Annotated in this window: 58 protein-coding genes (2 of these 58 cut by a window edge); 19 read left to right on the top strand and 39 right to left on the bottom strand. The window is 40.4% G+C overall.

Features of this window, described 5'->3' with window-relative positions; genetic code table 11:
* Window positions 1-960: the 3' portion of a bifunctional diaminohydroxyphosphoribosylaminopyrimidine deaminase/5-amino-6-(5-phosphoribosylamino)uracil reductase RibD gene (ribD, locus tag BK583_RS01210; protein ID WP_055736162.1), read on the top strand. 144 nt of this gene lie to the left of the window's left edge; only the last 960 of its 1,104 coding nucleotides appear in the window; its start codon lies off the left edge, out of view; its stop codon occupies window positions 958-960.
* A 35-nt stretch (window positions 961-995) separates the two neighbouring features.
* Here ribD and BK583_RS01205 read toward each other — a convergent pair whose 3' ends face one another.
* Complete coding sequence (locus tag BK583_RS01205; RefSeq protein ID WP_139366144.1) at window positions 996-3,008, bottom strand: hypothetical protein; 2,013 nt, start codon at window positions 3,006-3,008, stop codon at window positions 996-998.
* Between the two features lie 8 nt (window positions 3,009-3,016).
* Window positions 3,017-3,697, bottom strand: coding sequence for an ATP-binding cassette domain-containing protein (locus BK583_RS01200; protein ID WP_055736160.1), 681 nt, complete (start codon window positions 3,695-3,697; stop codon window positions 3,017-3,019).
* Window positions 3,698-3,780: 83 nt separating this feature from the next.
* On the opposite strand from BK583_RS01200, the gene BK583_RS01195 reads away from it, so the two are divergent.
* Window positions 3,781-4,410, top strand: a complete 630-nt coding sequence (locus tag BK583_RS01195) for an NUDIX hydrolase (protein WP_055736159.1) — start codon at window positions 3,781-3,783, stop codon at window positions 4,408-4,410.
* Window positions 4,411-4,426: 16 nt separating this feature from the next.
* Here the strand turns inward: BK583_RS01195 and BK583_RS01190 are convergent, their stop codons facing one another.
* The 4 genes from BK583_RS01190 to brnQ form a co-directional block, all read right to left on the bottom strand.
* Window positions 4,427-4,972: a GNAT family N-acetyltransferase gene (locus BK583_RS01190; protein WP_055736158.1), complete on the bottom strand. Its 546-nt coding sequence runs from the start codon at window positions 4,970-4,972 to the stop codon at window positions 4,427-4,429.
* A gap of 116 nt (window positions 4,973-5,088) precedes the next feature.
* Window positions 5,089-6,021 (bottom strand): nucleoside hydrolase, encoded by a 933-nt coding sequence (locus BK583_RS01185; RefSeq protein ID WP_055736157.1) that lies wholly within the window; start codon window positions 6,019-6,021, stop codon window positions 5,089-5,091.
* Window positions 6,022-6,094: 73 nt separating this feature from the next.
* On the bottom strand, window positions 6,095-6,409 hold the full coding sequence (locus tag BK583_RS01180; RefSeq protein ID WP_236702389.1) for a CHY zinc finger protein: 315 nt from the start codon (window positions 6,407-6,409) through the stop codon (window positions 6,095-6,097).
* Complete coding sequence (brnQ, locus tag BK583_RS01175; protein ID WP_371836647.1) at window positions 6,406-7,749, bottom strand: branched-chain amino acid transport system II carrier protein; 1,344 nt, start codon at window positions 7,747-7,749, stop codon at window positions 6,406-6,408. Before brnQ ends, BK583_RS01180 begins: the two co-directional genes overlap by 4 nt.
* Before the next feature lie 173 nt (window positions 7,750-7,922).
* Between brnQ and BK583_RS01170 the strand changes: the two genes are divergently transcribed.
* Complete coding sequence (locus BK583_RS01170) at window positions 7,923-8,192, top strand: 4a-hydroxytetrahydrobiopterin dehydratase (RefSeq protein ID WP_236702388.1); 270 nt, start codon at window positions 7,923-7,925, stop codon at window positions 8,190-8,192.
* 88 nt (window positions 8,193-8,280) lie between these two features.
* Here BK583_RS01170 and BK583_RS01165 read toward each other — a convergent pair whose 3' ends face one another.
* The 5 genes from BK583_RS01165 to BK583_RS01145 all read right to left on the bottom strand — a co-directional run bounded on the left by BK583_RS01165 (window position 8,281) and on the right by BK583_RS01145 (window position 13,025).
* Complete coding sequence (locus tag BK583_RS01165) at window positions 8,281-8,670, bottom strand: hypothetical protein (RefSeq protein WP_055736154.1); 390 nt, start codon at window positions 8,668-8,670, stop codon at window positions 8,281-8,283.
* An 80-nt stretch (window positions 8,671-8,750) separates the two neighbouring features.
* Window positions 8,751-10,145 carry a sensor histidine kinase gene (locus BK583_RS01160; RefSeq protein WP_055736153.1) on the bottom strand — a complete coding sequence of 465 codons (1,395 nt, stop codon included), beginning with the start codon at window positions 10,143-10,145 and terminating at the stop codon, window positions 8,751-8,753.
* Entirely contained in the window at window positions 10,142-10,825 is a 684-nt protein-coding gene (locus BK583_RS01155; RefSeq protein ID WP_055736152.1) for a response regulator transcription factor, read from the bottom strand. The genes BK583_RS01160 and BK583_RS01155 overlap by 4 nt, the downstream gene beginning before the upstream one ends.
* Complete coding sequence (locus BK583_RS01150) at window positions 10,822-11,787, bottom strand: YncE family protein (RefSeq protein ID WP_078439984.1); 966 nt, start codon at window positions 11,785-11,787, stop codon at window positions 10,822-10,824. Before BK583_RS01150 ends, BK583_RS01155 begins: the two co-directional genes overlap by 4 nt.
* A 74-nt stretch (window positions 11,788-11,861) precedes the next feature.
* A complete protein-coding gene (locus BK583_RS01145; protein WP_055736150.1) occupies window positions 11,862-13,025 on the bottom strand; it encodes an MFS transporter in 1,164 nt (387 codons plus the stop codon).
* A gap of 270 nt (window positions 13,026-13,295) precedes the next feature.
* Here BK583_RS01145 and BK583_RS01140 point away from each other — a divergent pair, with 270 nt between their 5' ends.
* A complete protein-coding gene (locus BK583_RS01140; RefSeq protein ID WP_055736149.1) occupies window positions 13,296-14,723 on the top strand; it encodes an aldehyde dehydrogenase family protein in 1,428 nt (475 codons plus the stop codon).
* A 40-nt stretch (window positions 14,724-14,763) separates the two neighbouring features.
* Here the strand turns inward: BK583_RS01140 and BK583_RS01135 are convergent, their stop codons facing one another.
* The 7 genes from BK583_RS01135 to BK583_RS01105 all read right to left on the bottom strand — a co-directional run bounded on the left by BK583_RS01135 (window position 14,764) and on the right by BK583_RS01105 (window position 23,660).
* Complete coding sequence (locus tag BK583_RS01135; protein ID WP_055736148.1) at window positions 14,764-15,306, bottom strand: glycerol-3-phosphate responsive antiterminator; 543 nt, start codon at window positions 15,304-15,306, stop codon at window positions 14,764-14,766.
* Window positions 15,306-16,958, bottom strand: a complete 1,653-nt coding sequence (locus BK583_RS01130; RefSeq protein WP_055736147.1) for a glycerol-3-phosphate dehydrogenase/oxidase — start codon at window positions 16,956-16,958, stop codon at window positions 15,306-15,308. Before BK583_RS01130 ends, BK583_RS01135 begins: the two co-directional genes overlap by 1 nt.
* A gap of 155 nt (window positions 16,959-17,113) precedes the next feature.
* Window positions 17,114-18,610 (bottom strand): glycerol kinase GlpK, encoded by a 1,497-nt coding sequence (glpK, locus tag BK583_RS01125; RefSeq protein ID WP_055736146.1) that lies wholly within the window; start codon window positions 18,608-18,610, stop codon window positions 17,114-17,116.
* Between the two features lie 22 nt (window positions 18,611-18,632).
* A complete protein-coding gene (locus tag BK583_RS01120; protein ID WP_055736145.1) occupies window positions 18,633-19,337 on the bottom strand; it encodes an MIP/aquaporin family protein in 705 nt (234 codons plus the stop codon).
* Between the two features lie 276 nt (window positions 19,338-19,613).
* Window positions 19,614-21,278 (bottom strand): SLC13 family permease, encoded by a 1,665-nt coding sequence (locus BK583_RS01115; RefSeq protein ID WP_055736144.1) that lies wholly within the window; start codon window positions 21,276-21,278, stop codon window positions 19,614-19,616.
* A gap of 83 nt (window positions 21,279-21,361) precedes the next feature.
* A complete protein-coding gene (locus tag BK583_RS01110; RefSeq protein ID WP_055736143.1) occupies window positions 21,362-22,063 on the bottom strand; it encodes a response regulator in 702 nt (233 codons plus the stop codon).
* A gap of 16 nt (window positions 22,064-22,079) precedes the next feature.
* On the bottom strand, window positions 22,080-23,660 hold the full coding sequence (locus BK583_RS01105; protein ID WP_055736142.1) for an ATP-binding protein: 1,581 nt from the start codon (window positions 23,658-23,660) through the stop codon (window positions 22,080-22,082).
* Between the two features lie 242 nt (window positions 23,661-23,902).
* Between BK583_RS01105 and BK583_RS01100 the strand changes: the two genes are divergently transcribed.
* Genes BK583_RS01100 through BK583_RS01090 form a run of 3 tightly spaced genes read left to right on the top strand, consistent with a single transcriptional unit; the run spans window position 23,903 to window position 25,993 of the window.
* On the top strand, window positions 23,903-24,799 hold the full coding sequence (locus BK583_RS01100; protein WP_055736141.1) for a DMT family transporter: 897 nt from the start codon (window positions 23,903-23,905) through the stop codon (window positions 24,797-24,799).
* A 13-nt stretch (window positions 24,800-24,812) separates the two neighbouring features.
* On the top strand, window positions 24,813-25,367 hold the full coding sequence (locus tag BK583_RS01095) for a cysteine dioxygenase (RefSeq protein ID WP_051667695.1): 555 nt from the start codon (window positions 24,813-24,815) through the stop codon (window positions 25,365-25,367).
* Between the two features lie 11 nt (window positions 25,368-25,378).
* Window positions 25,379-25,993 carry a YdcF family protein gene (locus tag BK583_RS01090; protein WP_055736140.1) on the top strand — a complete coding sequence of 205 codons (615 nt, stop codon included), beginning with the start codon at window positions 25,379-25,381 and terminating at the stop codon, window positions 25,991-25,993.
* A gap of 72 nt (window positions 25,994-26,065) precedes the next feature.
* Here BK583_RS01090 and BK583_RS01085 read toward each other — a convergent pair whose 3' ends face one another.
* Window positions 26,066-26,911, bottom strand: a complete 846-nt coding sequence (locus BK583_RS01085) for a DegV family protein (RefSeq protein ID WP_038484494.1) — start codon at window positions 26,909-26,911, stop codon at window positions 26,066-26,068.
* Between the two features lie 280 nt (window positions 26,912-27,191).
* Here BK583_RS01085 and BK583_RS01080 point away from each other — a divergent pair, with 280 nt between their 5' ends.
* From BK583_RS01080 to BK583_RS01070, 3 genes are read left to right on the top strand one after another with little or no spacing between them, the layout of a single operon-like run.
* Window positions 27,192-28,634 (top strand): oligosaccharide flippase family protein, encoded by a 1,443-nt coding sequence (locus tag BK583_RS01080; protein WP_078439983.1) that lies wholly within the window; start codon window positions 27,192-27,194, stop codon window positions 28,632-28,634.
* Window positions 28,628-29,434 carry a glycosyltransferase family 2 protein gene (locus BK583_RS01075; RefSeq protein WP_055736138.1) on the top strand — a complete coding sequence of 269 codons (807 nt, stop codon included), beginning with the start codon at window positions 28,628-28,630 and terminating at the stop codon, window positions 29,432-29,434. Before BK583_RS01080 ends, BK583_RS01075 begins: the two co-directional genes overlap by 7 nt.
* On the top strand, window positions 29,431-30,513 hold the full coding sequence (locus tag BK583_RS01070) for a glycosyltransferase (RefSeq protein WP_055736137.1): 1,083 nt from the start codon (window positions 29,431-29,433) through the stop codon (window positions 30,511-30,513). Before BK583_RS01075 ends, BK583_RS01070 begins: the two co-directional genes overlap by 4 nt.
* Window positions 30,514-30,565: 52 nt before the next feature.
* Here BK583_RS01070 and BK583_RS01065 read toward each other — a convergent pair whose 3' ends face one another.
* The gene (locus tag BK583_RS01065; RefSeq protein WP_055736136.1) at window positions 30,566-30,904 is read right to left on the bottom strand and encodes a hypothetical protein; all 339 of its coding nucleotides are present in this window, start codon (window positions 30,902-30,904) and stop codon (window positions 30,566-30,568) included.
* Between the two features lie 262 nt (window positions 30,905-31,166).
* On the opposite strand from BK583_RS01065, the gene BK583_RS01060 reads away from it, so the two are divergent.
* From BK583_RS01060 to BK583_RS01040, 5 genes are read left to right on the top strand one after another with little or no spacing between them, the layout of a single operon-like run.
* On the top strand, window positions 31,167-32,555 hold the full coding sequence (locus BK583_RS01060) for an O-antigen ligase family protein (RefSeq protein ID WP_055736135.1): 1,389 nt from the start codon (window positions 31,167-31,169) through the stop codon (window positions 32,553-32,555).
* Window positions 32,552-33,910 carry a UDP-glucose dehydrogenase family protein gene (locus BK583_RS01055; RefSeq protein WP_055736134.1) on the top strand — a complete coding sequence of 453 codons (1,359 nt, stop codon included), beginning with the start codon at window positions 32,552-32,554 and terminating at the stop codon, window positions 33,908-33,910. Before BK583_RS01060 ends, BK583_RS01055 begins: the two co-directional genes overlap by 4 nt.
* A 16-nt stretch (window positions 33,911-33,926) precedes the next feature.
* Window positions 33,927-34,307 (top strand): hypothetical protein, encoded by a 381-nt coding sequence (locus BK583_RS01050; protein ID WP_055736133.1) that lies wholly within the window; start codon window positions 33,927-33,929, stop codon window positions 34,305-34,307.
* Window positions 34,304-35,053, top strand: a complete 750-nt coding sequence (locus tag BK583_RS01045) for a glycosyltransferase family 2 protein (RefSeq protein WP_055736132.1) — start codon at window positions 34,304-34,306, stop codon at window positions 35,051-35,053. Before BK583_RS01050 ends, BK583_RS01045 begins: the two co-directional genes overlap by 4 nt.
* 40 nt (window positions 35,054-35,093) lie before the next feature.
* Complete coding sequence (locus BK583_RS01040; protein WP_055736131.1) at window positions 35,094-36,194, top strand: glycosyltransferase family 4 protein; 1,101 nt, start codon at window positions 35,094-35,096, stop codon at window positions 36,192-36,194.
* Window positions 36,195-36,519: 325 nt separating this feature from the next.
* Here BK583_RS01040 and BK583_RS01035 read toward each other — a convergent pair whose 3' ends face one another.
* The 8 genes from BK583_RS01035 to BK583_RS01005 all read right to left on the bottom strand — a co-directional run bounded on the left by BK583_RS01035 (window position 36,520) and on the right by BK583_RS01005 (window position 43,940).
* Window positions 36,520-37,524, bottom strand: coding sequence for a DUF4179 domain-containing protein (locus BK583_RS01035; RefSeq protein WP_055736130.1), 1,005 nt, complete (start codon window positions 37,522-37,524; stop codon window positions 36,520-36,522).
* The gene (locus tag BK583_RS21110) at window positions 37,499-37,840 is read right to left on the bottom strand and encodes an RNA polymerase sigma factor (RefSeq protein WP_055736129.1); all 342 of its coding nucleotides are present in this window, start codon (window positions 37,838-37,840) and stop codon (window positions 37,499-37,501) included. The genes BK583_RS01035 and BK583_RS21110 overlap by 26 nt, the downstream gene beginning before the upstream one ends.
* Window positions 37,819-38,040 (bottom strand): RNA polymerase sigma factor, encoded by a 222-nt coding sequence (locus BK583_RS21105; RefSeq protein ID WP_055736128.1) that lies wholly within the window; start codon window positions 38,038-38,040, stop codon window positions 37,819-37,821. Before BK583_RS21105 ends, BK583_RS21110 begins: the two co-directional genes overlap by 22 nt.
* A gap of 107 nt (window positions 38,041-38,147) precedes the next feature.
* A complete protein-coding gene (locus BK583_RS01025) occupies window positions 38,148-39,002 on the bottom strand; it encodes a mechanosensitive ion channel family protein (protein ID WP_055736127.1) in 855 nt (284 codons plus the stop codon).
* A gap of 28 nt (window positions 39,003-39,030) precedes the next feature.
* Window positions 39,031-39,894 carry an STAS domain-containing protein gene (locus BK583_RS01020; RefSeq protein WP_055736126.1) on the bottom strand — a complete coding sequence of 288 codons (864 nt, stop codon included), beginning with the start codon at window positions 39,892-39,894 and terminating at the stop codon, window positions 39,031-39,033.
* 158 nt (window positions 39,895-40,052) lie between these two features.
* Complete coding sequence (deoD, locus tag BK583_RS01015) at window positions 40,053-40,766, bottom strand: purine-nucleoside phosphorylase (protein ID WP_038484527.1); 714 nt, start codon at window positions 40,764-40,766, stop codon at window positions 40,053-40,055.
* Window positions 40,767-40,930: 164 nt separating this feature from the next.
* Window positions 40,931-41,914, bottom strand: a complete 984-nt coding sequence (locus tag BK583_RS01010; protein WP_055736125.1) for a ring-cleaving dioxygenase — start codon at window positions 41,912-41,914, stop codon at window positions 40,931-40,933.
* 184 nt (window positions 41,915-42,098) lie between these two features.
* Window positions 42,099-43,940 (bottom strand): UbiD family decarboxylase, encoded by a 1,842-nt coding sequence (locus BK583_RS01005; protein ID WP_055736124.1) that lies wholly within the window; start codon window positions 43,938-43,940, stop codon window positions 42,099-42,101.
* Between the two features lie 180 nt (window positions 43,941-44,120).
* Between BK583_RS01005 and BK583_RS01000 the strand changes: the two genes are divergently transcribed.
* Window positions 44,121-44,513, top strand: a complete 393-nt coding sequence (locus tag BK583_RS01000) for a hypothetical protein (protein ID WP_055736123.1) — start codon at window positions 44,121-44,123, stop codon at window positions 44,511-44,513.
* A gap of 54 nt (window positions 44,514-44,567) precedes the next feature.
* Here the strand turns inward: BK583_RS01000 and BK583_RS00995 are convergent, their stop codons facing one another.
* The 6 genes from BK583_RS00995 to BK583_RS00970 all read right to left on the bottom strand — a co-directional run bounded on the left by BK583_RS00995 (window position 44,568) and on the right by BK583_RS00970 (window position 50,768).
* Window positions 44,568-46,496 (bottom strand): FtsX-like permease family protein, encoded by a 1,929-nt coding sequence (locus BK583_RS00995; protein ID WP_055736122.1) that lies wholly within the window; start codon window positions 46,494-46,496, stop codon window positions 44,568-44,570.
* On the bottom strand, window positions 46,489-47,247 hold the full coding sequence (locus BK583_RS00990; protein WP_055736121.1) for an ABC transporter ATP-binding protein: 759 nt from the start codon (window positions 47,245-47,247) through the stop codon (window positions 46,489-46,491). The genes BK583_RS00995 and BK583_RS00990 overlap by 8 nt, the downstream gene beginning before the upstream one ends.
* 103 nt (window positions 47,248-47,350) lie before the next feature.
* On the bottom strand, window positions 47,351-48,355 hold the full coding sequence (locus BK583_RS00985) for a sensor histidine kinase (protein ID WP_055736120.1): 1,005 nt from the start codon (window positions 48,353-48,355) through the stop codon (window positions 47,351-47,353).
* Window positions 48,355-49,044: a response regulator transcription factor gene (locus BK583_RS00980; protein WP_055736119.1), complete on the bottom strand. Its 690-nt coding sequence runs from the start codon at window positions 49,042-49,044 to the stop codon at window positions 48,355-48,357. Before BK583_RS00980 ends, BK583_RS00985 begins: the two co-directional genes overlap by 1 nt.
* A 376-nt stretch (window positions 49,045-49,420) precedes the next feature.
* Window positions 49,421-50,062 (bottom strand): 3-oxoacid CoA-transferase subunit B, encoded by a 642-nt coding sequence (locus BK583_RS00975; RefSeq protein WP_055736118.1) that lies wholly within the window; start codon window positions 50,060-50,062, stop codon window positions 49,421-49,423.
* Between the two features lies 1 nt (window position 50,063).
* Window positions 50,064-50,768, bottom strand: coding sequence for a CoA transferase subunit A (locus BK583_RS00970; protein WP_055736117.1), 705 nt, complete (start codon window positions 50,766-50,768; stop codon window positions 50,064-50,066).
* Between the two features lie 175 nt (window positions 50,769-50,943).
* On the opposite strand from BK583_RS00970, the gene BK583_RS00965 reads away from it, so the two are divergent.
* Window positions 50,944-51,534, top strand: a complete 591-nt coding sequence (locus tag BK583_RS00965; RefSeq protein ID WP_055736116.1) for a DUF6944 family repetitive protein — start codon at window positions 50,944-50,946, stop codon at window positions 51,532-51,534.
* Here BK583_RS00965 and BK583_RS00960 read toward each other — a convergent pair.
* Window positions 51,531-52,499, bottom strand: coding sequence for a sodium:calcium antiporter (locus tag BK583_RS00960; RefSeq protein ID WP_055736115.1), 969 nt, complete (start codon window positions 52,497-52,499; stop codon window positions 51,531-51,533). The genes BK583_RS00965 and BK583_RS00960 overlap by 4 nt on opposite strands.
* Window positions 52,500-52,619: 120 nt before the next feature.
* On the opposite strand from BK583_RS00960, the gene BK583_RS00955 reads away from it, so the two are divergent.
* On the top strand, window positions 52,620-54,410 hold the full coding sequence (locus BK583_RS00955; protein ID WP_055736114.1) for a prenyltransferase/squalene oxidase repeat-containing protein: 1,791 nt from the start codon (window positions 52,620-52,622) through the stop codon (window positions 54,408-54,410).
* Between the two features lie 94 nt (window positions 54,411-54,504).
* The gene (locus BK583_RS00950) at window positions 54,505-54,786 is read left to right on the top strand and encodes a hypothetical protein (protein WP_055736113.1); all 282 of its coding nucleotides are present in this window, start codon (window positions 54,505-54,507) and stop codon (window positions 54,784-54,786) included.
* Between the two features lie 76 nt (window positions 54,787-54,862).
* Here BK583_RS00950 and modB read toward each other — a convergent pair whose 3' ends face one another.
* The 4 genes from modB to BK583_RS00930 form a co-directional block, all read right to left on the bottom strand.
* Window positions 54,863-55,525, bottom strand: a complete 663-nt coding sequence (gene modB / locus BK583_RS00945) for a molybdate ABC transporter permease subunit (RefSeq protein WP_038484562.1) — start codon at window positions 55,523-55,525, stop codon at window positions 54,863-54,865.
* A 3-nt stretch (window positions 55,526-55,528) separates the two neighbouring features.
* Window positions 55,529-56,272 (bottom strand): molybdate ABC transporter substrate-binding protein, encoded by a 744-nt coding sequence (gene modA, locus BK583_RS00940; protein ID WP_038484565.1) that lies wholly within the window; start codon window positions 56,270-56,272, stop codon window positions 55,529-55,531.
* Between the two features lie 153 nt (window positions 56,273-56,425).
* On the bottom strand, window positions 56,426-57,460 hold the full coding sequence (locus BK583_RS00935; RefSeq protein ID WP_055736112.1) for an aldose epimerase family protein: 1,035 nt from the start codon (window positions 57,458-57,460) through the stop codon (window positions 56,426-56,428).
* A gap of 21 nt (window positions 57,461-57,481) precedes the next feature.
* On the bottom strand, window positions 57,482-57,671 hold the final stretch of the coding sequence (locus BK583_RS00930; RefSeq protein WP_371836646.1) for an SPL family radical SAM protein. Its footprint extends 641 nt past the window's final position; 190 of the gene's 831 nt are visible here — the last part of the coding sequence; the start codon falls outside the window, past its right edge; its stop codon occupies window positions 57,482-57,484.

Below are 57,671 nucleotides of genomic sequence, written 5' to 3'. Positions count from 1 at the left end.
CCACATGCAGAAATTCATGCGCTTCAAATGGCGGGAGAGCATGCAAAAGGTTCAACAGCTTATGTTACCCTCGAACCATGCTCACACACAGGCAAAACAGGTCCTTGCGCAGATGCTTTAGTGAAAGCCGGTGTAAAGAAAGTCGTAGTCGCTTCACTTGATCCCAACCCTAAAGTAGCTGGTAACGGAATAAAACGTCTCAAAGATGCTGGCGTTTTAGTCGAAGTTGGCTTATTAGAAGAAGATGCTACACAATTAAATGAAGTATTTAACTTTGCTATCGTTCAAAAAAGACCGTTCGTGACGTTAAAAGCTGCTGTCTCCCTTGACGGGAAAATTGCTACGAAAACGACTCACAGCAAATGGATTACATCCCCTCCTGCACGGGAAGATGTACATCGACTTCGAAGTGAACATCAAGGTATTATTGTCGGCATTGAGACCGTCTTAAAAGACAACCCCTCATTAACGGCTCGTATTCCTAATGGGAGAAACCCGGTTCGCATTATCGTTGATTCGCAAATGCGTATACCGTTAGACTGTAACGTAGTCAATGATGGGGAAGCCCCTATCTATCTCTTTACCTCTGCTGCACCAGCTCATAGAGCCAAAGAAGCCGCATTAAAAGAGAAAGGTGTACACATCTTTTACACAACGAATCAGGAGAAGGTCGATGTAGATGAGATGCTTGCTACGTTATTCTCAAAAGGCATCACCTCAACGCTTCTAGAAGCTGGTGGCACATTAAATGCTGCTTTTCTAGAGCAGCAACACGTACAGAAATGTATTATTTATATCGCGCCAAAACTTATTGGTGGACGAGATGCACGAAGCTTTTTTGAAGGAATCGGTATCGAAACAATGGATCAGGCGATTCCACTGAAGTGGGCAGAAAGCTCCGTTATAGGACCTGACCTAAAGATTGTTGCTTATCCTCAATATGAAAATAAAAAAACCTAAATGCGCTTTAAATGGCTACATTTAGGTTTTCTCTTTTAAGAACTCCATTGTTTTTTCGCTTTTATTTTCTTAAGCAAAGGTGCGCCTAACGAAAACAGAATCATTGTTAGTACAAGTACAATCGGGACAACCTGTATCATCAGCAACCTAAAGCTTGTTCGCTCTGTTTCAACAAACCATGTGGCGTGATGCCCATTTTCAATAAACCTAAGCAACGGATACTCGTTTAAATAGTTCGTGAACAATTCGTATTCAAATTCGTTAATGGATAAGTCAGTCGGGATTAAATAGACTGGCATGAACAATTGCTCGTCTACCTTTGTTTCACCAACATAAGATTGAGGCAGTATAAACGTTTCATAGGTAAAAAAATGCTCTTGTTCTACACTATAGGCACGAAATGTTAGCGTTTCGTCATCTGTTACAAACTCAAAGCTGCCATCATTTTTATAGTTTATTTGCTGGAGTGCTACTTCCATTCCTTCGAGATAAACGGGCTCCCGGTAACTAAAATCTGCTGACTCTTTCCATGGAAAATGAATAATGGGAGGTGCACCAGCTTGTTGTGAGGAGGCTAATTCCTCCATGCCTAATTGCTTTAAAAAGGTTAACCATTCATCGTCATCAACGGCTAAAACTTGCGATGCGAAAAACAGATCTTGTTCATCTTCTAGTCCATTTACAAACCAATCTTGAAGCCCCCTTAAATGAAGAGCGGAAACACCGTCACGATCCAATGCATTTGTTAAATCATCAAACTGATCGATGGCTCTTTTATCTAATAAATGAGCGCTTGTATACGGTTGTTTTTCTAAATAATAATCATAAATATCATCACCGACTTCATTCTCTCTGTGAAATTGGTTATAGTCCACTACAGATTGAATGAAAGGCATCGTTAAAGCTAAACAAATAAGCCCAACTAAACTTGAAACAATGAGGGTTGTTGTTCTATTCATTTGTTTACTTGCAAAGAAAACAAGAATGAACCATATTTTAAGAAGGATACTGGCAATGATCATATAGGTGTAATCAATAGGTATATGCATTTGATTATTTACATGGTCTTGACGATAGAAGATTGAAACACCTATTACGTGGCTCCATCTCTCGCCAACATACTGGAAGGCGATATAAGCTATAAAATAACTGATGCTGACTAAAAGCATGGCAACGATACTAAACAATACGATACAAGCAAATGTTGTTTTCTTCGGCGACAAGCCATAGTACGTGGCCGTTGACAATCCAGCACGAAAATCAAACAATGACAGAAGTTGCACGGCTAGCCATGCTAGGATGATCATATTCAATAAGAGGAGTAGACTATAAAACACGATGATGGTACTACCCTCCGAAAGCTTCTCAACAGGTGGATTTTGATAAACCGGTTGGCGTTGTATGGTGATGTCAAAAGTCTCCTTCAAATCAGAAGAAACAGTTGAAACCGAATCCATTTCTACTAATCCAGCAATATAGCCTTCCTCTACCTCTCCAACGGTTAGCGCTGAATAAGATGCTTGATAAGCTTGCAGCTCTTCATATACACCTGTAATCGTAATATCCTTTCGATCGCCTGTGCTAGACTCAAATGTAAGTTGGTCACCAAGTGAAAAATCGTCATCGATCGCATAAAATTGATAGCTATTAATAACCCATTCATGTTCATTCTGTGGCCACTCTCCAATCAGAAGAGTCGTCCCATTTTCATGAAAATAAGGTTCACTATTCCTTTGGACGATTACCGTTGCTCCCTCATATGTATACGCTTCTGGCTTACTTTTCACATATGGTTGGTAAACGGAATCTAAATCCATGAATCGGTCAATTTCTGACTTACTTAAATCGACTTTAGACTGAATTGAATAAAGGCCTAAGTTCCCTCCATCACTTGATAGCTGGTTAACCTTATTTGCATGAATGGCAACTTGCAAACTAAAAAACAACGACGTAAGTAACGCTATAAGCAATAGTATGTAAACTAAAAACAACCGAAATCCTTTCTTTGTCTGAAAAGCTGTGCGATTGCCCATTAAAAAATAAATCATCTTCATTCCTACTCTTGCACCCTTCCTCGTTCTAGGCGCGAATGATCCTCTAATACTCCGCCCTTTATAGACAACATGCCGTGAGCCAGCTCTGCTTTTTTTAGTTGAGAAGTTGTAAATAGAAATGTAATTTGCATTGACCACGTATACTGAATAAGTTTTTTTAGCGTACGAGCATCTTCTGGCTCTTCCATTAGGATTAGATAAGGGCTCATCCAAAGAGCACGAATAAGTCGTACAAGTTCCTTTTCACGAGAGTCAAGGTCTTTCACGTATTTATGACAAAGAGATTCAGCCTCAAAGTAGATAAGTAATTGTCTTAAATGCGCTTTATTTGCATAAGCCTTTTTATTTAGCCACTTATTCACCTGTAAATTCGCTTCAACCGTTGCTTCTGTCATTAATAGTGTTCGACTTGATACAAAGGCAACTTCCTCTCTGCGTATACGAGCTGCTTCTTCTTCATTTACATTTGTGATCGTATGCTGACCGATTATAACTTCACCACGATTAGGTTTTTTCATTCCTAATAAAAGATCCATCAGCCATTCTCTTTCTTGCCGATTTTCTACAAAGAGTCCAATCGCCTCACCATGGCGAATGGAAAAGCTAATGTTATCTAAAATCCGTCTCTTTCTATAAATAATCCGTTCATTTACTGATAACTGTTTAACCTGGACATACTGCAAACACATGCTCCTCTCTTACATGATCCTTCATTAGTTCTTATGCTATACTAAATCTAGCTACTGTACAGAAAAGAGGATTAATCATGAATAATGAAAAAATTTTGTACTTTACTCATGCGAAAAAACCTCTCGGTTCGACCCATCGAGACCAAATTCACCAGAACGGGTTATGGCACGAAACATTCCATCTGTGGATGATAAATGACAAAATACAAGAACCACTTATTTACTTGCAGCTTAGAAGCCCGACCAAAAAAGATTTTCCGAATTTGTTCGATATAACAGCTGCTGGTCACTTAATATCTACCGAAACCACACTAGACGGTTTACGAGAAGTCGAGGAGGAACTCGGTGTAACACTATCATCAGAAGACATCTACTTTATCGGTCAATTTCTCGATAAAATTCATACAGAATCATTTCTCGATAACGAAATCGCTTCTTCTTACGTTCATTTCACATCCAAATTGATAGAGTCGTTTACACTACAAAAAGAAGAAGTAGCTGGAATGGTAGCTGTCCCTTTTTATCAATTCAAAAAGGTATGCTTTGGCTTGTCCAACTCAATGGTTGCCTCAGGCTATAAAGAAGAGGGGAATCAGCGCATCGCTCTAGAGTTAGAAATCACACTAAATGATCTTGTCCCCCATTCCCTCTCTTACTTAAAGCAAACAGTTATTGCATTAGAAGACGCGCTACAGCGTCATGCCTAAAAAGGAGTCGAGAGCCTTATCGCTCTCGATCCTCTCGCAAACAACCCATAATAAGCTGATCATAATAAACGCCTTTCACACACTCCGCTCTTCTTAATCTTCCTTCTATTTTAAAACCACACTTTTGGTACGTCCGTATCGCTGCATCATTTCCACTCCATGTATCTAGCTGAACACGCTGCAAATTTAAATCTTCAAACAAAAATTGGACGAGCGCTTGCAACGCCTCCGTTCCATAACCTTTGCCACGCTCACCCTCAACACCTATTGAAATACCTACCTCAGCACTTCTTGCAATAGGATTAACATCTCGATAATCACAGTTTCCAATATGCGTATTGGTTTCAGCTATATAAATAGCAAAAATATTTTCCGTTTTCCTTTCTTTTACGACTCGTTTATCATAGAGCGCCTCTACTTCTTCCATTGTCACATGACCGTAGAGGGCAGCATACGACCCCGCAGCTAAACGAGCAGTGTTTTCATCATTTCTCCACTCAACTTGCCTTATGAAGTCTTTCTTCGATGCAGGTCTTAATTCGATTCTGTTTCCTTTGATCAATCACAAAACTCCTTTTACTATAATAGTGTCTTTTTTCTGTTATATACAAATACGTTACATACGTTTTCATAAACATCACCCTTCCGTCTCAGTTATAACGTAAGTATACCAATGTTTTATCCGCCTGCATAGAAACCGAACATCGCTTTCTCGTAATCATGTAGCAGTTGTTTTTGATTAATCGTCCACGCGATTTTTTGTTGTCCAATGGGACTATCCGGTCTTAAATCAATAACTGTCATACCAGTTGCTTCTCCCGTAGTAATCACTTCAATATTACGAGATACATAAGTAGCTAGAGAGGGATTTACCATAATGAGTAGAGGAACAATGTCGTGAATAGGGGGTCCAGAGAGTTGAGGGTGTTTTTCTTGATAGTACTTTATGTATACAGAAAGAATGGCTTGAATGGTGCTCCCAAAAGTAGGGTGACTGGTTAAGCGTTGAATGAGAGGAGGAGTGATTATCGCTTGTGATGTAACATTTAACGGTGCAATAGTCGTTTGCAGAAATCGAAATATAAACCGAGCACTGACAGAATCACCGTACACATTTGCTTCAGCTACAGGTGTGCGATTACCAGGAATGAAGAAAGCCCCACCCATAATAAAGACATTTTTCACCTGAGAAAACTCGTTTTCATATAAATTAAAAGCACTTGCCAATGCCGTCATTCTTCCTAACTCGATTATTGTTAGCTGTCGATTATAAGTCGTTAGAATAGAGCGAATGGTATCGAAACCTAAGCGATTTCCTGGGAAATGATGTTCAGGCACGATCGATCCGAGTCCTGCTACCCCATGGATTTCAGGGTAAGACACTTCTTCAAACGCTGAAAAAGAACGAAAAGCAGCAGGGATCACTGGTATATGAGACATCCCTGCTACTTTTAAAATGTATTCTGCATTTATGGTTGACTGTTTTTTTGTAACATTTCCATAGCTAGTGACAATACCAACTAATTCAATCTGTGGGTGCATGATGGCTAACATAATAGCCATTGCATCATCTATTCCTGGATCACAGAATAACAACACATAGTGCTTCATGTACCTGCCCCTCTCTCAATGTCCTACACCATTTTATGAGAAGCAGTACCAAAACATACTTGTTCCTTATCCCTTAACAGTCAAAATAGAGATGATTATGCCATACACAATTCGGGTTAAAAGCCACCTCACAATGCGGACATTGTGAGGCTTTCAAGTATTGATGGATCGTTAACAGCTGCTTACAAACCCCACACAGAATGACGGGTTTATCAAATGCTGCTTTTGGCCACTGGGTTCGTTCATGATCGACCGCTTCATCATGGCATTTGTAGCATGGATAAAAATTACGGCAACATTCGAACTGAATGGCTACGACATCAACCGCCTTCGAATAGTGGACACAGCGCGTCTCTGTATCAACCATTCTTCCCTTTACGATCGTCAAGCTTTAGGCTCGCTTCCTTTAAATACTGGGCTTAAGAGAAGACCAATAACAAAGCCAATGAATGCAGGCAATGCCCATGCAAAACCAATATCATTAAAAGGTAGAGGAACTGCGCTTAAGAAGTTCCATGATTCATTTGCAGCTGTTACGCCTTCGTTAATAGAGACAATAGCCGTAAATAAAATGGTCATCTGGTACACAATGCGTCTTCTTTTAAACAACGGCTCAAGGAATGCTAATAGAATAAGTACAATAGCAATTGGATAAATAAACACGAGTACAGGAATGGAGAAAGATATAATTGTACTCAAGCCAAAGTTTGATATACCTAAGCTAAAGAGTGTAAAAATAATAACAAACGCTTTGTATGAAAAGCGAGGAAAGAGCTTGTTAAAATAGATAGAGCAAGATGATATTAAGCCCGTTGCAGTCGGAATACACGCTGCTAAAATAATTAGCCCTAATAAAATATTGCCGCCTAAGCCGAAGTATTCAAATGAAACACTTGCAAGGATTCCTGCTCCTGAATCAGCTGAAATAGCCGAAGCACTAACGGCACCTAGATAACCCAAACCGGCATAAACAGTACCTAAACAGATAGCAGCAATCAATCCCGCTTTCCATGCTGTTCGCTTAACAATTCGCTGATCCGTCACGCCAAAATCTTTTATTGCTTTTACGACAATAATTCCGAACACGACTGCCGCAATGGTATCCATTGTTAGATAACCTTCCGTAATTCCACGGAAAAATGGATAATCACTGAAAGATGAGTCAACAGGCTCAAGATACGTTCCTAAAGGATTAAATAATACCGTCACAAGTAAAATAGCTATAACGAGTAATAAAAACGGCGTAATAATTTTACCGATTCGATCTACAAATTTCCTTGGATTTAGTGATAAATAAAATACAACTGCAAAGTACGCAAGTGAGAAAAGAAACAACCATAATGGGCTCGATGCATTAAGGCTCTCACTTCTTTCAATAAATGGAAGGATACCAATTTCATAAGACACCGTTCCTGTACGAGGTACAGCAAAGAATGGACCAATTGTTAGAAAAGTTAAAGCTGTAAATCCTATCGCAAAATAGGGATGAACTCTACGCCCTAGTCCTTCAGCGTCATCACTTCCTACGTACGTAATTGCCATAACACCGAGTATAGGTAAACCTACACCTGATATTAAGAAACCAATAATCGCTGGCCATGCATTTGATCCAGCACTCTGACCAAGCTCTGGTGGGAAGATAAGATTACCTGCACCAAAGAAAAGTGAAAAGAGCATCAACCCAATATAAAGTGTTTGTTTGTTTGATATACCACTTAATTGGTTCATCATGTCACCTCTCTGTTTAAATTATCTGACTAATTATGTCATTTGAGAATTGTATCACATATTGTCAAATTATGTCCATATAATTTTCATGTAAAATCTTCCTTCAAAACAAATGGTTAGTATGTGACTAAAACAGGTATAAAGAAAGACATACTTTTTTAGGAGGAATGACTTTGGGTCAGTTAATAAAAGAAGCCGAGAAATTAGAACACTGGACGGTTGAAGGAGAAACGTTAATCAGACATTTTACTTTTGATGACTTCTTAGCCGGAATTGATTTCGTCCAAAATGTTTCTGCTTATTCTGAAGGAGCTCAACACCACCCCTATATCATTATTGACCATACGACGATTACCATTAAATGGACAACGGTCGATAAAGGCAAGCTTACACAAAAAGATCTTGATGCGGCAAAGGCCTGCGATCAATTCTACTCCCATTAGTAGCAATGGTTTTGGCACACACAATCTAGCTATCAACAAAGAACTGTCCTCATCCTATAAATAGGAGAGGACAGCTTTTTTTATTACCCTATTCTTCTTTTGAACTTGATAAAAACGCTAGTACGGCGAAAAGTATGAAGCTAACAACCACGGTCATACCTCCACCAATATAAAGCCCAAGCTGAAGCGCAGGGGGGAGAGCAAACGGTTCATTCGTATACAGCCACATACCGACTGTAAGAAGAATAGCACCAATTATGCCTGTCCACGTTTGCAAACTAGCTAGCAGCCTTTGCTTCGGCTTATAGAGCTTATGAAAGACACTCCAAGCAAAAAGGGTTAACCAGCCTAAAACAAGAACATGGGCGTGAATAGCAGATAACGCATAAGACCCGCCTCCTGCCATATGTGCCCCCATCATTACACCCCATAGACCAAATAAAGACGACACAATTAACAATAGCTTTGAATGGTTCATTACGTAGCCTCCTTCCCTATTTGCCATAGGGCTACTCGGACAATTTTGTGAACATCACAAATGGAATAAAGCCTAGCTCATTATTCGTCATACTCTGCTAAAGTAAGGACGATTGTTGTTCCTTCGTTTTCGATTGAATCTAGTTGAAATGTACCGTTGTGTTTGGCAATAATTTCTTGAACAATGGATAGCCCTAATCCAGTGCCCCCATCTGTACGGCTTCTTCCTCTCTTTACCCTGAAAAAACGTTCTGTTACTTTAGCGACATCTTTTTCTGGAATACCAAATCCCCTGTCTTTTACAACTACTTTTGCTCTTCCATCCTCTACGGTTAAGGTAATTGTAATAGCATGACCGCAATCACTATATGCGATTGCGTTTGTTAATACGTTTATAAATACTTGCTTCATTCGATCACGATCTGCTACCACAATACTTGCTTCATCTAAATCTAGTTGAATCGGTATACACTTCTCATCCGCCCGAATGAGAACGGTGTCAACGGCTTCTCGAATTAACTCAGCAAACACAAGCGGATGCCTATCCAGTGTATCGCCATCTCCCTCCAGTTGGGCAAGATCAAGTAAGTCCGTGACTAATCGATTCAGTCGATTGGCTTCTTGAGTGAGCACCGTTAGTCCCTTTTTCTTATCAATGACCCCTTCTTCCATCCCCTCCATATAGCCAATCATATAGCTAAGGGGTGTGCGAAGCTCATGGGCAACATTTGCTAAAAACACTCGACGATTTGATTCCACCTGATCCAAAGAGTAAGCTAATTGGTTAATCGAATTTGCTAACAGCACAAACTCATCTTCAGACCGAACGAGCTGAATACGTGCAGAAAAATCACCTGACTCCATCTTTTCCGCAACTTGTTTCATTTTTAACAGTGGGCCAACAAGCTGTTTTGTAAGGCGACTACCCATAAATAAAATAAAGCCACCTGCTAATGTGACAATGAGAATAAGCCACCATGCCACGTTTGAAAATAACTCATATAAGTCGGTGAGTGGTTGAGAAATGAACACAGCTCCCTCTAGGCGGCCTTCTTCCCCTATAAATGGAATGGCTACACCAATTAACTCTTGTTGGAACCGAGGGTGCTCTCGCCTCACATAAACCGATTGCCCTTGCAATAACACTTGCCTCTCATCAAATGAAATCAGCTCTTCACCAAAACCATCTTCAAACGGTGCACCTCCTGCAAGCTCCATCGGATCTTCTGTTACAACATAACGAGCATCTGATGTTTCCTCTGACCAATGCAGAAACTCATAAAATCCTTCAGTCAATCCTTCATCCTTATAGAGAGCCGCTAGCGCTTGTCCCTCACGTTCGAATTGGTTTATTTGCTGATCCACATATAGCCGTTCATATAGAAAAAAGATCAACAGACTTGATAGAACCATAACCGCAAGAACTGTTAACCCTATACCCGTCCAGACCTTCTTCTTGATCGAAATGGACTTCATTCAACCTCTCCAAACTTATAGCCTATTCCCCAAACGGTTTGAACTTTTTTTCCGTTCTCTCCTAACTTAAGGCGTAACGTCTTAATATGGGTATCGACGGTTCGCAAAGAGCTTGTACTAAGATCACTCCAAATTTGTGTAAACAGTTGTTCTCGCGTGAACGAGCGATTTTTATGTTCAGCCAAATACACGAGTAGATCAAACTCTCTTCTTGTTAACGGTACTTCATGGGTGCCTACAAATACCATTCTTGCACCACGATCAATCTGTAGATCATGAAAGACTAGACGATTTGGCTGATCATTCATTTGATTGGAGCGTCGCAGTGTTGCTTCTACTCTAGCCATTAGTTCCCTTGGACTGAAGGGCTTTTCCATATAATCATCTGCACCGAGCTTTAATGCTCGCACCTTGTCTTCTTCGTGACTTCGAGCCGTGAGCATGATAACAGGTACTGCATATTGTTGTCGTATAGCCTTGCAGACTTCAAAACCGTCTATTCCTTCCATCATAATATCAAGGATAACGAGTTCAACGTGATGTTGTTTAAGGAGGCGTAGAGCTTCTGTTCCGTTCCCTGCTTCTAACGATTGGTACCCTTCTTTTTTAACATACGTCGATACAAGCTTTACTAAGTCTGGCTCATCATCCACAATAAGGATGATTGGTTCTCTACTCATTTTATCTCCCCTGACACAATGACATATGGACCTGCACCGACTTTCACCTCTGATCGCTTTTCCAACGTCTCACTTGATAGAAAAGACAACGAATGACTATCAAAATTACTAACAATGATAACCTTATCATCTACATGAATATAACTAGGATTATGACCAACGTCTGAAGTGGCTACTACTTCATCCGACTCGGCATCAATCTTATAAAGGTGATCATTGCCGTGCGCTATGGCATAAATCGTTCCATTACGACCATCTCCATCAATGGCGATAGGCATTAAACCAATATCAATCGTACCTATCTTTTCACCTGTTTGAACATGGTAACGGTCAATTTGATGATTTAATTTACCTGTTGGTCCATGACCGCCAATCCATAAATTCTTGTCTTCTACATACATACCTGACGCACGATCCAATACAGAAAATGTCTCTCTCATATCTAATGATTCCCTATCGACCGTAACGATTAAGTTATCATCTGTACATAGAGCAAACAATGTGTTTCCTTCAATCATTAATTCTGTAGCTGAGCATGCTAGATCCCTATGCTCTATTGCTTCACCTTCCAACGTCCGCCATTCTACTTTGTTTATTGTGGCGTAAGCTATGACTAAAGAGTTCGTCTCAGCATCATACAACACATCACTGACTGCCTCATCGAACTCTACTATAGGTGAAACCTTTCCAGTTTCTAATGAAAAATGTGAAAGCAGGCGAGACTCGTTTGACAAAAAGACAAATTCTGTATCATTGATTGCGATCAACTGCTCCCAAACGGATGGTAGTGCTGCCATTTTTTCTACTTCTAAATCCTCCTTGTTAACAAAAGCAAGCGTAGGTTCTTTAACATGTGAAACGATGTAATAGGAACCGCTTTTTTGAGGAATATCTACTTGTTCACTCTGGCAAGCAGAAAGAAAAGTCATCATGATGGCAGCAATTGTCATGAAACGTAGCAACCCTTTTCTCCCTCCTTTTTTCCGCATCAGTATAGCATATAAATGTGAAATCTATACGAACTATAGAGAAACCTCTACCCGAGCTTGTTCTTCACTTCCTCTACTTTCGCCGGCCTACCGAGAAGATACTGAACGACTCCCATGCTCATAATAACGACGAGTAATACATATAAAGCCGGTTTAAACGTTCCAAATACGTCAAAGAGGGTTCCAACCGCCAACGGTCCTAAGGCAGCAAAAATATAACCTCCACCTTGATTTAGCGCCGATAATGCACTTGCTTTATCAGCTGTGTCCGTTTCAATAATGGGAATCATCAGAGCTAGCGGAAACAGCCCCCCTGCACCAAATCCGATAAGACCTAACGCAAGTAAAGGGTGAACACCAACAAGCAAACAGATGACACCGACTAATTCAATCGCACTACACCCGATAAGAGCTGGGGTAATATACCCATACTTTGAAACAATGCTCGGTAGCACCAGAGAAACAGGAATTTGAATAAATTGAAAAACCGTCACCCCTGCTGCCGCCATTGCCGTAGAATAGCCAAAACTGATGACAATCGGTGCCGCCCACGCTGTTACAGTATAGAAAACCGTTGCCATAAACCCAAAGAATAGCGTAATCAAGAGTGCGCGTTTATCTCTAAATGGTAATGCTGCGTTGGTTGTCTTCAGGGCAGTTGGTCGCTTTTGTATTAAGCCAATCCACGCTAGTAGTGCTATTACGCCTAAAGCACCCCAAACAGCTAGCGCCAGCTGCCAGTTCCCTGAAAAGCCATCGTACACTGGAACAGCAAAGCCAGTGGCAATTCCTGCACCGATAACAAGGGATACAGAATAGACGCTTACAAATCCCGGTTTTGTAGGAAAGTGTTGCTTTATAAATCCTGAAAGAAGTGGGCCAGCTAAACCAATACCGATCCCAGCTAAGAAAGCTGTTACGACAAGCAGCACGACAGAGCCAACAACACCACGCATTAAGGTTGCCACCGTAATAAAAATTAAGGAAACAAAAATAGCTCTTTCTAACCCAATTTTCTTACTAATAACAGCTGCAAAAGGCGAAAAAATCCCCATACATAAAACAGGCAATGTTGTTAATAAGCTTGCTGTTGCTCCGCTCATTCCGAGTGAATCTTGAATGGATTCTAATAAAGGTGAAATCGATGTAATGGCTGGTCGCAAATTTAATGCAGCCAAAGTTAAAGCGAGCAAATAATAAAACGTACGCATAGTCTCTCCTGCCTCATTTTCTTTTTCTCTCTTTGCAAAGAATACGTAAAAATCTTTTGACTCGTCAAGTTTATAGCGCTTTTTTCTATCGGTTCAGGAACTTTTTTGCTTCTACCATTTTACAGAAAAAATGCTTATACAAATACAATAAAAGTTTTCCTTCTTAAAATATGGTCGGTTACGATCATGTTTTATTGTTTCTTAAGAGGGTACAAAACTGTAGGGTCTTTTTCCAAAAACTGACTAGCTTAATGTGAAGGAGCGATTCTCATGCGTAACCAAACTCAACATTTCATTAACGGTGAATGGATTGATTCAACTGATTCTAACACCATTGACGTTATCAACCCTGCAACAGAAGAAGTAATCGGTCACGTTTCTGCAGGTACTAAAGAAGATGTCGATAAAGCCGTTTCTGCGGCAAAACAAGCATTTCCATCGTTTTCAACCTCTACAAAAGACGAACGAATTCAATGGCTAAAAGCAATTGCTGAAGGTTACAAAAAGCGAAGCAAAGAGCTTATTCATGTTATGACTGAAGAACTCGGTGCACCACTTTCGGTTTCTGAAGACGTTCATTTTAAAATGGGCCTAGCTCATTTTAACCAAGCGGCAGAAGCGTTAGAAACCTTTTCGTTTTCAGAAGAAAAGGACGGTCATACACTTGTAAAAGAAAGCATTGGTATAAGCGGGTTAATCACACCGTGGAACTTCCCAACAAATCAAACAGCTACAAAAATTGCAGGTGCCATTGCAGCAGGTAGTCCTGTCGTATTGAAACCAGCTGAGAAAACACCCTATGCCGCAATGATGCTTGCTGATATTATTCATGAAGCAGGTGTTCCAAAAGGCGCCTTTAACCTCGTTAACGGCACTGGTGATGTAGTAGGAGATGCGATTAGCTCGCACCCGGATATAGATTTTGTATCTTTCACTGGCTCTGGGGCTGTAGGTGAGAAGATCATGCAAAACGCCTCTAAAACCATTAAGAAGGTTGCCCTTGAATTAGGTGGCAAGTCGCCACTTGTTATTTTAGAAGATGCAGATATGATTGATGCTGCTAAGACAGCCGCTTCACATATGTTCTTTAATACTGGGCAAGTGTGTACGGCTGCCACACGTATTCTCGTTCCCAAAGCAAAACAAGACGCATTTGAAAAAGCGATGAAAGATACAGTTGCTTCCTTCTCAATGGGGAACCCAAAAGAAGAAGGTCATACAGCTGGACCACTTGTTTCAAAAGGTCAGTGGGATACGGTTCAATCTTACATTCAAAAAGGAATCGACGAAGGTGCAACCGTATTAGTAGGAGGTACTGGAAAGCCTGATGGATTAGATACCGGTTATTTTGCAAAGCCCACTGTCTTCTCAGACGTTTCAAATAACATGGTTATTGCACAAGAAGAAATCTTCGGGCCAGTCTTATCCATTATTTATTACAACGATGTTGACCACGCCATTGATATTGCCAATGATACTGTCTACGGCTTAGCAGGCTATGTCTTTGGACAAGATCCAGATAAGTTACGCTATGTGGCCTCTCGGATCCGTGCAGGTCAAATTACGATAAACAATGCACAGACAGACTTTAACGCTCCATTTGGCGGTTACAAACAATCCGGTATTGGACGTGAGTGGGGCGAATTTGGTATTGAAGAGTATCTTGAAGTGAAAGCTGTACTCGGTATGCCGTCCTAAACAAAAAAAAGCAGGCGCACTTCTATGCGCCTGCTTTTCATTAAATCCATAATTCTTTTCTTGATGTTGTAACAGCTCTTGCCCCAGCTTGAAGCGCGGTTTCGATGTCGTCTGCAGTTGTAATTAACCCTCCTGCAATAACGTCTATCCCCGTTTCTTGTCGAACTTTTTTGATATAGTCTGGCAAGACACCAGGTAACACCTCAAGAACGTCAGGCTTTACTTCTTCCACTTGCTGATAACTTGTTTTCAACGCCATCGTATCAAGTAAAAAAATACGTTGGATCGCCAAAATGTTATTTTTTTTTGCGGTCTTTAGCATATTTGCTCTAGTTGAAATGACACCTGTAGGACGAATGGTCTGACAAATAAACTCTGCAGCATACCGATCACTCTTTAAACCTTGCACGAGGTCAGCATGTAGAAGCATCTTTTTCCCTGCTTCTTTCGAAAGCTTTTTCATTTTTGCCAACAGCGACAGATGTACATCAAGGACAACAAAGTAAGTCCTTTCTTCTTTCATCACGCGCTCAAAATCTTTCATATTGTTTACTGCAGGTAATAATTGTTGACCATCAAACATTACTGTAAGCCCCTCAATGTAACTAGATTTACTTGTTCATTTAGTTCTTTACTATAGCGAAGTTTCTCTTCTTCTGACCATTGTAGCAAATCGCTCATCGCATTTAAAATACGATCTTTATACGCATCTACTTGATCGATGTCAAATAGCAGATACGAAACCCGTCTCATCAAGAAATCAACGGCTGTTACGGTCATTTCTTGCTCTATTCCATAACGAAGCATCGCATAAAGAGCCTTAGGCAAGTCGTAGTGATTGTCCTCTTGTAGATAGGAAAACACTGCTGGTGCATTAGAACCGTAGCGTTCTGCAATTTCTTGGGCTTCGTCTTGGGTTAAGCCTTTTTCTACTCCGTCTCGAATCGTCTTTTGTTTGAAGGCTTCATATTTCGCTGAACCACCAACATGCCCGCCTGATAAAGCCATTTCCTTAGTCTGACAGCTTGGATAGCTCTTTCCAGTTTCTTTAGAAAGTTCTTCAGCAGCGATAGAGACAATCGTATCAGCCATTTTTCGATAGCCTGTAAGCTTCCCTCCTGCAATGGTCATCAGACCGCTTTTCGAATGGAAAATCTCATCTTTTCTCGAAATCTCGGATGGATCTTTACCATCTTCATGGATAAGCGGGCGAATTCCAGACCAGCTTGATTCAACGTCTGTCTTCGTTAAATGATAGCCTGGGAACAATTGGTTCGTAGCATCAAGAATATAATTAACGTCATCAATTGTCACACCTGGCTCTGTTTGATCGCCTTTGAAGTTCGTATCTGTTGTTCCTACATACACTTTCTTCCCTCTAGGAATGGCGAACATCATTCTTCCATCACCAAAAGGTGTATCAAAATATACAGCACGATTTAAAGGCAAGCGCTCTTTTGAGAGAACTAAGTGAACACCTTTTGTATGATGAATGGATTTCCCTTCTCTCGAACGATCTTGTTCTCGTAAAGTATCTACCCAAGGTCCTGTTGCGTTAATAATTTTTCTTGCATATATTTTTACGCTTTCACCTGTCAAACGATCTGTGGCTTGAACACCAACTAGCTTTCCATTTTCGTAAAGAAACGAATCGGCTTTCACATAGTTAATGAGTTTTGCACCGCGCTCTGCAGCACTTTTGGCTACTTCCATTGTTAAACGAGCATCATCTGTACGGTATTCAACGTACATTCCAGCACCTTTGAGCCCTTCACTTGCTAAAATACTTTCTTTCTTTAATGCTTCTTTCGCGTTCATCATCGTCCGACGTTCGTCTTTCTTCACTCCGGCTAAGCGATCATATACAGATAATCCTAGCGACGTTGTAAAAGCGTTAAACGTTCCTCCCTTATAGAAAGGAAGCATCATTCGAACAGGCTCTGTTACATGGGGCGCATTTTCATAAACAATTGCCCGCTCTTTCCCAACTTCTGCAACTAGCTTAATTTCGAATTGTTTTAAATAGCGTAAGCCACCATGTATTAATTTCGTAGAGCGACTCGATGTTCCTGCAGCAAAATCCTGCATCTCGATTAATCCTGTACTTAACCCTCTTGTTTGTGCATCTAGTGCAATTCCTGTACCTGTAATTCCCCCACCGATGACCAGTAAATCTAGCTGTTGCCCTTGCATGCTTTGAAGTGTGTTTGTTCTAGTAACTGTTGAAAATGGCATGGTTTTCCCTCCTAAGAAAATAAAAAAGAGGGGACCACAACATTCTTAAGTAGGCAGTTCGCCTACTTAAGTGCTGTAATCCCCTCATCGTCTCAAAGATTTTATCATTAACTTGTTACTCTTAGTGTACGCCTTTTTTTTTCATTCGTAAAGGGTTACGGTTTGAATGTCATTGTTGCATCAACCGCTTTTTTCCAACCACTGTATAATGCATCTCGTTCTTTCTCTTTCATATCAGGGCTGAATGAACGATCCATCTTCCATTGTTTCGCGATATCTTCCTTACTTTCCCAAACGCCGACTGCTAGTCCTGCAAGGTATGCAGCTCCTAATGCCGTTGTTTCTGTAACAGAAGGGATTTCTACTGGTGCATCAAGTAAATCGCTTTGAAACTGCATAAGGAAGTTGTTCGCTACTGCACCACCATCTGCACGCAGTTTCTTCGATTCAATTCCAGCATCGCTTTCCATTGCTGTCATAACGTCTTTCGTTTGGTATGCAAGGGATTCAAGGGTAGCGCGAACAATATGTGACCGCTCGGTTCCACGAGTTAACCCAAACATCGCTCCTCTAGCTTCACTGTCCCAGTATGGTGTGCCTAAGCCAACAAATGCGGGAACTAAATACACACCGTCTGATGATGTAATGCGTGTAGCGAGCTCTTCACTTTGTGGTGAATGTTCGATAAGCTGAATACCATCACGAAGCCACTGAATGGCTGACCCTGCTACGAAGATACTTCCTTCAAGGGCATACTCCACTTTGCCATCGATTCCCCATGCAAGGGTCGTTAACAAACCATTCTTTGATTCCACTGCTTTTTCGCCTGTATTCATTAGAATAAAGCAACCCGTACCATACGTATTCTTAACCATGCCTTCTTCGAAACAAGCCTGTCCAAAGAGAGCTGCGTGCTGGTCTCCTGCTACTCCTGCAATCGGAATATTTTCACCGAAGAAATGATAATCTACCGTTTCAGCATATACTTCAGAAGAAGAGCGTACTTCTGGTAAAACACTTTTTGGTATGTCTAGAATCTCTAATAATTCATCATCCCATTTTAACTCATGTATATTGTACATAAGGGTCCGTGCGGCATTCGTATAGTCGGTAACGTGTGCCTTTCCTCCACTCAACTTCCAGATTAACCAAGAGTCAATTGTTCCGAAGAGAAGCTCTCCTTTTGCCGCTCTTTCCTTCACACCGTCCACATTGTCAAAAATCCATTTTACTTTTGTGCCTGAGAAATAAGGATCAATCAGGAGCCCTGTTTTCTTTCTAAACAGTTCATTATGTCCAGCATCTCGTAAATCTTTACAAATGCCTGCGGTTTGTCTTGACTGCCATACTAACGCATTGTATACAGGCTTCCCAGTGGCCTTATCCCATACAACCGTTGTTTCACGCTGATTTGTAATGCCGATACCTGAAATATCGCCAGGTTTTACATCCGATTCAGAGAAAATTTCAGCAATAACTGCTAAGACGGACGTCCAAATCTCATTAGCATTATGTTCTACCCAGCCTGGCTTAGGAAAATACTGCTTAAACTCCCGCTGAGCTGTTTGCAGCATCTCCCCCTTTTCATCAAATAAAATGGCCCTCGAACTTGTTGTACCTTGGTCAATTGCTAAAATGTATTGTTTCTTCATCTTCATTCCTCCTCATCTCTTTTTAAAATATCATTGTATAGGCGAATGCACCAATGACACCACCTGTAATTGGACCTAAAATAGGAACCCAAGCGTATGCCCAATCAGACGGTCCTTTTTTATGAATAGGTAACAAAGCGTGGGCAATCCTCGGTCCGAGATCACGGGCTGGATTAATCGCATACCCTGTAGGTCCCCCAAGAGAAAGCCCGATAGCAATAATTAGTACACCAACGACAAGAGGGTTTAAGCCCTCACTGAATGTATTTGCACCGATTGCCAGTAATCCAAATACTAATACAGCGGTTCCAATTAGTTCGGAGCCGAAATTCGATGGTGTATGCTTAATGGCAGGTGCTGTCGCGAATACACTAAATTTTGCACCCGGATCGTCTGTTTTTTTCCAATGCGGGTAGTAATGTAGAAAGATGACGACTGCCCCAGCAATAGCACCAAGTAATTGTCCAATAATATAGCCAGGAACCTGGCTCCACGGAAACTCTCCAATTGCCGCGAATCCAATGGTTACCGCAGGATTTAGGTGCGCTTCACTTATTGTTCCTGAAACGTATACGCCTAACGCTACTGCAAAGCCCCAGCCTATGGCAATCGTTAACCATCCGGCACCCTCAGCTTTTGATTCTTTTAAGTTAACTGCTGCAATAACACCTGCACCAAATATAATGAGTATCATTGTTCCTACAAATTCGGCAATGACTTCAGCCATTTTTTTGTTCCTCCTCTACTTCATCTGAGTGCGTATACACAAAAAAGAACAGCCTTTTTCACAGACCTGTTACGTTCCGCAAAAAAAGCTGTTCTCATACACTCATCAGCCACTTCTATTAACATGGTGCCATTATAGTATGAACAAGCTTATTTGTAAACGGATTCAATGGTTCTTTCCCTATTCTTTCTACATATAAACAATTTTTCCCTTTTTAATCAGCATCAAAAAAAGAGATGCAGCGATTAAAACTCTTCTGCATCTCCTATAAAAAGGTTAATTAAGAAATTCAGTTGGGAATGTTGACAAATCTACACCCATTACAAGTGGAACTAAGAGATATACCGCTAGGACAATAATGGCTGTAGCAAAAACGTTCAGCCAAAAGCCAGCTCGTACCATATCACTAATCTTTAGTTTCCCTGTCCCAAAAATAATGGCATTTGGCGGTGTTCCAACTGGTAACATAAACGCACAGTTTGCTGCCATTGCACATGGAATCATAAGCGCAAAAGGATGAATATCAAGAGCGACTGCAAGTGCCGCCACAACAGGTAGAATCATGGTTGCTGTTGCCGTATTTGATGTAATCTCTGTTAGCATCATGATTAATAGCGTCGCCCCACCAATAATAAGGAGCATATGAAGACCGTCTAAAATCGTTAATTGATCACCCAACCAACTAGAAAGGCCACTTGATTGGAACCCTGAAGCAATCGCTAGCCCTCCACCAAATAAAAGAAGCACGCCCCAAGGAATTTCTTTAGAATCACTCCAATCCAAGATACGAGAAGAAGCTTTTGCAGGGATTAAGAATAAAAGCATCGTTGCAATAATGGCAATCATCCCATCTGAAACTCCAGGAAGCTGAACAAGTAGCGCCTCATCGCCAGACCATAAAAATTCTCGAGAAATCCACATAAATGCGGCAAATAAGAAGACTCCACCAACAATTTTTTCTTCATAAGCAGTTTTGCCAAGCTTTTGTCTCTCTTGAGCAATAAGCGCTTTCCCACCTGGCAGTGTCTTAATACTCGTTTTAAAACTAACTGTCCCGAGATAAAACCATGTGAATAAAAGAAGTAAGATGACAACTGGTACGGCAAAGAGCATCCATGTGCCAAAACCAATCGACATTCCAAAAATAGTGTCGAGCTGCGCAGCAAGAATGATATTAGGCGGTGTCCCAATTAATGTACCAAGCCCACCAATTGTACCCGCATACCCTACACCAAATAATAGTGATTTTTCAAACTTAGGTAAGTCACGTTTATGTTGATCTTCTTTCAATGCCGCTGCTACTTGAGCAGTAATAGCGAGTGCCATTGGTATCATCATCATAACAGCAGCTGTGTTAGATACCCACATTGAGAGAAAACCTGTCGCAATCATGAAACCTAACAGAATTCGTTGAGTACTTGTCCCAATGACAGAAATAATAAACAATGCCACTCGTTTGTGTAAATCCCATTTTTCCATCGCCGTTGCGATAAAGAAACCACCTAAAAATAAGAAAATGATGTCATTACCATAAGAAGACGCGACATCAGAACCTTCCATTGCCCCAGTTATCGGTAGTAAGATAAGCGGCATTAACGAAGTAGCTGGGATTGGAATTGCTTCAGTCATCCACCATGTTGCAATCCAAAGGGTAACTGCTAACACTCTTTGCCCATCAGCAGATAATCCTGCTGGTTCAAAAAACAACATGGTTAAGGCAAACAGTAATGGTCCAAGCAATAGACCAATTAGTTGCGCCCTAGAATAAGGCTTCTTTTTATGATTATTTTCAGGAGTTGCGTTCTTGCGTTCTCTCATTTCTTTATGTTCAGCTGCTTCTTTTCGCAAAGCAGCAGAGCCTTTGTTTGCATAGGAGAAGATATTTAAAAGGTCTTTCGTTCGTTCAGACTGTTGCCATAATCGATCCCATACAAGTCTCATAGTCATTCCTCCATCCTTTGAAAGCGTTTACTTATTTTTTCATGAACATGGGGGAATGGTCTAGTTTTTTTAATTAAACGAAATCAACTTTTTAATCGAAACGCCTTACCTGCTTCCAAAATACGGTAGCGATTGTATGGTCTTCCATGAGTTAAATAGACAAGATCTTTTTCAATAAACCCTTGTTCATGAAAGTAACGTAGATATTTTCGGAGTGAAACATGAGAAATGGTGGTACGCTCCTCTAATTCGGCTGCTGTTTGCCATTTCGTATCATCTAGCGCTTCTAAGACTCGAGTCGCCGTTACTTCTGTGATGCCTTTTGGCATATGTACTTTTTCTACGATTTGGTTTGTTTCATTTCGTTGGAGAAAATTATCTATTTCTTGTTGAACAAATGATGGCTGCTCTGTTTCTTGTTTCATAAATCGATAGCGATCAAGGGCTTCTTTAAAACGCGCAAACGTAAAGGGCTTTACGAGATAATCAATAACACCAAAACGGTAGCCTGTTTGAACTGTATACGCATCATTAGCGGATGTAATAAGAATCACGTCAACATTTCTTTCCTCTAGGCGCACTTGCTTTAAAATATCTAATCCATTCCTGTCACCTATATACACATCAAGCAACAATAGATCGGGCTTCTGTTCTTTCACTTGTTGTAAACCTTCTTCGAACGTTCGTGCCTGAGCTACCAACGTAAACCCTTCTACTTTTTTCAGAAAAAGACTATGGAAATAAGCAATTTGTTCTTCATCTTCAATCATTGCAACACGAATCAACTTGTTCTAGCTCCCTTCATGTTCCTAGTGGAATATGGATTGTAATAATGGTGCCTTTACCTTCTCTTGATAAAAGGTCAATCGTTCCATGAAAACGAGAGACTTCTTTTCTCACATTCTCTAACCCGTAACCATGATCCCCGCTTTTTGTCGATTGTCTTTCCTGATTAGGCGAAAATCCTTTGCCGTTATCTTCAATTACATAACGAAGGACACCACCTACTTGCTTAATGGTGACAATAATATACGTTTCTCTTTGATTGAGGCTTGCTTCCGCTGCATTATCCATCGTGTTTCCAATGATCGTAATCCATGCATCAATAAGTTCTGACGATAACTTTGGCCAAGGTGTACCAGATTGGAACAGAACGTTAATACTTTGCTCTTCTAACACACTTGTTTTACGTGCTAAAAATTGCGCTAAACTTTTGTCAGACACTAACTTGCCTATTTCATCCGGTAACTGACTATTCTTCTTTTGCTGATAGCGTAAAGAAAGATTCTCAATATAATCTTGTAGTTCACTATATGATTCGGTTTCAACCATTGCACTAATAATGTGTAGCTTGTTCATGAACTCGTGGGTTTCGCTTCTTAAGCTTTTGGCATAGGTCTCTACTCCACTTAAACGTTTCATAATGTCATCTAACTGATTCTTTTCTCGGAATGTGGCAAGTGCTCCAATACAAAGATCTTGATAAAAGATCGGCACCTTCGTCACAACAGCTTCTAAATCACTTCGTTGATAGACGACATCGTAGCTTGCTTCACGCTGATTCATTACCTCCTCCAGTTTGAGCTCTGGCCACACCTCGTGAACTTTTTTTCCTTCAACAGAATCTCCATGGCTGGTTGCTTTTAAAAAGGTTATCGCTGCACCATTTATGGCAATAATCTTCCCTTCTTCATTAATAGCTATAACACCCTCACCAGCAGCTTCTAAAATGGCTTCACGTTCATTAACAAGTCTTGCAATCTGTTGTGGTTCAAGACCGTGCAGCTGTTTTTTAATTCGGTTTGAAAGAAAGTAAGCACCGATCATCCCGATAAGTAAGCTTCCGATTGCGCCAGCTAATGATGTAAGAATGGCCTGGGTTTCAGCCTCATTAATTGCATCTGTAGAGATTCCAACTGAAACAGCACCGATTAGTACGCCTGCTTGACTATAAACAGGTTCAAAAGCTCGAACGGAGGGGCCTAACGAGCCAACTGCTTCAGAAATATAGGATTCTCCTTCAAACACTAGATCCGCGTCCCCACCTACAAACATTTCTCCGATACGACCCTTAACCGGGTGGGTGTAACGTTTTTGATCTGTATCCATTACCACGATATATAAGAACTCATTTTCTTCTCGAATTGCTTCAACAAGTTGTATGAGCTCATCCGTCGTCTGACCAGCTTCCAAGGCAGATACAACCACTGGATGATCCTGCAAATGACTTGCACTAATTCGTACTTTATCGGCTAGCTGTTCTCTTGTTAATGATGCTTGCTGAAAAGCGCTAAATAATCCGAATAATAGCAAAGCTACTAAGACAATGCTAGCACTTAATAACATCGTTTGGGTTCTAAGCGTTAGTGGTTCTTTTTTCATTTCCGTACTCCACCTCTAGCCATTTTATCAGTATCATTCCACGCATCTTATACGTAGTTTAAATTTTTTCTTTAAAAATGTATAGATTTCATTCAAACGGTAAGAATGAGTAGCGTATTCCCCTATCCCCTTAGCTCCCAACAATTGTTGGGAGCTTTTTTTATAGCTTGGACATGTCTCTTTTTCTTTTGCATACAATTCTAAAAGAGTTTTACTTTGCTTTTTGAAGGAGATAGGAATTCATGCGCTGGTCTAGTTCTGTTTTAACCGCGGCTTTGTTTGCTTTTTTAGCCGTCGCTTTTTGGGGAATATCGTTTGTAAATACAAAAGCACTGTTAGCAGAACTTACGCCTAGTACGATCTTAGTCAGCCGTTTTGCAATCGGTTCTTTGTTCCTATTTCTATTTCTTATCGTATTTCGCTACCCTCTTAAACTGTCATTACACTATCTTCCTCACCTCTTTATTCTTGGGACACTTGGTGTATTTATCCATCAATGGTTACAATCAACGTCGTTGTTAACGATTCAAGCCTCTGAGGCGGGCTGGATGATTTCCCTCGTACCAATCTTTACATGTGTTTTAGCATGTTTTTTTCTTCATGAACGGTTTACTCTTAAAAAAGGAATTGGCATGCTACTTGCTCTAGTAGGTGTACTTCTCATTACGAACCCTACTCACCTATCTGCTTTCCAACCAGGGTACATCCTTATGTTTCTCAGCACAATCAATTGGGCCGTTTATTCCTTACTTTTAAAAGGACTTCGTATACCATTACCGCCTGTGTCCATAACGTTTTATATGTGCTTAATCGGTACATGTCTTTCTCTACCAATCGTACACGTTACTAGAAGTATAGAGGAATTAACATCGCTATCAATAACCGGGTGGACTCACTTACTTTTTCTAGGCGTGTTTGTATCAGCTGTTGCCTACTTTCTTTGGGCAAAAGCATTAACTCAACTACAAGCATCAACCGTATCTAGTTTTCTTTATATCGAACCATTAGTAACGTTTCTCGCAGCTGTTTATTTTTTAAACGAAAAAGTTCTACTTCTAAGCATTGTAGGAGGAGTCATAATTATAGGAGGAGTCTTATTGTCAAACCACGGTTTAACTCAGGCGAAAAACAGGGAATAGAAAGGAGATCATTATGTTCGAACACCATATAAGCAATTGTTTGCGTCCTCTCACTAAACCAAGTATTGAAGGATTACGTCAAGCATTGCTAAAGCTGAACGCAACCTATGATGAGTTAGCTCCTTACATCCAATCAAGCAGTGAAAAGCCTTACTATCGCAAACTGCTCTTCCAATCTAAACACGTTGAACTATTACTTATGAATTGGTCTGGCCTTGATTGCGCTCCTCATGATCATGGCAACTCGTATGGTTGGATTCAAGTAATCGCTGGGAATGTATCCAATCAACTCTTCAAAGTGCAATCGAATGAACTACCAGAGCTATTTGTTGAAAAATATTATAAACAAGGGAAAACCTTTTTTGCTCCTAAAAAAAGTGTGCATCGAATGGAAGGAAACAAAGGGTTGTTAACTCTCCACTTATACGCCCCACCTATTTCAGGGATGAAAGTATATGATTTAAAAAAGTGTGCCGCCTGTGTTGTATCAGATGATTGTGGCGCCTGGTGGCCGGAAGATCAAAAGCAGCGCCTCAAAGTTATTCAATTAAATGAAGCACCGGAATAAGGAGGAATTCGATGTATCTCTCTCAATTGAATACAGCCGAGCTCACAGACAAGCAAATCACCAAACTCCTCTATCATTCTACTTCTGACGATGGACAACAGGGAGATTGCATTTTCGTTCCAGGCAGTAGTAAGGCTGTCGACTATAAAGTCCCGAAAGCAATTCAACTCTATCAGGAAGGACGGGCTAATAAATTATTGTTTTCAGGAGGTGTATCTTGGGATGCCTCGAAGAAACCAGAAGCCGTGATGATGCAAGAACGAGCACTTCAAAGCGGCATTCCGCAAGAAGCGATCTTAATCGAAAAAGAGTCGCTACACACAAAAGAAAATGTTCTTGCTTCTCTCCTCGTTCTCGATCGTGCTTACTACTTGCACCACGTAAAACACATCATCATCGTTACCTCTAGTATTCATATGTTAAGAGTTTGGTTGACGATGCGTACGTATATGCCGAACTGGATCACCTACTCATTTGCGTCTGTAGATGATCGGAGCACAAAAGAAGGGAATTGGTTCCTTTCACCTCACAGTCGAAAAAGAGTCGAAGCAGAAGTGCAGAAGCTTGTACGCTACGCAAAAATAGGGGCCATTGTTGATGAAGACATTTTCATTGGCGATGGGTAAGCCAAAAAGCCCTCCACTGTTTCCACTTTTTCAAAGTGCCTACTTTGGAGGGACTATTCATACGATTACGTGTTAGTTTGTGTAATACATAAGGGCAATGGCTCCAGGCCCTGTGTGGGTGCTAATGATTGGAGAAGTTTCCAGTATGGACGATGAGAAATGCTGTCGGACTTTTCTTAAGCGATCCAACACTTGCTCACTAAACGTTTCGGCTTCAATATGGGCTACACCGACATGTTTAATCTCCTTCGCTTCTGTTTCTTTTGTAAAAGTGTCTGTCAGAAATTCAAGCACCTGTTTCTGAGAGCGCTTCGTTGCTACAGGCGTATAAGAACCATCTTGTAAAGAAGCGATCGGCTTTATCTTTAATAATGAACCAAGTAGCGCCTTCCCTTTTCCAATTCGACCGCCTTTAGCCAAATAGTCTAGCGTATCGACAACAATATATAAAGAAGTCTTCGAGCGAATATCCTCAAGCTCACTTAGAATAGCCTCAAGGTTTTTCCCTTTGTTCGCTAGCTCAGCAGCTCGTGTCACTTGAAAAGACAACGCAATTGAAATGAAACGAGAATCGACAACAGTCACTTTCCCACCAAACTCATCTGCCGCCATTTGTGCAGATGCAACAGTTCCGCTCATCGCACTCGTCATATGGATGGATAAAACGTGCGTTTCAGGCTCACTTAAAAGTTCCTCATACACGCGGACGAACTCGCCAACTGGTGGCTGAGAGCTTTTCGGAAGGTCATCGCTTGTCACAAGCATGTGCGCAAACTCTTTCTTCGTTAAATCGACTCCATCTAAATAACTTTTACCATTAATGTTTATTGATAACGGGACAACGGTTACCCCTAACTCTTGTAAGATTGATGCATCTATATCGCAAGTGGAATCCGTCACAATTTTGATTTTTGTCATTAAAATCTCCCTTTAATAAGGCATTTTGTGAACGCATAACATACGTTGATTGTAGTATGACACACGTGCACCTGAGTGTAAACGCTCTCTTAAAAAGCGCAATTATACGACTATAGAAAAAAGTATGAACGTAATCGGTTTCGTGTTGTTTTAGAACCATCTTCATCTATGAATACATTGTAAAGTTTGTAACGTTCCTTTATCAATTGTAAAGGAACGCTTTTTTTCAAAACTCATTTTGTCTGCTACACTTCTTTCTTGAAGAGCAAGGAAAAGAGGGATGAACAGCTTGTTACCGAAACATGCTTTTGCTTATTTGTTATCTCACGGTATACCTGCAATTGTGGGCTTTGTAGGAATTGCTATTTATTCACGTTTACTTACACCCGAAGAATACGGTTACTATGCATTCATCTTTGCGAGTGCAGCCATTGTAAATGCTGTATTGTTTGAATGGTTAAAGGTTAGCGTTTTACGCATTCAAAAACAACAAGAATTAGGCAGCTCTTACTTTATGACGATAAAACTAGCGTTTCTTTCACTGATGCTCATTAGTGCACTATTTGGACTAGTTATAACGCTCATCGCAGCAGGAGCCACTCTTGCCGTCGTTTTTACTGTTTTGCTTTTAGCTTGGAGTCAATCGTGGTATCAACTACATCTTTCTTTACTACGATCAGAGTTAAATCCTCTTGGCTATGGCAAAGTGGCCTTTGCTCGATCCGTCATTGGATTGTTAAGCGCAACCATTCTTATTTATTTTGATTTCGGCGGAACAGGACTTGTTATCGGATTTATCATCGGCCTGCTGCTCTCTGTCTTTCCAATGTCTATTAGGCGTTTCGGATTAAACATGACACCGTCTGCATGTAATATCTCTTTAGTGAAACAGTTTGCAAGCTATGGCTTGCCACTAACCATTACGCTACTCTTAGGTATTGTAATTCATCAATCGGACCGATTTATTATTACAGCTATGTTGGGAATGGAGGCTACTGGCAGCTATGCCATTGCCTATGATTTAACAGAGCAAACCATATTCACATGTATGCTCATTATTAACTTAGCAGCTTTTCCTCTCGCTATACGTGCTTTTGAGCAGAAAGGTGAACGAGCTGCACACCAGCAAATAAAACGCAATACGGAGATGCTGTTAGCAGTCGGACTGCCAGCCACCATCGGATTTGTTATGACAAAAGACTTTATCACAAGCTTTTTTTTAGGCCATGCTTTTCAAGAAACAGCACGTACCCTTATGCCTTACATAGCAATTGGTGCTTTTCTAAAAGGCATTAAGCTGTACGCAATCGATACAGTCTTTCACCTTACAAAACAAACAAAGCTCCAAATCATACCGGTTATTTTTGCGGCTGTCGTCAATGTTGCCTTGACAATAATCTTGATTCCACCGTATGGACTTGAAGGTGCTGCCATAGCAACAGTTCTTGCCTACGCTATTGCTATTACCGTTAGCTGGCTATTACTTGTTATTCAGCGAATTCCGTACTTTTTTCCGTTTAAAGAATTTGTAAAGGTTTTGTTAGCAAGTGCTACCATGATCGTTAGTATACTACCTTTTTATGACGAAAGTGGCTTAGTAATGTTTCTTACTCGCGTGTTTATTGGCATTTTTTCCTATAGCCTTGTTTATGTCGCCCTTCACTACCACCAATTAAAAGCGTTCATTGAAAATCGAAGCGAGAGGAAGAAACGTATATGTTAACGATCATTATCCCTACCTTAGGAGAACGTAAACAAGAATTTCACCGACTTCTGACTAGTCTTGAAACGCAAACGATGCCTGCACTTGAACTGGTTGTCGTCTCACAAAGTCACCATGAAGCAGTGAGTGAATGGTTAAAACCTATTTCAATTCCTTATACACATATTCGATTAGAGGAAAAAGGATTATCGAAAGCACGAAATGCCGCTCTTCCTTATGTAAACGGAGATCTTGTTACGTTTTCTGATGACGATTGTTGGTATCCGACACATGCAGTCGCCACCGTACATAATCGCTTGAAAAACGGTGAGGACGGTTGTTGCTTTCAGATTTTCGACCCAGAAGTAAATAAGACTTACAAGCATTATCCACCCAGACCATCTTCTACTGTCAAAGGAAGAATGTTGTTTCGAAAATCCTCGATTGAACTTTTTTTTAAAACAAAAGCACTTACTTCTTTACGGTTTCATGAGTCGTTTGGTCTCGGGAGCACATACCCAAGTGGTGAGGAGAATTTATTTTTACAGCAATTTACAAGCTTGAAGAAGCGGCTTGCTTACTATCCTGAAACTATTGTTTTTCATCAGAAACCTACAAAACAATCGAGGCTATCAGAAAAACAACTCATTAGCAAAGGTCCTTTATTTAAAGCTATGTATAACACACCCATTGGACTACTCTTCCTCACTGCGTTATTTATTAAAAAAGCAAGTTCTATCGAGCAACCAATATACAGTTATACAAAAGCGATAAAAGCTTTGCTTTCCTTTAACAAGCAGCGAGCAAGGGGGACAAAATGAAAACCATAGCCTTTATACTCTATTCATTCGATGCTGGTGGTGTTGAACGGATGACGCTACACCTTGCCGAAAACTATATGAAACGAGGTTACAAGGTTGATCTTGTGGTCATTCATCCAACTGGGGAATATCAAGACGCTGTTCCAAAAGGAGTTGGTGTCATTCCCTTATCAAAAGTGAAAGCAAGAGCGGCATTGCCCGGACTGATTTACTATTTCCGTAAGAGAAAACCAGACATTATTTTTTCAGCAAAAGATTATCTGAATGTGCTCGTAATTCTTGCCAAAAAAATAAGCCGCTCACAAGGAACATTGATTGTATCTAGCCGTGTTCACCTAAGTGAGCAAGCGAAGCGTGATCCATCTGCAAATCGGACGAAAAAATGGGTGTATCGAACCTATCGGTATGCCGATCACGTTGTAGGCGTTTCCCGTGGGGTATCTTCCGATATTCAAGCCATTGCTCGCTTACCAATTGTACATACGATATACAACCCTGTTATCACAAAAGGGTTAAGCGACAAGATGAATCAGCCTGTTGCTCATCCCTTTTTTTTAGATTCATCTAAACATGTTTTCCTAACCGTTGGCAGACTGCATAAACAGAAAGATTATGAAACCTTACTCCAGGCTTTTGATCTTGTTCATAAACGCAATCCTCAGACTGCACTCATTCTTGTTGGTGATGGAGAAGAAAGAGGCGCTTTGGAAACGTTCGTAGCGACAGCCAAACTGGAGGATGTCGTCAGCTTCGTTGGATACCAGCACAATCCGTATGCTTATATGAAACAAGCAGATGTATTTGTACTGTCTTCTTTGTATGAGGGTTTTGGGAATGTGTTAGTAGAAGCAATGGCCGCAGGGACACAAATTGTCTCAACCGATTGTCCAAGCGGTCCAAAGGAAATTTTGAAAGATGGTATGTATGGTCATCTTGTTCCTGTTGGTCATTACGAGGAATTAGCGATGGCTATGGAATGTGCGCTCTTAAGCCCTTTCCCTAAAGAATCCTTAATTCGCCAAGCACATGCTTATTCAGTTGATACGTGTGCACACCACTATGAAAAACTTTGGCTTTAAATAAAGGAGACAGGGTGGCGCTTAATAAGCACCACCCTTTCCCGTTTTACTTTTAAGGGAAAACAACCGCATCAAGCTTATGAACATTGTTTTCCTCTACCCAATCAGCCACATAAAGAAGCTCGTCCTGTACTGAATAACGGTAAATCCGTTCACCTACCAAGAGATAACGTGTTTGTTCATGTTCAAGTAGCTTTTGCTTCAACGCATCATACGTGTCAGTACCTAAGTGACTATTATCACTTGCAAAAGATAGAAATTGCTCTTCGGTTAATGTATGGAGATTGTTTCGCAAGTAACTATCCCCCTCTAATGTTGAGCGAACGGTTAGTGTTTGCTCGCCACAGCCTACTAGAAACAGAAACGCTAGAACGACTATCCACTTTTTCATTACATCTCAGCCTCCAACAATCCGTTTTCCTTACTATATCTCGAATCATTAAAGGAATAAAGAAGACTCATTTTCAATTGTAAAGACGGTTTTAGACATTTCAAGAACCAGAATCCTCTTTTATCAGCACATGCGTCTATTTTCGTTAAATCTGTAAATGTCCTTGGCTCAGAATCTTCATTTTATCTTTAAGAAGCCTTTATAAATAACGTTTCTTACCGTGTTACGATGACGACAGTTCAAACGTGAAAGGATTCAGACGATGCACTCACTTAACTATCCACTAACCCAAAGAAGAGCTTTACCTGTTTATAGTGCTATGACGCTCTATGCCGCTTCCGCGCCGGTTGCAGTAACGAGTCTAGTGCAGCATCTCTTACCAATCCCTAGTTCTGTTCTGCTTACCTTTCTAGCCATAGCCCTGTTTCTATTCGCGTTAGTTTCAGAACGACAAGCCGTTCCCATGACAGAGTTAAACAGGCTGGGACTTCTGATATGTGGCGCCATTGCGTTACCAGCTATTGCTTCACTAATTGGTGCCGCCTTTGCCTTAATATCCATTCAATCTGTTGAATATACAGCGTACGTGCACCACTCTTTACTTAACAGGCTGATTAATCTTTCTTTATACACTGTGCTGGTACTAATTGTTCTTACTTATATTCGTCGAGATGCCCAACAAACAAATGCGTCCCTCCTAAAAGGCTATACAATTGGAACGTTTCTTCTCACACTCGGAGGTATTTGGCAGTTCTTACATTTTGCCATTGGCTACCCCATGCCCCTATTTGAAACACGGGCTTATGTACATAGTGTTAACCAAGATGTGCTGTTTAATTTCAGGCTAACTTCTATTACAGATGAACCAAGCTTTCTTGTTCCTTTCTTAATGGATGGACTCATTATTGGAACACTCATCATGACTAGAAAAACATACGCATTGTTTGCAAGCTTATCCATTCTCGTTTTACTACTCACTTTTTCAATCAGCGGTTATTTGAATCTAGTTGTTCTCGGACTTGCAGTCATGCTTTTGCTGTTAACTAGAAAAACCATACCTAAGAAAATAATTCTGACCATAATAGGCGGTTTGTTTTTACTCATTACGACCTTTTATCTTTTACTGCCACAAGCCTTTACGACTTTATTCATGCCGATTCTTGGTCGACTTGATGGTCTCTTTGATGTCACACACCATAGCAGGCTTTATATGCTCGTCTTTCCATTCATATGGCTCTTTGACTATTCATTCATAAATACACTCTTCGGCTTTGGTCCTGGAAGTTACGATTTCCTTGCACGAACGAAATTTCTAAGTCATCAAGGGGCTGTTAGTGGGACGTCCAACAATGTATTCGTTGATCTTCTCTTTGAACACGGCTTATTAGGAGGGTTTCTAATTGCAGCGATCTTCCTTGCAATTGCTATTTATTTGTTGAAAAAGCGTAACACCCATCTTTACTACAGCGTCGCATTGATTTTATGGATTCACTTAAGTGTGACTAGCCTATATCGAGCTGATTTTGCTTCTCCTCGTTTTTGGCTCATCGTCATGATTGTTGTTGGTTTAATAGAACTAGCTAAACAGAAACGATCTTTGCCAGATCATGTACCGAACATTTTTCAGAAAGAGAAGGTGACGTCTTTATGAATGTATGTGTAATTGGAACAGGCTATGTTGGCCTTGTTACAGGTGTATGCTTTAGCTCTCTCGGTCACAACGTTGTCTGCGTTGACCACGATCTTAATAAAATTAACAGCTTAAGAAATGGTGTTGTGCCGATTTATGAGCCTGGTTTAAAAGAGCTTATGACTAAAAGCACAAAGGCAAAAAAACTTGTTTTTACTAACGATTTAGAAGAGGGAATGAACGAAGCGACGATCCTATTAATCGCTGTAGGGACACCTGCCAATAAAGATGGTTCCGCCAACTTAACATATATCAAGCAGGTAGCATTAGAAATTGGTCAATACATTAAACCAGGGATGACCATCGTAACGAAAAGTACAGTACCAGTTGGTACAAATAAAAAAATAAAGCAATGGGTCTCATTCAGTAGTGGTCATCAACAGTTTTCGATTGCATCTTGCCCTGAATTTTTACGAGAAGGCAATGCCATAAAGGACACTTTAGAGATGGAGCGTGCTGTCTTTGGTGTAGAGGATGCTCAAGCTGAACTTGCTTTACGAGCTTTGCATAAGCCCATCCGTCCAACCATTGTTGTGACGACAATTGAAACAGCTGAAACAGCAAAATATGCTGCAAATGCTTTTTTAGCAACGAAAATTAGCTTCATTAATGAGGTAGCTAATGTTTGTGAAAACGTCGGTGCTGACGTAGAAGCACTTGCACAAGTGATGGGACTTGATCACAGGATCGGTACGTCTTTTTTACAAGCCGGGGTAGGCTATGGTGGGTCTTGCTTCCCAAAAGATACACAGGCATTTATTCGGATCGCCGAAGAAGCAAATTATTCCCTCCAAATTGTTCCTGCTGTCGAACGCGTTAACCATGAACAACGTTACCGCCTTTTAACGAAACTTAAAAAATGCTACCACACACTGGCTGGAAAGCGAATTGCTATTTTAGGTCTAGCATTTAAACCACATACCGATGATATGAGAGCTGCTCCTGCACTCGATATTATCCAGACTCTATTAAACGAGCAAAGTAGTGCCATTGCTTATGATCCCATTGCATCAGAGCAGGCGAAGCGCTTGCTACCAGATGTCATTCTTGCTTCTTCGTGGCAAGAAGCTGTTAGAAAGGCAGATGCCGTTTTAATTCTAACCGATTGGAATGAATTCAAAACCATCGATTTAGAAGAATTAAAGGTGCTCATGCGTGATTCTGTAGTGATCGATGGACGAAATGTATTTAATCCAGAAGAAATGAAACAACGAGGGTTTTATTATGATTCTATCGGCCGAACACAAGTTGATGGACGTGCCTCTAAACAGAAAGCACGACCACCTTCGTTTACGGTTCAAACCGGAACCCATTAGAGGAGGCAGTTATGTAATGCGACAAATTGGATTAAGCGCCCTTGCTTTATTGTTTTTAAGTGGATTCTTTTTCCTCGATAGCAACAATGCCGACCCTTACCGGGAAAAAGAAGAACCTATGAACCAGCAGGTAGTTGAAGAGATTATTCGCCATCATCGTGCAGCTGCATTTGTTATCAACGAAAATGAAATAACGCAGTTTAATCAACATTTCTCACGTGAGTTATCCGAAGAAGAACTGCTTTTATTTCGCTCCATTGATCATTCAATGGAACCAGTAATTGCAACACAGCCCCATCATACCGTCAGCTTACAGTGGTCAACTATCGATGTACATTATGAAAACAGATCAAATCGTTGGTACATTACATCCGTTTCGGAGGTGCAGTTAGATTGAAGGAACCACTCGTATCCATTATTACCCCCGTCTATAACTGTGAGTTTTATTTAGCAGATACAATTGAGTCCATACTAAGTCAAACGTACGAAAATTGGGAATTATTACTCATTAATGACGCTTCACAAGACGAAAGTAGCGAGATAGCCGAGCACTATCAATCTAAAGATAATCGGATTTACCTTTTTCACTTGTCTAGTAATAGCGGCGCGGCTGTCGCGCGTAATTTAGGCTTAACACGTGCTACAGGAAAATATGTTGCATTCCTTGATGGAGATGATCTGTGGAAACCACAAAAATTAGCTCGTCAAGTACACTTTATGGAGGAAAACAACTATCTCTTTACGTTTACAAGCTATCGTATCATTCGCGAAAATGGCCGTGAGCGACAAAAGGTAGTACCTGCTCCTGCACAAGTAACGTATGACAAACTTTTATCAAACACCATTATCGGTTGTTTAACCGTCATGATGAATCAAGAAGCGCTAGGAAAGCTACAAATGCCGACTATCCGTACAAGGCAAGATCTTATGTTATGGCTATCGATACTTAAAAAAGGTCATATAGCCTATGGCATAAACGAAGAACTTGCCGCCTACCGTAAAGTTGGCGGATCAATTTCTAGTAATAAATGGAAGGCAGCAAAACAAAACTGGCACATATACCGCAACTATGAAGCATTGCCACTTCTTAAATGCTGTTTTGTCTTTTGCAGCTACGCGTGGAACGGTGTAAAAAAACTTTAACCAATCATCACACTAGACATAGCAAAGTAAGGAGAACAACATGGACTCGTTCATTATTGCATCCCTAATTAGCTTTTTTTCCACTATTTTTGTTACACCCTTCATGATACGGTTTGCCCACAGATTCGGTTTTGTCGATAAACCAAACGAACGAAAAGTTCATCGTACTGCCATGCCACGTATCGGTGGTGTTGCTTTCATCATCGGTACACTTGCTGGCATGCTCTTTTTAACGGATCTTTTGGAAGCTGATGTTCGCACTACATTCTTTATTCTACTTGGCTCTGTTCCGTTACTAATCGTTGGCTTACTAGACGATCGCTTTATTCTAAAAGCAAGGTATAAACTTGTAGCGCAATTACTAACTGCACTAATCGTTGTTAGCTCTGGTTTAACGATTGACTTTATCTCCATTCCATTTGGCAAAGAGCTAGACTTTGGTATTCTTAGCACTGGCTTCACCGTTTTTTGGCTCGTAGCCATTATGAATTCAATTAACTTGATTGATGGACTTGACGGGCTAGCAGCTGGTGTAAGCATTATTGCCTTAGCAACAATGCTTGTTTTAGCGACAGGCAATCCTGCTGCTTATGGTTTAGTCTTTGCATTCGGCGTGCCCTTAATCGGTAGCGTCAGTGGTTTTCTTTTCTATAACTTTCATCCTGCAAAACTATTTATGGGGGATACTGGCTCTTTGTTTCTCGGCTATATGATTGCTGTTCTATCAATTGTCGGGTTGTTTAAAAGTGTGACGATGATTAGTCTGATCATCCCACTTCTCATTCTTGGTGTTCCCATTATGGATACGTTCTTTGCGATTATACGCAGAAAGCTTAACAAGCAAAATATCGGTTCTCCTGACAAAGGGCACCTTCACCATTGCTTATTAAAAAAAGGATACGGCCATCGGCAAGTCGTTTTAACGATTTATGGGGTTAGCATCCTCTTTGCTTGCGCCGCACTTTTAATGTCCATGTCTAATTTATGGCTTTCCCTTTTGCTGCTATTGATCGTCACTGTGTTGATCCAGCTTTTCGCAGAAGTCATCGGCTTAATCGGAGCGCAACGCCAACCATTATTAAACTTAATAAAGCGTCGATTCAAACGAAAAAACCCAAAAATAGTCCTGCGAAGTAAGTGAAGCGGTCTACCCTCCATTAAGTGGTGGAACACTTACGAGGTCGAAAAAGATGCTGGGACAAAAGTAGATAGACAGACCAAAATGACGAACATTCCTGAAAATAGGAACGTTCGTCGTTTGTTTTATATGAAAATGAGTGGAAGGAGAATCCGAAGACTCCTGGGGGATCAGCACGTGTCTGAAGACTCTGGAGTGGCGGTTTTCCACGGAGGAGGCTGAGGCCGTGTCCCCGGAAAGCGAAGGATTCTCCTGTAGCGGTGCTACTCAGCATATTTTAGACTATTCGTCTTTTCAACTACTACTTTTCGTTATGTCCCAGCCTCTTTTACCTCTCTGTCTCCATCTCTACCTCTTCAATCAATCCATTTGGACCGAAGAATTCTACAATGAATGTTGTTCCTTCTGCGAAAGACGATAACGGAAAATTCCCTCGATATTGAACGTTATTCCCTTCTGTTGTTATTGAGTAAGCAGCGTCCGTAATGGTTTGCCCATCTGGGATACGAACATGCACTTCAGGAACATCCCACTCATTTTCTTCTAATTGTTGCTGAACGTCTGGTTTAAACACAAACGCTAAATCTAAGTTTGTAGCCGATACTTCTGTAGTCACGAATTCAACGCTAGCAGGCTTTTCTACAGGTCGATATTCAAGAAGTTGCTTTCTTTCTGTGTTCTCAAGATTAAATAACCATTCACCATCAATCTTCTTTAATTCATTTCCTTGGAATAGATTAATCGACTCCACCGACAATAGAGCATTTTCTAATTGCGGAAACGGACGGTCTGTTACATTCTCAAATAGGTATTCAACTTCTGCTAACCCTTGTTTGGTTAATACTTCACTACTTGTATTCCCACTGCTTTCATAACTAGCTTCTGTTCCACGTAATGGTTTAGTGTCCGGTATTTGTTCAACCACGTACTCATCGTCTCCATTTTTGATCCGAAAATCAATACTGACATCTGTTACATCTTCTAGTACTGTCTTATCATCAAATTGGATAGTGAAATGAGTCCCCATTTTACGCTCATCAATAAAATGATGGGCTAAAGTAAGGGTGATGTCTTTATCACGTGCAATACTCTCCTCTGCAGTACCGTATCCATTTGCTACTGCCTTTTCTACCCCTGGGTCATTGCTATAAAATAGATCTTTAATGGATGCCTGTACATCTTCATTTGTCGCCATACCAATTACCAACAGACCAACGGCTGTAAGAGACACCTGTTTCCAAACACGAAAACGTCTTTTTTTCTTCCCACGTACTTGAATATCACGATAGGCTTGGTTCAACGACTCACTAACAACTTTTGGTAATTTGTCCATGATTCTGCACTCCCTTCCCTATCTCATAATAATGCTTCTTTAATTCGGCTCTTCCTCTGGATAAGTGAGATTTAATGGTTCCTTCTGATTGGTTTAATAATTGACTAATTTCTTTTGTCGTGTAACCAACTGCGTAATACAAGGTAAAGATGTTGCGCTGTTCTTCTCTAAGACTATTCACTGCATCTCTAAATTCAATGTCTGAATACTGCTTATCATCCGGCTTCATAAGATAATCATTTAAGTCTATTGCCGCTTTAGTTTGTTTTTTCTTTGTTAAACTAGCACATTTGTTCAATAATATTCGAAAAGCCATGTATGAAAAAATTCGTTTTTTTTCAATTTATGTAGTTTCTCGAACGCCGTCATCATCGTGTCTTGTAGCACATCCGCTACATCTTCATCCTCATTTACAATGCGTTTTGCTGTTTTATACAGCACCTCTTCATATTGTTTAACGAGTAGGACAAACGCCTCTCCGTCACCTTTTTTTGCTCTTTTCACCAACTTCTCCATACAATCCCCCTTGCTCGCTTTTATCTTACACTTATTAGACCAAGTAAAAGGCCAAAAGGTTGCAAAAAAAAATCCTTGCAGCTTCTCACTGCAAGGATGAAACTTATTTAGGCTTCTTTTTGGTGTACCGTTACTTGTTGATAAGGCACATCAATTCCTTTTTCAGCAAAGGAATCTAAGATGGCACGTCGAATTTCCCGCTCTACGCTCCACTGCATGACCGGCTTACATAAAGCAATAACACGAATAACAGCGCCAGATTCACTTATTTCTTGTATGCCTAGCATGTCAGGCTTTTCAATCATGTTCTCGTTACTATGATAAACAACCAGGCTGGCATCCATAATAAGTTGCTGTAACTTCTCAAGGTCGTGTCCATACGACACACGCATATCGACTACCGCATATGAATTTTCTTTTGAATAGTTTTTTAAATCCTCAATATGGCCATTTGGAATAATGTTCACTTCGCCTGTCCAATCTTGAATTTTTGTCACCCTAAGGCCAAAATCAATGACCGTCCCTGTGTACTGACCAGTTGTAATGTAATCTCCAACGGAAAACTGGTCTTCATATAATATAAAGAACCCTGTAATCACATCTCGGACAACGTTTTGAGCGCCAAAGCCAATTGCAAGACCTAGCACACCTGCACCAACGAGTACAGATGCAAGGTTAAATCCTAATTCGTCTAGTACAAGTAAAATGGCAATAAAATAAACAACATTGGCAACAACACTATGTAGCAATGACGTTAAGGTTTTACTTCGTTGTTCAGATACATTGACGTACTTTCCTTCACGCTTTTGTAAAATCTGGGTAATTACTCGCTTTAATACCCCTAGTAAAATTCGCGCCAATACTAAAATAACAATAACTTTTACAAGGGTACTTACAACGGCAAGCCAAAACTCCGTATCCGATAAGAGCGCATACGTGGAGTTCCATAAATCATCAAACATAGAAACCTCCTAGAATAAATAGCATCACTTATTCTTTATCCGCACTTACGTCTTTTAAAACATAGCCTATTTTCATTAAAGCTGCTTCAATGGTTTTTACATAGGCGACATCAAGCTTTACCAGTTGATCGCGTATTAAATGCTCATGAGCAAGCTGGACGGGCACGCCTGATAACATGACTTTTACACCCATCAGTCTTAATGCAGATATTAATGAATGGAGCAATACAGCAAAATTTGTATCGCTATACTTTATTTGAGATAAATCGATAACAAAATAATTAATACGTTGATCTAATGCATAGTTTAATGTATCTTCTAAAATTTTCTTACCCCGGCTTTTATTAATATTCCCTTGCAAAGCCAAAATCGCTAAGCCTGAACGAATCGGTATAATTGGCACACTTAACAGTTCGATATCCGCAAAGGTTTCGTCAAGCTCAATAATATATGACAAGACTTCCGCTATTGTTTTCAAGAACTCAACATCTTCTTCACTAAAGTGCTTTTCTGCATAATCCATGACGCATAATGTGCCGAAAATGTCCCCATTCATGCTTTTTAGTTTTACGCCCATAAAACCACGAACATGCCATTCTCTTGAGGCAACTTGATCTTGTGTCGTTGGGTTTGTCATTAAGTTCTCAACGGTTGTATACTCTTGATCACTTTCAAATACTTTCTTACAGCTTGATTCATAATAATCAATCTCTGCATCTTTAGAAAGAATCGTCTCCTTCTCGTTAAACGCATTCACAATCTTTATTTGCTCATTTTCTTTTCTAGCAATATAGGCAGTGTTTACACCTAATTTATTTGAAACAAGCTTGAATAGCTTGTTTGAGACTTCTATTACGGAATCGTAGTTTGAATGACCGATCGTTTCGTCCATATATTCTGCTCCTTTTATTACCTAAGCTGGGATGTCTGTTTTTAAGCGCTCTTCCTCCATACCCATTTATACATATATAAAACCCCTTTTTTAAAAAACGTACGACTTTTTTCGAAGACAAAAAAAGGTTTGGCATCAGCCAAACCTTTTACGAAAAATTATTCACCTAACTCAAGTGCAATCTCCATCATTTTTGTAAACGATGTTTGACGCTCTTCCGCTGTTGTTTCTTCTTGTTTATAAATATGATCGCTTACTGTTAAGATACATAATGCGTTCACACCAGCTTCGGCTGCATTCATGTATAATGCCGCTGCTTCCATTTCAATACCAAGGATCCCCATCTTGCGCCATTTATCATTTGCTTCTTTATCGGCACTGTAGAACGTATCACTTGAAAGAATGTTACCAACGTGCACAGGGTATCCTTTCTCATCAGCAATGTGTTTAGCTTTTTCAAGTAAAGAATACGAAGCGACTGGTGCATAATGACCTGGGATATGGTACTGACTTACGTAATTTGAATTAGATGAAGCGCCCATTCCAATAATAATATCGTATAAATCTAAATTGTCTTGAAGAGCACCACAAGAGCCGATACGTATTAAATTCTTCACACCATAGATATGGATTAGTTCCCAAGAATAGATTCCCATTGATGGCATACCCATTCCTGTTCCCATTACAGAGATTTTTTTTCCTTTATACGTGCCTGTGAAGCCCAGCATATTACGAACACTGTTAAATTGTTCAACGTCTTCTAAAAATGTTTCTGCGATAAACTTTGCTCTTAATGGATCACCTGGAAGAAGAACCGTTTCTGCAATCTCACCAGTTGGATTAATATGGGCGGTTTGTTTTACTTCTGACATATCTTAACAACTCCTTATTCGTTTCACTTATTATGTGAATAATGACCATTTCCATTACAATACTTACTACATCATCATAGACAAACTCAGCGCAAATCGCAAAGATTTCTGTGCTGGTCAAGCAAAAAACTCCCCTTCAATTGTCGAAGGGGAGCACGATACCGTTATTCGTATTCTTTTTCAAATGTTTTCGTACTTCTTGTTGTATCAATTGGACGAACCGCGCTTTCAATTTGTTCACGTTGTGGCTCAAGAAACGGTGGAAGTGAAAGCTTCTCACCAAGAGTTTCATAAGGCTCGTCACCCATAAACCCAGGACCGTCTGTTGCAAACTCAAAAAGAATTTGTGGTGAGACTCTAGCATAAAGAGATTCAAAGAAGTGTCGGTTCACATAGCCAGATGTTTGGAAGCCAAGTGACTCAAGATGCTTCGTCCACTCATCTAAAACAGCACGATCTTCTACTCTAAACGCAGCATGATGGACAGTTCCATAGCCTTGTCGAGCACGTGGTAAAATGGCATTATGCTCCACTACAATCTGTGCACCATTTCCACCTTCCCCTACTTCGTATAAATAGCGAGATCCTTCATGGGCAACTTCTTTAAACTGTAGAGCGTGTTCCAATACTTGTTTAAAGAAATCGACATTTGCAACTCTTACATAAATAGGACCAAGACCTGTTATAGCAAATTCTAATGGGATAGGGCCGTCCTGCCAAGGAATGCCAGCCTCTACACCTTGATTAGTCTCATCGGAAACGAGCTGATACTGTTGATCATCAAAATCGACAAAAGAGAGTGTTTTCTTACCAAACTCCTCTTTAACGCCTGAATGTTTAACATTTAGACGGTTAAACCGTTTTTCCCAGTATTGAATCGCTTCATCAGTCGGTACGCGGAAAGCCGTTTTAAAAATTTCATCTGTACCGTGTGATCCTTTTTGAATTCCTGGAAAGTCAAAGAACGTCATGTCTGTTCCGGCATTCCCTTTATCGTCGGCAAAGAATAGATGGTACGTCTGAATATCGTCTTGGTTAACTGTTTTTTTCACCAATCGCATGCCAAGTGTATACGTAAAAAATTCATAATTTTTTTCCGCACTACTTGTAATGGCAGTTACGTGGTGAATTCCTTTTAATTGATTCATGCTAGGACCTCCTAAGAATCTAACTTTCCTTTTATCTCTAATTCAATTATAACTAATTCGAGATAAATGTCAACAATGAGACTGTTCACGATTAAATCATTTAGAAAAAACGCGCTTAACAGTCGTTTATTGGTCATCAAGATTGCCTTTTCGACGTCATGCGCGTTCATTTTTCCATTTAGGTCTAATTTTCTTCTTCTCTTTTTGATGCGAGCACGCCATTTTCTTGAAAAAATTGAGCTACCCGGCTTTCTACCTCTTCGTCTTCTATAAGTGGTGGTGCATGATGTGGCTTAAGCCGTGCATCAATAATGATGGCGTCACATCCCCAATGTTTATGCTTCACAGAGGCATTAACGCCGTGAATATCATGAGAAGGGTTGCTTCTTGTAAAGGTCGCCCAAAGAAAATTCTCAAGCGCGCCACTTAAAAACTCACTATCATCACATAGAACAATGAGAGGACACCGTTCCATATTCACCTCTCCTAACCTTTTCGTAAATTGGTTCATTTCCTCTTCTACGGCTTCATAATTTGTAAACTCATTTTCAAGTTGGACAGCTACAACTCCTGGCATAACAAGGCTAGCATCTTTAATTCCGTTTACTTGTCTCATTCCGTTAGGGACTTGCTTACATAGCTCACGCTTTTTATTTCCATAAGCTGCAAACGTTACCTTACTACCTCGATTCAAACCTGTTCCGCTGTAATCTAGCGTATCTATTGTTGCGTTCGTTTGAAAATGGAGATCACGTCTTAAATCCATCCGCTCTAAAATATGTTGAATAAACGCTGCTTCGTCATGAATATCAATGGAGTCTTCTTCTTCGGCCGTTAAAAACAAATATTTTGCTAAGCTTAGCTGGCCGAAACCTAAAATACGGTTGGCTATCGTCAATAACTCTGTTGGCTGATCCACTTTTTCAAACGGCGTGTAACGCTCACTCCCTATGGCAAAAAGAAGCGGATGCACACCAGCAGCATCAACAGCGTGCACAGCCTTAACACCTGGTAGTTCTTGCGTTACTGCATCTCCTGTGATCTCATGAATTAGAGCACCAAAGCTTGTATCCTCTTGAGGTGGTCGACCAACCACTGTAAATGGATAGATCGCTCCTTTTCTTCCATACACTTTATGAACTTTTAAGACTGGAAACTCATGGGTTAAACTGTAATAGCCTAAATGATCTCCAAAAGGACCCTCTGGCTTTGTATCATTTGGATAAATGTCTCCTGTAATGACAAAATCAGCATCATGGCTAATACAGTAACCATCTTCATAGCCATAGCGAAAGCGACGATTTGCAAGTAAACCAGCAAACAACATCTCACTTAACCCTTCCGGCAAAGGCATCACAGCGGCTAATGTGTGTGCTGGTGGACCGCCAATAAAAATACTAACTTTTAACGGCTCACCGCGTTTAACAGCCTTTGTTTGATGAACACCGATTCCCCGCTGAATTTGATAATGTAAGCCAACCTCTTTCCCAACTTGATAATCATTTCCATCAAGCTGAACACGATACATCCCTACATTTGCCGACATGATGCCTGACTTGTCAGGGTCCTCTGAATAGACTTGTGGAAGCGTAATAAACGCCCCTCCATCGTCTGGCCACGACTGAATAAAAGGTATATCGGTTAAGTCAATTTCTTCTAACTTAGAGCCATTTAAGCCTGATTTCCGCATGGGCAAGGCTGTTAAAGCTGAGACACCATTTCCGATATTTCGAAAAGGATTCTTTATGGCTTTCATTGGATCATCACGAAGGGCGATAATGTCTTGTACCTTGTCCCAGTTATTGCGAAACATGAATTTGCTACGTTCAATGGAACCAAATAAGTTCGCAACAGCCGGGTATTTTGATCCTTTTACGTTTTCAAATAGGATCGCTGGTGCCCCTTCTTTATAGGCTCTTCGTTGAATGGAAGCCATCTCTAGATAAGGGTCTACCTCCTCTTTAATACGGACAAGATGACCGTGCTTTTCTAGATCAAGCACACATTCCTCTAAACTTTGATACATTTCCTTACCCCCTACAAACAATCTTCTCTTTCTATTATGCTTGCAGGATGAAAAAAGAGTCAAACCTTACCACTAAGAAAGACACTACTACGAATAATTAAATCGAAAAAGAATAAATATTTATTGACAATCAATAAATAATAATAGAAAATAGGAAAAAAATAGAGATGAGGTTTCATCATGAGAACAAAATTAATTGGACTATATACCTCCGTGCTTATCTTAACCGGTTGTTTTAACGAAACGGTTGAAGAGGAAGGTCTTGCAATGATCACTGTCACAAACATGGCATCATTTCCTGTTTATGGTTTTGAAATAGCCTATGAAAATGAATATTCAGGTACATCTTATGCAGATGGTTCACTAGTAGAAAAAGGTGATTCTTTAGACTTTACGTTTACAAAGGGTGATGATTATCACGGAAACATCACCTTTTTTGTGAAAACAGATAGTGAAGAAAAGGCACACCCTGTTAAAGGCACCTTTTCATTAGAACCCTATGAGGATCAGATCTACACCTTTACTTTAATAGGCGATAAAAAGGAAAATGCACAAATGTATTTAGAACGTTAAAAAGCTTGTCAAAAGCCTCCCAGTGGGAGACTGATGAACAAGCTTTAACACTCATTATAATGAATCGCGAATAATTTTCTTAGAATGGCTGACTGATAGAATGCCAAATACTGAGTACAGTACTGTGTAAAGGGTCATCACAATAAGCATTGGGATGTGCATCTCATTCCCAAAAATAAACCAGCCAGAACGAACAGCAAAGTAACTATGCAGTAAGCCAATCAACAATGGAATGCCAAAATTGTAAAGCTGACGAACTTTAATTCCTTTAAGCAAGTCTTGATTCGTAAAACCAAGCTTTCGAAGGATCGTATAGTCAGGGCGATCTGCTTCACTCTCATCCATTTGTTTAATGTACAGAATACAACCTGATGTGAAAAGAAACGCAAATCCAAGAAAGCCAACAATAAACATAACTAAGCCCATTTGTTGCTTTTGTTCCTGTTCACTGGCAAGTTGGCCGATTGCCAACCCACGAAAGCTCTCGTTATGGTCCATAAACCAATCGTTGGCTGCCTCTAAATCCGCATCATCTTCAATATTAATAGCAAACTCAGTACGTATATCTTCAACGCTATTAAGCTCTTGATAGACCTCATCCGCTACAATTAACGTAGACAAACCACCAATAGATAAAATATAGTTCACGACAGGCTCTTCTTTCTTACCAATATACTTAAGGTTATAGTGATCATCATCATTAAAAATGGTGATGTCCCCAGTATCCTTAAACTGCATGAAAACTTCCAGCATAGGAGCCATTGGTGTTAAAAAGACATCTCCCGCTTGGACAGTCACGCCATCTACATCTTCATCGCTTACTACAGGTAAGAACATTTCTCGAGGATTAACGTAAAGGTCATCTCTCTCATATTCTAATAAATCTTCCAAATCTACATATAACCCCTTCACTTCTATATCGTGAAGTGAATAGGTCAGGCCTTCTTCATCAAGAAACGTGATCATCTCATTTCGATCCTGTTCTTCCAAGAAGCCAAAATGGTTTGGCGCATTAAACGCAGCATTTTGATTCGCTGAGTAATAGGAAATGTAGCTTAATGACAATAAACCGATAGCTAATGCAGAAACGGTCGTTATAATCGTTAACAACAGAGCACTGGATTTCATTCGAAACATAATTGACGAAAGGGACAGAACTTTCACAACAGACATATATCCTGCTTGTTTCTTCCGTACGATCTTAGCCAGCAACGACACTGACCCTCTATAGGATAAGTACGTTCCTATGATAACGGAACCTAATGTATAGCCCATGCCAAGAAAGAGAACACTCGGCGATCCACCAAAGGTGTCACTTAACAAAATGGTTGATACGTAGTAGCCACTAACGATTAATGCGATTCCTACTATTCCAGTGATGATTTCCCAACCACTTAGCTTTTTGACAACAATCTCAGTACGCTTACGAAAATGAAACAGTTGAAGAACTGTATGTCGCTTTAGGAACAAAGCATTCGCTACTACGACAATAAGATAAATTCCAAGGAAAACGAGTACCGTTTGGAACAACGCTGTACTTGAAAAATAAAGAGAAACGATTTCTTCTACACCAATAATGTTTAATAACATCATTGTGACGAGCTTTGCTAAAAGAAACCCTGCAATGATACCAATCATAAGAGAAACGAGGTATAAATACATAATTTCAATACTAATCAACTGAAATACGCGACTTTTTGTCATACCAATTAATTGAAGTAATCCAAGCTCCTGACTTCTACGCTTAATCATAAGATTATTGGCGTACAGCAGGAAAAAAGCCAGAATGAAAAATAGTAAAACCGATGCCGTTCCAATACCAGCAGAACCCCGCGTCGATTCTTCTACAGCTTCCATTGCAGGTGCATAACGCAATGTGACAAATGCGAAATACAACGCTACACTAAAGCTAATAGAAAAAAAGTAAATCCCATACGTCCGCGCATGCTTTTTTAAATTTTTTAGTGCTAATGTATTACTCATCGTGAACGCCACCTAAAACCGCTTGCGTTTGGATAATATCTTTAAAAAACGCCTGCCTTGACTGCCCGCCTCGTGTCAGCCTTGTATAAATTTGACCATCTTTAATAAAAACAACGCTACTCCCATAGCTTGCGGCAGTCGGATCATGGGTCACCATCATGATCGTTGCATGCCGTTTTTCATTTAAGTCGCTTAACGTTTCTAGTAAACCTGATGCTGCTTTTGAATCAAGTGCTCCAGTTGGTTCATCAGCAAAAATAATACTTGGTTCGTGAATGAAAGCTCTTGCAGCGGAAGTACGTTGCTTTTGCCCACCAGATAATTCGTTTGGGTATTTGTGGGCTAACTCCTCAATTCCAAGCTGGGTTGCAATTGTTTCAAACCTTGTTGTTGCTTCTTTTTTACTGATTTTCTGTACCGTTAAAGGAAGCAATATATTTTCTTTAACCGTTAATGAATCAAGTAAGTTGTATTCTTGAAAAATAAACCCTAATTCCTTTTTTCTAAACTCCGCAAGATGCTTTTCTTTCAAATGAGTTAGCTCCATCCCGTTAACTAAAATAGAACCACCGCTTGCTTGATCAATCGTAGACAAGACGTTTAATAGCGTCGTTTTACCAGAACCAGAAGCACCCATAATGGAGACAAATTCACCTTGTTTAATTTTTAAGTCAATGTTTTTTAATACTTCTTGTTTATTCCATTTACTTCCATAGTTTTTTGTTAATTTGCTTGCCTGTAAAATGTCCATCGTAACACTCCTTCTGTCTTTACTTGTACCTTAAGTATAGGAGCTTCCTCTTTAAGATTCCTGCGAATTGGCGAACAATATACAAAAGCATGTGACAGTTTTGTCACATGCTAGTCAACTCAATGAAAGAATTTCTACGTGGGAAGAGTAGCTGAGCTGTCGTTCCTTCATTTAACGTAGAACGGATGCAAAGCCTAATCGACAACCCATCCGCTACTTTTTGTGCTAAATAAAGACCCATACCGGTAGCGGATTGTTCGTTATGGAGCGTTGTGGATGTAAAGCCTTTTTCAAAGATGCGAGGCAAATCTTGTTCGGCAATTCCTTTACCCTCATCTCTAATTTCAAGCACGGTCTGCTCATTTTTAACATAAGACCGAATGTAAATATTTCCAGAGTGAGTGTACTTTATCGCATTTGACAATAGCTGTCTAACGAGAAAGGAAAGCCACTTACCATCGCTTTGCACCATTAATTCATGTAGTTCAAGCTCAATGCCTATGCCTTTTTGCATACACCAATTTTGAAAGGTTCGAATTTCTTCATACAGTAAGCGCTCTAACTCAACTTTTTCCATATATAGATCATTTTCTATAAATTCCATTCGTTTTTGGTACAATTGTTGATCCAGTAGCAAATGTATACGTAGCCACTCGTTTTGCAACGCCGTCTTTGTTTCCTTGTCATCAAGTCGATCAATGACCAAACTCATCGTCGTTAAGGGGGTTTTCACTTCATGAATCCAAGCCATCATCTCATCTTTATCATGGTCGACTTGACGACGATGTTCAATATATTTCTGCGAAAGATGACTACGCTGTTCTTCAAAAGCTGTCTCGACTACTTCTTCAAATGGAGTTTCACCATCAGGTAAATCTGATAGTTGTTCATACTGATCGTACTGCTCCAACTGCTTATAAAAAGATGTCTCCTTATAATAACGGTAAATAAGAAATCCACAAAAAAGGATAACGGTCATTAATAAAGGATAGCCTACTTGCTCCAAAGACAAGCTTTGATCCAAATAAGCAATAAACAAAATTAATCCATGTACAAACAAAATAAAGCTAATCCATGCGCCTCTCTCTTTAAGATACCGTCTTATCATCATACACCTTCATCAACAGCCATGTAACCTTGTCCAACCTTTGTTTCAATAAAGGTTCCTAGACCGATGACTTCTAATTGTTTTCGTAAACGATTCACATTAACCGTCAGTGTATTATCACTTATAAAGCGCTTATCGTCCCACAACTCTTTAATTAATTCATCTCGACTAACAATGTGGTTTCTCTTACTAAGTAAATTTTTCAGGATAAACATCTCGTTTTTTGTTAATTCTACTTTCCCATCGTTAGACGTTACGGTATTGTTTTCAACATTAATGATTGCGCCTTGCCACGTCAGCGTTGTTCTCTGTTCTTCATGATTATAATTATAAACACGACGTAATGTAGCTTGAACTTTCGCAACGAGCACATCCAAGTGAAATGGTTTTTGAATATAATCATCTGCCCCTAACTGCATGGACATCACGTGATCCGTTGGATGTTCACGTGACGATAGGAATAAAATAGGAACAGTAGACTGCGCTCGAATCATTCGACACCAATAAAAGCCATCATACTTTGGTAGTTGAATATCAATTAAGATGAGCTCTGGTTTTATGTGAATAAATGTCTCCATCACTTCTTCCCAATTCTCAATACCATAGACATGGAAATTCCACTGTTGCAACTGCTGTTTTATTTCTTCAAAAAGTGCTCGATCATCTTCAATTAACAAGATTTTAGACATCTTCTCACGACCTTTTACTTACCTCACATATTATGCCTTTAGCTTAATCTGATTCAAGACCAATTGCAAACAAGTTACAACAGAAAAGAGGTTGGGACATAACGAAAAGTCGTATTTGAAAAGACGAATAGTCTAAAATATGCTGAGTAGCAACACTACAGGAGAATCCTTCGTTTTCCGGAGACACGGCCTCAGCCTCCTCGGTGGAAAACCGCCACTCCGAGTCTTCAGACACGTGCTAGTCCCTCAGGAGTCTTTGGATTCTCCTCCCGCTAATTTTCATATAAAACAAACGACGAACGTTCCTATTTTCAGGAATGTTCGTCGTTTTGGACTGTCTATCTACTTTTGTCCCAGCCCCCCTATTACTAAGAACTTACACACCAATTCCTACTTGAAATTCAGCTTCAGTTGCTCGTTTCACTTCGTCCAAAGTGACACCTGGCTGCAGTTCTAACAACGTCATTACACCAGCTTTATATTCAAACACAGCTAAATCGGTAATGAGTAAATCAACCACACGTTTACCTGTTAACGGTAATGAACATGCTTTCTTCACCTTTGATTCACCATATTTGTTTGTATGATCCATAATGACGACTGTTTTTTTAGCACCTTGAACGAGATCCATCGCTCCGCCCATTCCCTTGACCATCTTACCTGGTATCATCCAATTTGCTAAATCTCCCGTTTCTGAAACTTCCATTCCACCTAGAATGGCTAAATCAATGTGCCCACCTCTGATCATCGCAAACGATTCTGCACTATCAAAGTACGAGGCACCTTTTTTCGCTGTAACGGTTTCTTTTCCAGCGTTAATTAAGTCAGGATCGACTTCCTCTTCTTTAGGATAACGACCAATACCGAGTAGTCCGTTTTCTGACTGAAGCATCACGCTTACTTCATCAGGAATGTGGTTTGCAATTAAGGTTGGCATACCAATTCCTAAGTTTACACACATTCCATCCCTTACTTCCTTTACCGCACGATCAATAATTCGTTTTCTTTTTTCGTTCATTTTACGCCCCCTCCTCAGCTAGTACAGTCCGTCGCTCAATTCGTTTTTCATATTCATGACCAACAAACACGTGCTGAACATATACACCTGGTAAGTGAATCTCGTCTGGTGCCAGCTCTCCTATTTCAACAAGTTCTTCTACTTCCACAATCGTCACTTTTCCAGCAGTCGCTACTAAAGGATTAAAGTTTCGTGACGTTTTTCTGAACACAAGATTACCGAAACGATCCGCCTTCCATGCCTTAACTAAGGCCACATCACCAACAATGCCTCGCTCCATAATATAACGCTTGCCTTCAAACACTTTTTCTTCTTTCCCTTCAGCAACTGGCGTATCTACACCAGTTGCCGTATAAAATGCCGGAATACCAGCACCACCAGCACGAAGCCGCTCTGCTAATGTACCTTGTGGAACAAGTTCTACCTCAAGTTCTTGACTAAGAAACTGTTGCTCGAATTGTTTATTTTCGCCTACGTAGGAAGAGACCATCTTTTTTATTTGCTTATCCTCTAGCAATAGGCCTAAACCGAAATCATCAACACCACAATTGTTACTCACGACTGTTAATTCTTTAACCCCTTTTGCTTTTACTGCTGCAATTAAATGTTCTGGGATCCCACATAAACCAAATCCACCTACCACAAGTGTTTGCCCGTCCTTAATCTGACTCATGATTGCGTCTAAAGAACCTATGACTTTATCCATCATGTAACCTCCTTCAACTTAAAACAACCTATAAAAGCGCTTTCATATTTATTCTACCAGTTACACACTTTCTTTTCCAATGACGTTAAGGCATATGCAGTTGCAAAACTAGGCGTACCCCTTTTTCTCTTCTGAATAGACTAGTTATTAGCCTAGAAAAAAGGGGAGTATCTAGATGTTAACCGACGTGAAGGCACTTTTTGGAGCATGGACACAAGCGATTGGCACAGTCATTGCTGCAGTTGCTGATACTCCCTCTGAAGCACTAACACCTGAGCAAATTAACGATCTTGGTCTTTATGGTAACGCACTCCAAGCTACAGGAAATGGCCTTCTTGCGGATACGAATGCATTTGGGTCACTTAATCAAATTGGAAACGCCATTCAAGCAACCGGTAACACGATCATTGTAGGCGCTCTAGCTTTGCCATGGGAAGAAAACGTGGAACAAAATCTAATTATAAAAGGAAATTTATTTCAAGCTGCTGGTGGCTCCGTTTCTTTTAATGAAGATTTAAAAGAAGACGTAAGCACGGCTGCTCTATATGCAGTGATTGGTGATTTTTTACAAGTAGTGGGAAACGGTATTCAAGCCTATGCAGCTATAGCTGATTTCATTGTTGATGATGACGAAGAATTTATTAACGCTGTAGGCAGCTGGATTCAAGCAACCGGCGCTGTTTTATCCGCATTAAGTGTATTGAAGTCGTATACATCCTCTATTACAGAAGAGTCAGATGCTGATCCCCTCGTAAGTGAGGATTAGCTATAAACGTAAAGTAAAACAATTGATGCGACATAACCTACAGCGACAATGGTTGACGGTAGCCAAAACAATCGACCAAGCTTTTCATTTTTCCATATACCGTATAGCACAACAACCGTTAATACTAGTAGAGCCACCATTGTGATCCAATTACTTAAACTGGCATCTCGAATTAATACACCATCACGATAAAAAAGGTCTGCTAAAGCAAGTAAATTTAAATTAAACATATTGCTACCTACGATTAAACCAACAGCAGCACTGAATTGATTTCGTTTTACAGCTAAATAGATAATAGAGACTTCTGGCAAAGAGGTAGCACCTGCAATGAGAATTGATCCGACAAAGGATTGACCTAACCCACTTTGAATGGCAATTTGATCCCCTAGAATCGTTAAATAGGAACCAGCTGCTAGAATAACGAGCGCCACGATTAAAAAGCGAATAATAGCTCTTTTTAATGTCATTGTGACTTTTTTCGCTACAGGAGGTTCATCAGGCAGGAGATTTTTTTTATTTAAATAATATAAACCACCAAAATACAAGAGTACAACTAGCATTACATCAATACCCATGTCAAAAACAGATAAAGGGGATCGTACAATAAGGGAGATGGCAATGATCATTGTTAGGATAAGACCCAAAGCTCCAGGCATCGCATTTTTAGGCGCTAAATGAATATACATGCGTTTACGACGAAACCACAGATCTCCAAAAGCAAGAATTAACAAATTAAACAAGTTGCTCCCGATTACATTCCCTACCGCTAAGTCCGGGCTATTAATGACACCAGCAGTAATATTTGTTGTCACTTCTGGTAAAGAGGTAGCACCTGCAATTAAGACTGCTCCAGTAAAAAAGCCAGTCATGCCTGTACGTAATTGAATCGTGTCTGCATATGTAGATAGTTTTATTGCTGCAAAAACGGTCACTGCTGCAAGAAGAATAAATAAGATATATAGCATGGTTAACTCCTTTTTTTACTCTATTTGGGTAGAGCACCTTTCAGACTTTTGTCTTCTTACATAGGATGCACAAGAAGCCGTTTTTTACGCTTTACTTGCTACAAGTTTGGAGGTACTTTTATGAACCTGATCAGTCGGTTGACTCAGACCCAGTTGGCACTAACCGAGCAACTGATAACGTATCAGCAAGAGGACGGATCATTTAAACTCTGCTTTGAATCAGGTACGATGACCGATGCATATATGCTCTTACTCTTGTCACATGTTAACCAAGAATACGACTTACAAAAAAAATTAGCTTATCGCCTCTTACGGACACAGTCTGAACATGGCTATTGGAAGCTGTATGAAGACGACTTAGGCCACCTATCGTCAACAATAGAAGCCTATACCGCTCTATATATTTCAGGGTTTGCGAAAAAAAGCGACCCATCTATGAAAGCAGCTGAATCATTTATCGTAAAAAAGGGCGGTGTAGAACAAGCACATATTGCCACAAAGACATTGTTAGCTCTGCATCATTTATACCCTTGGCCAACACTTTTTCCTCTGCCACTTTTTTTAATTCAATTACCAAAATGGATGCCATTCAGCTTCTATCGATATAGTGCCTATGTTAAAACCCATTTTGCAGCGCTACTCATTTTAGGTCATACCCGCTTCCATGTAAAAAGAAAACATAACCGGCACATTCAGCATCTTTATATAAGTTCAAAGCATCTCCAGTTACGCAAACGGAAACGGACAAAGTTGTCTTCGTACACGAAAGCCGCCTTTCAAAAAGCAGAAACCTATCTGTTACACCATATTGAACAAGATGGCACCCTGCACAGTTATTCAAGCGGAACGCTTCTCATGTTCTACGCATTACTTGCGCTGGGCTATAAAAAACAATCGCCTATTATGGAACAAGCTTTAGAGGGGTTGAAGACTCACCTCTATACAGAAGGAAAAGAGGGTCATATTCAAAATTCTCCTTCAACTATCTGGGATACAGCGTTAATTGCAACAGCCATTCAACAAACAAACACAGTTGAGAAGCAAACGACCATTGCTGCATCTGTTCACTACATTCTGGCCAATCAGCAGGAAAATGGCGGATGGGGGTTTTCGACAAGCAATTCAATCAACCCTGACGTAGATGACACACACGCATGCCTACGCTTGTTGTCTTCTCATCTCCATTTGGCCGAAACGAAGCGTGCTTGGCGAGCTGGTTTTTCTTGGCTATTAAGCCGACAGAATCGTGATGGGGGTTGGGCCGCGTTTGAAAAAGATAGCCGAGCTGCTTTGTTCATTCCACTTGAAAATGGAACAGATACCATTATGGATCCATCCTCTCCTGATCTAACTGGTCGAACGCTGGAATGCCTCGGTAACTATGGTCATTTATCCGCTAAACATCCTGCTGTTGAAAAGGCTATTAAGTGGCTTGAAAAACATCAGCAAAAAGATGGAAATTGGCAAGGAAGATGGGGAGTCTCCTATATCTATGGAACATGGGCTGCCGTTACAGGGATGCGTGCTGTTGGTGTACCGATTGAAAATGAAAGCTTACAACATGCTAGACGTTGGTTGGAGTCCATTCAACTACTAGATGGTGGTTGGGGAGAATCCTGTAAAAGTGATGTAGAGCAACGCTTTATTCCGTTGCAATTTTCCACAGTCGTTCATACAGCATGGGCATTAGACGCCCTAATCTCACTCTACGATCGACCGACAAAACAAATGGAGGATGCGCTTACGCTATTAATGGACTGGGTTCGTACTTCTTCAATCCGCTCGACTTACCCAACTGGAGGAGGGCTTCCTGGTCAATTTTACATTCACTATCATAGCTATCCCCTTCTTTGGCCACTTGTCACATTTACGAACTACAAGCACAAATATGTGAAAACAAAGGCGAAATAAGCAAGAAACTAGCCCTGTCCAAAGACTCCTTTGAATCATAAAGTAAAGTAACACACACGTGTTAAACCGACTGATTGATATGAAAGGAGTTCCCATGAGCACAATTGATCCTCAATTAATGCATGCATTTCGCTCTAAAATGAAAAACCCGCGACATTTCCACAATGTGTGCAAAATTTTATGTCGTCAACGACGTGAAGATTTAAAGCAATACGGTCGTTGTTGTTCGATGATTGATGAATTATCTCATTGCTTAGGTGTACCTATTTCGAGAGAGCAACGAGACCGACATGCAAAATGGCTGATGAATTGCAATGTCGACCCTAGAAACCGTCAACATCGCCATGAAATGTGGGGCCTAGTTACAGGTCGTTAACCGCAAAACAAAAAGCGTTTAGGCAAAAAAGCAATAAACCTTACGGAAATTGCCGAACTTGCTTAACGCTTTTTTTCTATTTAGACTGTTTTAACCGCTGTACGGTTGCTAATAGAAGGAATGAAAATAAGATGATGGAAGCCACCCAATAGAGTGCCATTAACGTATTCCCGGTTTCAACCGCTAAATAAATACTAATTGGAATCGTCTGTGTCACCCCAACAATGCTTCCTGCGAACATTAGAGTAGCGCCAAATTCACCAAGAGCGCGTGCAAACCCGAGCGTAAAGCCAGAAGCGAGGGATCGCCACGCCAACGGCAGGCTTACATAGCGTAAAACCGCCCATTCACTCGCACCCATTTGCCTTGCTGCGTCTTCAAGTTCATCGTCAACCGATTCAAATCCATTCATTAACACTTGATAAATTAATGGAAACGCTACTACAGTCGCTGCAATGACCGCAGCAACAACTGTAAACACGATTGGTTGATTAAACAATTGTTCATACCACTGTCCGATAAGACTCCGTCGACCAAAGAGCATAAGTAAACCAAATCCAATAACAGTCGGAGGTAGGACAAGCGGTAGCATAAGAGCCGTTTCCAGCAGGATCTTTCCTTTAAAAGCTCGTTTCTTTAACAGCCAGCTAGCCAGGAGTGCCAATAAAAACGCCAGTACACTCGCTATACTTACAACCTGTACTGAAACAAATATAGGTGTCCAAAACCGAGGGTCCATTATTTATTCACCTTTCTGAAACCCGTACGATTCAAACGTAGCTATAGCCTCATCCTGTTGGAGCCACTCATAGAGGACGGCCGCACTGTCATTCGTCGTTAGCAAGCCAATTGGATAATGGATAGAATCATGGCTATTTGCAGGTGCTTCCGCAACTATGGTTACCGCATCGCCAGCAACTCGTGCGTCCGTTTCATACACGATCCCTACATCAGCATTTCCTGTCTGAACATATGTAAGAACTTGCCGTACATCTTTTCCAACAATAAGCTTGTCCTCGATATCAGCGAAAATCCCCATAGATTCAAGGGCTTGTTTCCCGTATCGACCAGCAGGAACGGTCTCTGTCTCGCCGATCGCGAGCCCTTGATACGTAGCCGTAGTAAGGTCAGCCCAACTCGTCAATGATGGAGCGATTTCTGGCGCTGCAATTAAAACAAGCGTATTTTCTATTAACGTAGTAGAGCTTTCAACTCCTTCTACATCTACTACTTCCTCCATATCGGCGATGGAAGCCGATAAAAACAAGTCTGCGGGTGCACCTTGGAGAATTTGTTGGCGTAGTTGACCAGAAGAGCCATAGTTCACTGTTATATGTACATCGTGATTTTGTTCATAGCTTTCAATTAATTCATCTACAGCATCATTTAAGCTAGCTGCGGCCATGATCATCACTTCCTCTGTTTCATTAGATGAACAACCCGCTAAGATGATCCCAATAGCCGTAACAAGCAGCCCTTTCTTCAAAAAAATCCCTCACATTTTCTCTTTTTCCGTAGTATAAGGGATATCTAGTTCTATGTAAATCTACTGAGTCTCTACACTAGCGACAAAAAGCCGCACACACTAAGGGTACGGCTTTTGTTCCTTTACAGAAGAGGGATAGAAACTATTAACCCTTTATTCAACTGAAAACTGATAAATCGTTTGGTGTTTATAAACATCTTCCGGTTTCAACCAAATAGATGATAATCCTTTATGTTGAAGAGCAGCGGGGTGTCCTTGGGTTTCTAAACATAAGCCAGCATGCTTTTCTATTTTGTTTCCTTCTTTTAACAGCAACTCGTCTTCCAAGCTATTCCCTGTATAAAGGACAACACCTGGCTGTGTCGTTTTCATCTCAAGCTTACGACCAGATTCTTCATCATAAACAACAGCCTTGACCTCTTTAGTATGATCCAACAAAAAATAATGATCATATCCATTCTTTGCTACCTGCAGCTGATGATGTGTTAAATGAATTCTTTCACCAATTCTTTTTTCTAATCTAAAATCAAACGGTGTATAAGCAGTTGAACGAATAAATCCAGTTGGAGCAAGGGTTTCATCTAGCTCTAAAAAACTATCGCTTTCCAGCTGAATAACATGATTCAATACAGACCTTTTTACACTACCTGTAAGATTAAAATACGTATGATTCGTTAGTGTAACAGGCATCATTTCATCTACCGTGGCATGATAATCAATAATCCATTCATTTTCATTTGTAATGATGTATGTAATCGTAGTGGTTAGCTTTCCAGGATAATGATCCATTTCCATTTCTTCCGCTGTTAACATTGCGCCTACTCGATCTTCATGCTGAAAAAGGGTCACGCTAAACAGCTGTTGATGCAAGCCATTCCCTCCACCGTGTAGGTGATGATGGCCATCATTTGCTGATAGTGTATGCCTTGTTCCATTTTTCATAAAACAAGCATCCTTTATCCGACCCGCCACTGGCCCAATTAAAGCGCCAAAATACGGCTTATTTTCTTTATAATGAGAGAGGTCCGCATAAGAAAGGACGACATTTTCACGTACACCTCTCTTATCAGGAACAACTAATTCCGTGACGATGCCTCCAAAGTTAAGAAACGTTAGACGCATGCCGTGATCGTTTTCAAGTACGGTTTCGACCCATCCGTTACTCATTTGCTGATTCGTTGCTTTCATGAAAAACCTCTCCTTCAACCTTTAAGGTAGAAATCCCTCTTTACTGATGAAAAGTTGATCTTCTGAAAAATAGTTAAGAAAACGACGTTTTACCTTCCATATGGTATCCCTCTCATACCATTTCTCTAGCCCTAGTTCAGTATAAATAGCAGACATTTTAAGCTTTTCTGTACGCTTGCCTCCTGAACCATCACCCATAAAAAAATCATCT

This window comes from Shouchella oshimensis (genome assembly GCF_002019765.1).
Classification (GTDB): domain Bacteria; phylum Bacillota; class Bacilli; order Bacillales; family Bacillaceae_D; genus Shouchella; species Shouchella oshimensis.
The sequence above is the reverse complement of the archived record's forward strand: the minus strand, read 5'-3'. Positions and strand labels throughout refer to the sequence as shown.

Excerpts from the sequence above, each read along its gene's own strand:
- BK583_RS01205 (WP_139366144.1), bottom strand. The coding sequence starts at position 3,008 with ATGATTTATTTTTTAATGGGCAATCGCACAGCTTTTCAGACAAAGAAA.
- BK583_RS01195 (WP_055736159.1), top strand. The coding sequence starts at position 3,781 with ATGAATAATGAAAAAATTTTGTACTTTACTCATGCGAAAAAACCTCTC.
- BK583_RS01185 (WP_055736157.1), bottom strand. The coding sequence starts at position 6,021 with ATGAAGCACTATGTGTTGTTATTCTGTGATCCAGGAATAGATGATGCA.
- brnQ (WP_371836647.1), bottom strand. The coding sequence starts at position 7,749 with ATGAACCAATTAAGTGGTATATCAAACAAACAAACACTTTATATTGGG.
- BK583_RS01165 (WP_055736154.1), bottom strand. The coding sequence starts at position 8,670 with ATGAACCATTCAAAGCTATTGTTAATTGTGTCGTCTTTATTTGGTCTA.
- BK583_RS01160 (WP_055736153.1), bottom strand. The coding sequence starts at position 10,145 with ATGAAGTCCATTTCGATCAAGAAGAAGGTCTGGACGGGTATAGGGTTA.
- BK583_RS01155 (WP_055736152.1), bottom strand. The coding sequence starts at position 10,825 with ATGAGTAGAGAACCAATCATCCTTATTGTGGATGATGAGCCAGACTTA.
- BK583_RS01145 (WP_055736150.1), bottom strand. The coding sequence starts at position 13,025 with ATGCGTACGTTTTATTATTTGCTCGCTTTAACTTTGGCTGCATTAAAT.
- BK583_RS01140 (WP_055736149.1), top strand. The coding sequence starts at position 13,296 with ATGCGTAACCAAACTCAACATTTCATTAACGGTGAATGGATTGATTCA.
- BK583_RS01135 (WP_055736148.1), bottom strand. The coding sequence starts at position 15,306 with ATGTTTGATGGTCAACAATTATTACCTGCAGTAAACAATATGAAAGAT.
- BK583_RS01130 (WP_055736147.1), bottom strand. The coding sequence starts at position 16,958 with ATGCCATTTTCAACAGTTACTAGAACAAACACACTTCAAAGCATGCAA.
- glpK (WP_055736146.1), bottom strand. The coding sequence starts at position 18,610 with ATGAAGAAACAATACATTTTAGCAATTGACCAAGGTACAACAAGTTCG.
- BK583_RS01120 (WP_055736145.1), bottom strand. The coding sequence starts at position 19,337 with ATGGCTGAAGTCATTGCCGAATTTGTAGGAACAATGATACTCATTATA.
- BK583_RS01115 (WP_055736144.1), bottom strand. The coding sequence starts at position 21,278 with ATGAGACTTGTATGGGATCGATTATGGCAACAGTCTGAACGAACGAAA.
- BK583_RS01105 (WP_055736142.1), bottom strand. The coding sequence starts at position 23,660 with ATGAAAAAAGAACCACTAACGCTTAGAACCCAAACGATGTTATTAAGT.
- BK583_RS01100 (WP_055736141.1), top strand. The coding sequence starts at position 23,903 with ATGCGCTGGTCTAGTTCTGTTTTAACCGCGGCTTTGTTTGCTTTTTTA.
- BK583_RS01095 (WP_051667695.1), top strand. The coding sequence starts at position 24,813 with ATGTTCGAACACCATATAAGCAATTGTTTGCGTCCTCTCACTAAACCA.
- BK583_RS01090 (WP_055736140.1), top strand. The coding sequence starts at position 25,379 with ATGTATCTCTCTCAATTGAATACAGCCGAGCTCACAGACAAGCAAATC.
- BK583_RS01085 (WP_038484494.1), bottom strand. The coding sequence starts at position 26,911 with ATGACAAAAATCAAAATTGTGACGGATTCCACTTGCGATATAGATGCA.
- BK583_RS01080 (WP_078439983.1), top strand. The coding sequence starts at position 27,192 with ATGAACAGCTTGTTACCGAAACATGCTTTTGCTTATTTGTTATCTCAC.
- BK583_RS01075 (WP_055736138.1), top strand. The coding sequence starts at position 28,628 with ATGTTAACGATCATTATCCCTACCTTAGGAGAACGTAAACAAGAATTT.
- BK583_RS01070 (WP_055736137.1), top strand. The coding sequence starts at position 29,431 with ATGAAAACCATAGCCTTTATACTCTATTCATTCGATGCTGGTGGTGTT.
- BK583_RS01065 (WP_055736136.1), bottom strand. The coding sequence starts at position 30,904 with ATGAAAAAGTGGATAGTCGTTCTAGCGTTTCTGTTTCTAGTAGGCTGT.
- BK583_RS01060 (WP_055736135.1), top strand. The coding sequence starts at position 31,167 with ATGCACTCACTTAACTATCCACTAACCCAAAGAAGAGCTTTACCTGTT.
- BK583_RS01055 (WP_055736134.1), top strand. The coding sequence starts at position 32,552 with ATGAATGTATGTGTAATTGGAACAGGCTATGTTGGCCTTGTTACAGGT.
- BK583_RS01050 (WP_055736133.1), top strand. The coding sequence starts at position 33,927 with ATGCGACAAATTGGATTAAGCGCCCTTGCTTTATTGTTTTTAAGTGGA.
- BK583_RS01040 (WP_055736131.1), top strand. The coding sequence starts at position 35,094 with ATGGACTCGTTCATTATTGCATCCCTAATTAGCTTTTTTTCCACTATT.
- BK583_RS01035 (WP_055736130.1), bottom strand. The coding sequence starts at position 37,524 with ATGGACAAATTACCAAAAGTTGTTAGTGAGTCGTTGAACCAAGCCTAT.
- BK583_RS21110 (WP_055736129.1), bottom strand. The coding sequence starts at position 37,840 with ATGGCTTTTCGAATATTATTGAACAAATGTGCTAGTTTAACAAAGAAA.
- BK583_RS21105 (WP_055736128.1), bottom strand. The coding sequence starts at position 38,040 with ATGGAGAAGTTGGTGAAAAGAGCAAAAAAAGGTGACGGAGAGGCGTTT.
- BK583_RS01025 (WP_055736127.1), bottom strand. The coding sequence starts at position 39,002 with ATGTTTGATGATTTATGGAACTCCACGTATGCGCTCTTATCGGATACG.
- BK583_RS01020 (WP_055736126.1), bottom strand. The coding sequence starts at position 39,894 with ATGGACGAAACGATCGGTCATTCAAACTACGATTCCGTAATAGAAGTC.
- deoD (WP_038484527.1), bottom strand. The coding sequence starts at position 40,766 with ATGTCAGAAGTAAAACAAACCGCCCATATTAATCCAACTGGTGAGATT.
- BK583_RS01010 (WP_055736125.1), bottom strand. The coding sequence starts at position 41,914 with ATGAATCAATTAAAAGGAATTCACCACGTAACTGCCATTACAAGTAGT.
- BK583_RS01005 (WP_055736124.1), bottom strand. The coding sequence starts at position 43,940 with ATGTATCAAAGTTTAGAGGAATGTGTGCTTGATCTAGAAAAGCACGGT.
- BK583_RS01000 (WP_055736123.1), top strand. The coding sequence starts at position 44,121 with ATGAGAACAAAATTAATTGGACTATATACCTCCGTGCTTATCTTAACC.
- BK583_RS00995 (WP_055736122.1), bottom strand. The coding sequence starts at position 46,496 with ATGAGTAATACATTAGCACTAAAAAATTTAAAAAAGCATGCGCGGACG.
- BK583_RS00990 (WP_055736121.1), bottom strand. The coding sequence starts at position 47,247 with ATGGACATTTTACAGGCAAGCAAATTAACAAAAAACTATGGAAGTAAA.
- BK583_RS00985 (WP_055736120.1), bottom strand. The coding sequence starts at position 48,355 with ATGATAAGACGGTATCTTAAAGAGAGAGGCGCATGGATTAGCTTTATT.
- BK583_RS00980 (WP_055736119.1), bottom strand. The coding sequence starts at position 49,044 with ATGTCTAAAATCTTGTTAATTGAAGATGATCGAGCACTTTTTGAAGAA.
- BK583_RS00975 (WP_055736118.1), bottom strand. The coding sequence starts at position 50,062 with ATGAACGAAAAAAGAAAACGAATTATTGATCGTGCGGTAAAGGAAGTA.
- BK583_RS00970 (WP_055736117.1), bottom strand. The coding sequence starts at position 50,768 with ATGGATAAAGTCATAGGTTCTTTAGACGCAATCATGAGTCAGATTAAG.
- BK583_RS00965 (WP_055736116.1), top strand. The coding sequence starts at position 50,944 with ATGTTAACCGACGTGAAGGCACTTTTTGGAGCATGGACACAAGCGATT.
- BK583_RS00960 (WP_055736115.1), bottom strand. The coding sequence starts at position 52,499 with ATGCTATATATCTTATTTATTCTTCTTGCAGCAGTGACCGTTTTTGCA.
- BK583_RS00955 (WP_055736114.1), top strand. The coding sequence starts at position 52,620 with ATGAACCTGATCAGTCGGTTGACTCAGACCCAGTTGGCACTAACCGAG.
- BK583_RS00950 (WP_055736113.1), top strand. The coding sequence starts at position 54,505 with ATGAGCACAATTGATCCTCAATTAATGCATGCATTTCGCTCTAAAATG.
- modB (WP_038484562.1), bottom strand. The coding sequence starts at position 55,525 with ATGGACCCTCGGTTTTGGACACCTATATTTGTTTCAGTACAGGTTGTA.
- BK583_RS00935 (WP_055736112.1), bottom strand. The coding sequence starts at position 57,460 with ATGAAAGCAACGAATCAGCAAATGAGTAACGGATGGGTCGAAACCGTA.